Origin of the sequence: Streptomyces sp. NPDC006372 (assembly GCF_040612515.1) — a bacterium.
Classification (GTDB): Bacteria; Actinomycetota; Actinomycetes; order Streptomycetales; family Streptomycetaceae; genus Streptomyces.
In genome coordinates this window covers 1-56,637 of record NZ_JBEXQJ010000033.1, presented here as the reverse complement: position 1 = coordinate 56,637, position 56,637 = coordinate 1, and the positions used below count along the sequence as shown (strand labels likewise).

The 56,637-nt window shown below is 72.1% G+C and carries 51 protein-coding genes and 1 riboswitch (1 of these 52 only partly in view); of the genes, 31 read left to right on the top strand and 20 right to left on the bottom strand.

Features of this window, described 5'->3' with window-relative positions; translation table 11 throughout:
- Together ABZ016_RS34170 and ABZ016_RS34165 are read right to left on the bottom strand one after the other, a co-directional pair.
- Positions 1-47 carry the start of a hypothetical protein gene (locus ABZ016_RS34170; RefSeq protein ID WP_356920585.1) on the bottom strand. Its footprint begins 148 nt before the window's first position, so the window shows 47 of its 195 coding nt (coding positions 1-47); its start codon is at positions 45-47; its stop codon lies beyond the left edge, outside the window.
- 46 nt (positions 48-93) lie between these two features.
- Positions 94-567, bottom strand: coding sequence for an Asp23/Gls24 family envelope stress response protein (locus ABZ016_RS34165; protein WP_356920584.1), 474 nt, complete (start codon positions 565-567; stop codon positions 94-96).
- An 87-nt stretch (positions 568-654) separates the two neighbouring features.
- Between ABZ016_RS34165 and ABZ016_RS34160 the strand changes: the two genes are divergently transcribed.
- Positions 655-1,371, top strand: coding sequence for a nucleopolyhedrovirus P10 family protein (locus ABZ016_RS34160; RefSeq protein WP_356920583.1), 717 nt, complete (start codon positions 655-657; stop codon positions 1,369-1,371).
- Positions 1,372-1,398: 27 nt separating this feature from the next.
- Here ABZ016_RS34160 and ABZ016_RS34155 read toward each other — a convergent pair whose 3' ends face one another.
- The 3 genes from ABZ016_RS34155 to ABZ016_RS34145 form a co-directional block, all read right to left on the bottom strand.
- On the bottom strand, positions 1,399-2,202 hold the full coding sequence (locus ABZ016_RS34155) for an enoyl-CoA hydratase/isomerase family protein (RefSeq protein ID WP_356920582.1): 804 nt from the start codon (positions 2,200-2,202) through the stop codon (positions 1,399-1,401).
- 107 nt (positions 2,203-2,309) lie between these two features.
- Positions 2,310-2,528, bottom strand: a complete 219-nt coding sequence (locus tag ABZ016_RS34150) for a helix-turn-helix domain-containing protein (RefSeq protein ID WP_010037790.1) — start codon at positions 2,526-2,528, stop codon at positions 2,310-2,312.
- Positions 2,529-2,897: 369 nt separating this feature from the next.
- Positions 2,898-4,496 carry an ABC-F family ATP-binding cassette domain-containing protein gene (locus tag ABZ016_RS34145; RefSeq protein WP_356920581.1) on the bottom strand — a complete coding sequence of 533 codons (1,599 nt, stop codon included), beginning with the start codon at positions 4,494-4,496 and terminating at the stop codon, positions 2,898-2,900.
- Between the two features lie 242 nt (positions 4,497-4,738).
- Here ABZ016_RS34145 and ABZ016_RS34140 point away from each other — a divergent pair, with 242 nt between their 5' ends.
- The gene (locus ABZ016_RS34140; RefSeq protein ID WP_356920580.1) at positions 4,739-5,152 is read left to right on the top strand and encodes a VOC family protein; all 414 of its coding nucleotides are present in this window, start codon (positions 4,739-4,741) and stop codon (positions 5,150-5,152) included.
- A 25-nt stretch (positions 5,153-5,177) separates the two neighbouring features.
- Here the strand turns inward: ABZ016_RS34140 and ABZ016_RS34135 are convergent, their stop codons facing one another.
- The 3 genes from ABZ016_RS34135 to ABZ016_RS34125 all read right to left on the bottom strand — a co-directional run bounded on the left by ABZ016_RS34135 (position 5,178) and on the right by ABZ016_RS34125 (position 8,765).
- Positions 5,178-6,578, bottom strand: coding sequence for a hypothetical protein (locus ABZ016_RS34135; protein ID WP_356920579.1), 1,401 nt, complete (start codon positions 6,576-6,578; stop codon positions 5,178-5,180).
- A 232-nt stretch (positions 6,579-6,810) separates the two neighbouring features.
- On the bottom strand, positions 6,811-7,938 hold the full coding sequence (locus tag ABZ016_RS34130; protein ID WP_356920578.1) for an alpha/beta fold hydrolase: 1,128 nt from the start codon (positions 7,936-7,938) through the stop codon (positions 6,811-6,813).
- A gap of 95 nt (positions 7,939-8,033) precedes the next feature.
- A complete protein-coding gene (locus ABZ016_RS34125; protein ID WP_356920577.1) occupies positions 8,034-8,765 on the bottom strand; it encodes a class II aldolase/adducin family protein in 732 nt (243 codons plus the stop codon).
- A 298-nt stretch (positions 8,766-9,063) separates the two neighbouring features.
- Between ABZ016_RS34125 and ABZ016_RS34120 the strand changes: the two genes are divergently transcribed.
- From ABZ016_RS34120 to cobC, 13 genes are all read left to right on the top strand, one after another.
- Entirely contained in the window at positions 9,064-10,323 is a 1,260-nt protein-coding gene (locus ABZ016_RS34120; RefSeq protein ID WP_356920576.1) for an inorganic phosphate transporter, read from the top strand.
- A gap of 34 nt (positions 10,324-10,357) precedes the next feature.
- A complete protein-coding gene (locus ABZ016_RS34115) occupies positions 10,358-10,579 on the top strand; it encodes a hypothetical protein (protein ID WP_356920575.1) in 222 nt (73 codons plus the stop codon).
- A 152-nt stretch (positions 10,580-10,731) separates the two neighbouring features.
- Positions 10,732-10,865, top strand: a riboswitch (cobalamin riboswitch).
- A gap of 98 nt (positions 10,866-10,963) precedes the next feature.
- Positions 10,964-11,899, top strand: a complete 936-nt coding sequence (locus tag ABZ016_RS34110) for a cobalamin biosynthesis protein (protein ID WP_356920574.1) — start codon at positions 10,964-10,966, stop codon at positions 11,897-11,899.
- Between the two features lie 2 nt (positions 11,900-11,901).
- Positions 11,902-13,410, top strand: coding sequence for a cobyric acid synthase (locus tag ABZ016_RS34105; protein ID WP_356920573.1), 1,509 nt, complete (start codon positions 11,902-11,904; stop codon positions 13,408-13,410).
- The gene (gene cobN, locus ABZ016_RS34100) at positions 13,407-17,060 is read left to right on the top strand and encodes a cobaltochelatase subunit CobN (protein ID WP_356920572.1); all 3,654 of its coding nucleotides are present in this window, start codon (positions 13,407-13,409) and stop codon (positions 17,058-17,060) included. The genes ABZ016_RS34105 and cobN overlap by 4 nt, the downstream gene beginning before the upstream one ends.
- A gap of 109 nt (positions 17,061-17,169) precedes the next feature.
- Positions 17,170-19,191, top strand: a complete 2,022-nt coding sequence (locus ABZ016_RS34095) for a putative cobaltochelatase (RefSeq protein ID WP_356920571.1) — start codon at positions 17,170-17,172, stop codon at positions 19,189-19,191.
- Positions 19,192-19,800 (top strand): cob(I)yrinic acid a,c-diamide adenosyltransferase, encoded by a 609-nt coding sequence (gene cobO, locus ABZ016_RS34090; RefSeq protein ID WP_356920570.1) that lies wholly within the window; start codon positions 19,192-19,194, stop codon positions 19,798-19,800.
- A complete protein-coding gene (locus tag ABZ016_RS34085; RefSeq protein ID WP_356920569.1) occupies positions 19,800-21,176 on the top strand; it encodes a cobyrinate a,c-diamide synthase in 1,377 nt (458 codons plus the stop codon). The genes cobO and ABZ016_RS34085 overlap by 1 nt, the downstream gene beginning before the upstream one ends.
- Entirely contained in the window at positions 21,173-21,922 is a 750-nt protein-coding gene (gene cobI / locus ABZ016_RS34080) for a precorrin-2 C(20)-methyltransferase (protein WP_356920568.1), read from the top strand. The genes ABZ016_RS34085 and cobI overlap by 4 nt, the downstream gene beginning before the upstream one ends.
- 63 nt (positions 21,923-21,985) lie before the next feature.
- Positions 21,986-22,804, top strand: coding sequence for a precorrin-4 C(11)-methyltransferase (gene cobM, locus ABZ016_RS34075; RefSeq protein ID WP_356920567.1), 819 nt, complete (start codon positions 21,986-21,988; stop codon positions 22,802-22,804).
- A 52-nt stretch (positions 22,805-22,856) separates the two neighbouring features.
- The gene (gene cobJ, locus ABZ016_RS34070) at positions 22,857-24,539 is read left to right on the top strand and encodes a precorrin-3B C(17)-methyltransferase (RefSeq protein WP_356920566.1); all 1,683 of its coding nucleotides are present in this window, start codon (positions 22,857-22,859) and stop codon (positions 24,537-24,539) included.
- A 97-nt stretch (positions 24,540-24,636) separates the two neighbouring features.
- Positions 24,637-25,563, top strand: coding sequence for a sirohydrochlorin chelatase (locus ABZ016_RS34065; protein ID WP_356920565.1), 927 nt, complete (start codon positions 24,637-24,639; stop codon positions 25,561-25,563).
- Between the two features lie 7 nt (positions 25,564-25,570).
- Positions 25,571-26,626, top strand: coding sequence for an Rv2231c family pyridoxal phosphate-dependent protein CobC (gene cobC / locus ABZ016_RS34060; protein ID WP_356920564.1), 1,056 nt, complete (start codon positions 25,571-25,573; stop codon positions 26,624-26,626).
- 34 nt (positions 26,627-26,660) lie between these two features.
- Here the strand turns inward: cobC and ABZ016_RS34055 are convergent, their stop codons facing one another.
- Complete coding sequence (locus ABZ016_RS34055; RefSeq protein WP_356920563.1) at positions 26,661-27,752, bottom strand: amidohydrolase family protein; 1,092 nt, start codon at positions 27,750-27,752, stop codon at positions 26,661-26,663.
- Positions 27,753-27,883: 131 nt separating this feature from the next.
- Between ABZ016_RS34055 and ABZ016_RS34050 the strand changes: the two genes are divergently transcribed.
- The 6 genes from ABZ016_RS34050 (at position 27,884) to thpD (ending at position 33,117) form a co-directional block, all read left to right on the top strand.
- The gene (locus tag ABZ016_RS34050) at positions 27,884-28,984 is read left to right on the top strand and encodes an aminotransferase class V-fold PLP-dependent enzyme (RefSeq protein WP_356920634.1); all 1,101 of its coding nucleotides are present in this window, start codon (positions 27,884-27,886) and stop codon (positions 28,982-28,984) included.
- Positions 28,985-29,041: 57 nt separating this feature from the next.
- Entirely contained in the window at positions 29,042-29,581 is a 540-nt protein-coding gene (locus ABZ016_RS34045) for a DinB family protein (RefSeq protein ID WP_356920562.1), read from the top strand.
- A 339-nt stretch (positions 29,582-29,920) separates the two neighbouring features.
- Positions 29,921-30,427 (top strand): diaminobutyrate acetyltransferase, encoded by a 507-nt coding sequence (ectA, locus tag ABZ016_RS34040; RefSeq protein WP_003989362.1) that lies wholly within the window; start codon positions 29,921-29,923, stop codon positions 30,425-30,427.
- 61 nt (positions 30,428-30,488) lie between these two features.
- A complete protein-coding gene (ectB, locus tag ABZ016_RS34035) occupies positions 30,489-31,760 on the top strand; it encodes a diaminobutyrate--2-oxoglutarate transaminase (protein ID WP_356920561.1) in 1,272 nt (423 codons plus the stop codon).
- A gap of 42 nt (positions 31,761-31,802) precedes the next feature.
- Complete coding sequence (locus tag ABZ016_RS34030; protein ID WP_345666024.1) at positions 31,803-32,201, top strand: ectoine synthase; 399 nt, start codon at positions 31,803-31,805, stop codon at positions 32,199-32,201.
- A gap of 7 nt (positions 32,202-32,208) precedes the next feature.
- On the top strand, positions 32,209-33,117 hold the full coding sequence (gene thpD, locus ABZ016_RS34025) for an ectoine hydroxylase (protein ID WP_356920560.1): 909 nt from the start codon (positions 32,209-32,211) through the stop codon (positions 33,115-33,117).
- 94 nt (positions 33,118-33,211) lie between these two features.
- Here thpD and ABZ016_RS34020 read toward each other — a convergent pair whose 3' ends face one another.
- The 5 genes from ABZ016_RS34020 to ABZ016_RS34000 form a co-directional block, all read right to left on the bottom strand.
- A complete protein-coding gene (locus ABZ016_RS34020; protein WP_356920559.1) occupies positions 33,212-34,264 on the bottom strand; it encodes an aminotransferase class V-fold PLP-dependent enzyme in 1,053 nt (350 codons plus the stop codon).
- A 96-nt stretch (positions 34,265-34,360) separates the two neighbouring features.
- Positions 34,361-35,074, bottom strand: a complete 714-nt coding sequence (locus ABZ016_RS34015; RefSeq protein ID WP_356920633.1) for a DsbA family oxidoreductase — start codon at positions 35,072-35,074, stop codon at positions 34,361-34,363.
- Between the two features lie 79 nt (positions 35,075-35,153).
- Positions 35,154-35,657, bottom strand: coding sequence for a GNAT family N-acetyltransferase (locus tag ABZ016_RS34010; protein ID WP_356920558.1), 504 nt, complete (start codon positions 35,655-35,657; stop codon positions 35,154-35,156).
- Positions 35,658-35,702: 45 nt separating this feature from the next.
- Positions 35,703-36,311: a DUF1349 domain-containing protein gene (locus tag ABZ016_RS34005; RefSeq protein ID WP_356920557.1), complete on the bottom strand. Its 609-nt coding sequence runs from the start codon at positions 36,309-36,311 to the stop codon at positions 35,703-35,705.
- A 98-nt stretch (positions 36,312-36,409) separates the two neighbouring features.
- Positions 36,410-37,939, bottom strand: coding sequence for an aldehyde dehydrogenase (NADP(+)) (locus ABZ016_RS34000; RefSeq protein ID WP_356920556.1), 1,530 nt, complete (start codon positions 37,937-37,939; stop codon positions 36,410-36,412).
- Positions 37,940-38,060: 121 nt separating this feature from the next.
- Here ABZ016_RS34000 and ABZ016_RS33995 point away from each other — a divergent pair, with 121 nt between their 5' ends.
- The 6 genes from ABZ016_RS33995 (at position 38,061) to ABZ016_RS33970 (ending at position 43,959) form a co-directional block, all read left to right on the top strand.
- Positions 38,061-38,834, top strand: coding sequence for an IclR family transcriptional regulator (locus ABZ016_RS33995; protein WP_003989371.1), 774 nt, complete (start codon positions 38,061-38,063; stop codon positions 38,832-38,834).
- 3 nt (positions 38,835-38,837) lie between these two features.
- Positions 38,838-39,308 (top strand): GNAT family N-acetyltransferase, encoded by a 471-nt coding sequence (locus tag ABZ016_RS33990; RefSeq protein ID WP_356920555.1) that lies wholly within the window; start codon positions 38,838-38,840, stop codon positions 39,306-39,308.
- 96 nt (positions 39,309-39,404) lie between these two features.
- Positions 39,405-40,412: a hypothetical protein gene (locus ABZ016_RS33985; protein ID WP_356920554.1), complete on the top strand. Its 1,008-nt coding sequence runs from the start codon at positions 39,405-39,407 to the stop codon at positions 40,410-40,412.
- Positions 40,409-41,683 carry a histidine kinase gene (locus ABZ016_RS33980; protein WP_356920553.1) on the top strand — a complete coding sequence of 425 codons (1,275 nt, stop codon included), beginning with the start codon at positions 40,409-40,411 and terminating at the stop codon, positions 41,681-41,683. The genes ABZ016_RS33985 and ABZ016_RS33980 overlap by 4 nt, the downstream gene beginning before the upstream one ends.
- Before the next feature lie 80 nt (positions 41,684-41,763).
- Positions 41,764-42,426 (top strand): response regulator transcription factor, encoded by a 663-nt coding sequence (locus ABZ016_RS33975; protein WP_356920552.1) that lies wholly within the window; start codon positions 41,764-41,766, stop codon positions 42,424-42,426.
- A gap of 75 nt (positions 42,427-42,501) precedes the next feature.
- Positions 42,502-43,959: a penicillin-binding transpeptidase domain-containing protein gene (locus ABZ016_RS33970; protein ID WP_356920551.1), complete on the top strand. Its 1,458-nt coding sequence runs from the start codon at positions 42,502-42,504 to the stop codon at positions 43,957-43,959.
- A 72-nt stretch (positions 43,960-44,031) separates the two neighbouring features.
- Here ABZ016_RS33970 and ABZ016_RS33965 read toward each other — a convergent pair whose 3' ends face one another.
- Positions 44,032-45,489 carry an NCS2 family permease gene (locus ABZ016_RS33965; protein ID WP_356920550.1) on the bottom strand — a complete coding sequence of 486 codons (1,458 nt, stop codon included), beginning with the start codon at positions 45,487-45,489 and terminating at the stop codon, positions 44,032-44,034.
- A 270-nt stretch (positions 45,490-45,759) separates the two neighbouring features.
- Here ABZ016_RS33965 and ABZ016_RS33960 point away from each other — a divergent pair, with 270 nt between their 5' ends.
- The 3 genes from ABZ016_RS33960 (at position 45,760) to ABZ016_RS33950 (ending at position 48,213) form a co-directional block, all read left to right on the top strand.
- On the top strand, positions 45,760-46,359 hold the full coding sequence (locus ABZ016_RS33960; protein ID WP_356920549.1) for a SigE family RNA polymerase sigma factor: 600 nt from the start codon (positions 45,760-45,762) through the stop codon (positions 46,357-46,359).
- The gene (locus ABZ016_RS33955) at positions 46,356-47,219 is read left to right on the top strand and encodes a hypothetical protein (RefSeq protein ID WP_356920548.1); all 864 of its coding nucleotides are present in this window, start codon (positions 46,356-46,358) and stop codon (positions 47,217-47,219) included. The genes ABZ016_RS33960 and ABZ016_RS33955 overlap by 4 nt, the downstream gene beginning before the upstream one ends.
- A gap of 160 nt (positions 47,220-47,379) precedes the next feature.
- A complete protein-coding gene (locus ABZ016_RS33950) occupies positions 47,380-48,213 on the top strand; it encodes a pectate lyase (RefSeq protein WP_356920547.1) in 834 nt (277 codons plus the stop codon).
- A gap of 226 nt (positions 48,214-48,439) precedes the next feature.
- On the opposite strand, the gene ABZ016_RS33945 is transcribed toward ABZ016_RS33950, so the two are convergent.
- Positions 48,440-49,594: a right-handed parallel beta-helix repeat-containing protein gene (locus ABZ016_RS33945; protein WP_356920546.1), complete on the bottom strand. Its 1,155-nt coding sequence runs from the start codon at positions 49,592-49,594 to the stop codon at positions 48,440-48,442.
- Positions 49,595-49,840: 246 nt separating this feature from the next.
- Here ABZ016_RS33945 and ABZ016_RS33940 point away from each other — a divergent pair, with 246 nt between their 5' ends.
- Complete coding sequence (locus tag ABZ016_RS33940) at positions 49,841-52,048, top strand: family 43 glycosylhydrolase (protein WP_356920545.1); 2,208 nt, start codon at positions 49,841-49,843, stop codon at positions 52,046-52,048.
- 3 nt (positions 52,049-52,051) lie between these two features.
- Here the strand turns inward: ABZ016_RS33940 and ABZ016_RS33935 are convergent, their stop codons facing one another.
- The 4 genes from ABZ016_RS33935 to ABZ016_RS33920 all read right to left on the bottom strand — a co-directional run.
- On the bottom strand, positions 52,052-53,209 hold the full coding sequence (locus ABZ016_RS33935; RefSeq protein WP_356920544.1) for an alpha/beta fold hydrolase: 1,158 nt from the start codon (positions 53,207-53,209) through the stop codon (positions 52,052-52,054).
- Positions 53,196-54,461 carry a pectate lyase gene (locus ABZ016_RS33930; protein WP_356920543.1) on the bottom strand — a complete coding sequence of 422 codons (1,266 nt, stop codon included), beginning with the start codon at positions 54,459-54,461 and terminating at the stop codon, positions 53,196-53,198. Before ABZ016_RS33930 ends, ABZ016_RS33935 begins: the two co-directional genes overlap by 14 nt.
- Positions 54,454-55,482 (bottom strand): pectinesterase family protein, encoded by a 1,029-nt coding sequence (locus ABZ016_RS33925; RefSeq protein ID WP_356920542.1) that lies wholly within the window; start codon positions 55,480-55,482, stop codon positions 54,454-54,456. Before ABZ016_RS33925 ends, ABZ016_RS33930 begins: the two co-directional genes overlap by 8 nt.
- Positions 55,483-56,637: pectinesterase family protein (locus ABZ016_RS33920; protein WP_356920541.1), on the bottom strand; the 1,155-nt coding region annotated here is incomplete at its 5' end.

Sequence of the window (56,637 nt, the reverse complement as noted above, 5' to 3'; positions counted from 1 at the left end):
AAGGCCAGCGCCATACCGGCGATCATGCCGGCTACGCCCATGCTCATGCGCTCCTCAGCTCCTCAGCCGCTGTGTCGTCCGTGGGCCCGTGCCTCACTGGATCCGGCGCTCCGGTTCCTCTTCCTCCTCGTCCGGCAGCTTCACATCGCTCACCGCGATGTTGACCTCGACGACCTCGAGGCCGGTCATCCGCTCGACGGCGTTGATGACGTTCTCCCGTACGTCCCGGGCCACGTCGGCGATCGACACGCCGTAGACGACGACGATCTCCAGGTCGAGGGCCGCCTGCACCTCGCCGACCTCGGCCTTCACGCCCCGGGTCACCGACTTGGCGCCGCCGGGCACGCGGTCGCGCACGGCTCCGAAGGTGCGGGAGATTCCGCTGCCCATGGCGTGCACGCCGTCGACGTCGCGTGCGGCGAGCCCGGCGATCTTCTCCACGACGCCGTCCGCGATGGTCGTCCGGCCGCGGGAGCCCGGGTCTCCCCCGCTGCGCTTGGCCAGCGGACTCCTGCGTGCCGCCGGTGTCTCGCTCTCCCCGCCCCGGTTCTCGGTCATGTCAGTCATCGCCGTACGTCCTTTTCGGTTGTCGTCCTTCGACCACCGTAAGCATGGTTGCGTGGCGGCGCGCTCCCGATGCGGCAGGCTGGAGGAATGACGGGCGACAGATGGACGCGGGCAGTGAGACATCAGCTGGGTATCGGCAGGTTGCTGCCTCTGGGTGACGCGCGGGACGGCGCGTGGATCGCCGAGCGGGCGGCGGAGGCGGTGCTGCGGGGCGCGGCGGGGGACGCGCCGGGTGTGCGCCTCGACGCGCTGCGCGTCACGCTCGCCGATGTGGCGGACGTCGGGGAGCCGGCCGTACCGGCTCCGCCGAGCGCTCTGCCGCCCGGGCCGCTGCGGGTGACGGCTGAGGTGCAGGCCACGTCCTCCCAGCCGCTGCCGGCGACGGCGTCCCTGCTGCGGACGGCGCTGGCGACCGCCGCGACCGAGCGGCTCGGTCTGACGGTGACGGAGGTGGACCTGCGCGTGACGGGCCTGCTGGACGAGGGGGCGGAACCGCCCGGGCCCGCCGGTCCGCTCCCCGAACCGCCGGGCGCCGCGCAGGCCGTGGGCGGCGACGAGAGCCGTGTGGCGATCGCCGCGCTGGAGGTTCCGGGCGTCCTCCGTCTGACGGGCACACTGGGCCGTCCGGTGCACATCGAGGCGCTCCCCGGCGAGGCCGCGCTGCCGCACCGCCACGTCCGGCTGGAACTCGCTGTCGGTGCCGACCACCGGGCCCGTGACGTGGCCCGCGCGGTCCGCACCGCGGTCAGGAGGACGCTGCCGGACCATCCGACGGTGGCGGTGCTGGTGAGCGCGGTCGGCTGACCGCGCTCACCGTGAGTCCGGGGTCCGTCAGTCGCCGACGCCCGCGAGGTCCCGCAGACGGCGGGCCTGGGACTGGCGTTCCGCGCCGCGCTGGTCCTCGTAGGTGCGGTCCTGGGCGCCGCGCAGCAGGGCCTTGGTCTCGATGACCGCGTCGCGGGGCGCCGCGAGCACGGCCGAGAGGAGGTCCCGTACGGCGTCGTCGAGCTGGCCGGCGGGCACGGCGAGGTTGGCCAGCCCCGTGTTCACGGCCTCCTCGGCCGTGACGAAGCGCCCGGTCACGCAGATCTCCAGCGCGCGGGCGTAGCCGACGAGTCCCACCAGCGGATGCGTGCCCGTCAGGTCGGGCACGAGTCCGAGGCTGGTCTCGCGCATGGCGAACTGCACGTCGTCGGCGACGACGCGCAGGTCGCAGGCGAGGGCGAGCTGGAAGCCCGCCCCGATGGCATGCCCCTGGACGGCGGCGACGGAGACGATGTCGCTGCGCCGCCACCAGGTGAACGCCTCCTGGTATTCGGCGATGGTCGCGTCCAACTCGGCGTCACTGCCGCGCGCGAGGTCGACGAACGACGGTTCGCCGTCGAAGCCCTCGGGAGTGAACGCCTGCCGGTCGAGCCCGGCCGAGAAGGACTTGCCCTCGGCCCGCAGCACCACGACGCGGACGGAGCCCGGCAGCTGCCGCCCGGCCTCGGTCAGCGCCCGCCACAGAGCGGGGCTCTGCGCGTTGCGCTTGGCCGGATTGGTCAGCGTCACCGTGGCGATCGCGTCGTCGACGGTGAGCCGTACGCCGTCCTTGTCGAGTACGGGAACGAGGTCCTTGTCGGGCGAAGCCATAGGACGCCTCCGATGTGTGCGGTCAGCTAAGTGACTGCACAGTAACCACCCGGGCGATCAGCCGAACGACCGGGTGGCCACCATCGGAGCCGAGGGGCCACCCGGGGTCAGGCCGTGGCCTTCTTGCCCCGGGTCGCCCCGCCACGCCCTCGCAGCGTGACGCCCGACTCACTGAGCATGCGGTGCACAAAGCCATACGAGCGGCCGGTCTCCTCGGCCAACGCCCGGATGCTCGCACCGGCGTCGTACTTCTTCTTCAGGTCTGCCGCGAGCTTGTCGCGCGCGGCGCCGGTCACCCGGCTGCCCTTCTTCAGAGTCTCGGCCACCCGTGCCTCCTCATGGGAAGTGCGCTCTGGTCTCCTCATGATCACCCCTCCGGGCCTTGATGGCCACCCATTCGGCAAGGTCCGTGAGACAAGGTTGTGACGACGGGAGCACATCCCCACAAGCGGAATGCAAAATTCCGGAGAGTGATGTCCGTACGCCCGAACGGATGGTGGAGGAAAACGCCTGGTCAGAAAGGCGTCGCGGCCGAGCCCGGAAGAATCGGGGGCTCGGCCGCGAAATCGATGTAGGACACACCTCGGTACGAGGAGATCTCACACAGATGATGGATCACCGCTGGGCCGAATGATCCATACGCCGTTGATCACGTATTCGATCAAGCGGCACTGACGCTCAGGCAGCACTCACACTCAGGCCAGGGCGACGAGATCCGCGTAGTCGGCGCCCCACAGGTCCTCGACGCCGTCCGGCAGCAGGATGATCCGCTCCGGCTGCAGGGCCTCGACCGCGCCCTCGTCGTGGGTGACGAGGACGACCGCGCCCTTGTAGGTGCGCAGCGCGCCGAGGATCTCCTCGCGGCTGGCCGGATCGAGGTTGTTGGTCGGCTCGTCGAGCAGCAGCACGTTCGCCGAGGACACCACGAGCGTGGCGAGGGCCAGGCGGGTCTTCTCGCCGCCGGAGAGGACGCCGGCGGGCTTGTCGACGTCGTCGCCGGAGAACAGGAACGAGCCGAGCGTCTTGCGGACCTCCACCAGGTCCAGGTCGGGGGCGGCGGAGCGCATGTTCTCCAGGACCGTGCGCTCCGGGTCGAGGGTCTCGTGCTCCTGCGCGTAGTAGCCGAGCTTGAGGCCGTGGCCCTGGATGACCTTGCCGGTGTCGGGCTCCTCCGCCCCGCCGAGGAGGCGGAGCAGGGTCGTCTTGCCGGCGCCGTTGAGGCCGAGGATGACGACGCGCGAACCCTTGTCGATGGCCAGGTCGACGTCGGTGAAGATCTCCAGCGAGCCGTAGGACTTCGACAGGCCCTCGGCCATCAGCGGGGTCTTGCCGCACGGGGAGGGCTCGGGGAAGCGCAGCTTGGCGACCTTGTCGGACTTCCGCTCGGCCTCCAGGCCGGCCAGCAGCTTGTCGGCCCGGCGGGCCATGTTCTGCGCGGCGACGGTCTTGGTGGCCTTGGCCCGCATCTTGTCGGCCTGTGAGTGCAGCGCGGAGGCCTTCTTCTCGGCGTTCTGCCGCTCACGCTTGCGGCGCTTCTCGTCGGCCTCGCGCTGCTGCTGGTAGAGCTTCCAGCCCATGTTGTAGATGTCGATCTGGGCGCGGTTGGCGTCCAGGTAGAACACCTTGTTCACGACCGTCTCGACGAGGTCGACGTCGTGGGAGATCACGATGAAGCCGCCGCGGTAGGTCTTGAGGTAGTCCCGCAGCCAGATGATCGAGTCGGCGTCGAGGTGGTTCGTGGGCTCGTCGAGCAGCAGGGTGTCCGCGTCCGAGAACAGGATGCGGGCCAGCTCGATACGGCGGCGCTGACCGCCGGAGAGCGTGTGCAGGGGCTGGCCGAGCACCCGGTCGGGCAGGTTCAGGGCGGCGGCGATGGTGGCGGCCTCGGCCTCGGCGGCGTACCCGCCCTTGGTGAGGAACTCCGTCTCCTGGCGCTCGTACTGCTTGAGGGCCTTCTCGCGGGTGCCGCCCTTGCCGGTCGCGATGCGCTGCTCGTTCTCGCGCATCTTGCGGATCAGTACGTCCAGGCCGCGCGCGGAGAGGATGCGGTCGCGGGCGAGGACGTCGAGGTCGCCGGTGCGCGGGTCCTGCGGGAGGTAGCCGACCTCGCCGGAGCGGGTGATGGCGCCGCCGGCGGGCATGCCCTCGCCCGCCAGGCACTTGGTCAGGGTGGTCTTCCCCGCGCCGTTGCGGCCGACCAGGCCGATGCGGTCGCCCTTGGCGATACGGAAAGAGGCGTTTTCGATGAGGACGCGGGCACCGGCGCGCAGCTCGATACCGGAGGCGGAGATCACGGACAGACTCCAGGGCGGATACGGGGGCGGGATGGACGGCTGAAGGACGTTCCCGCCGTCTAATGCGCGAGGAGAATGGCCATGGGGGACAGTCTAACGGGGGCGTGCAACCACTTTCCCTGGATCCTGGTGCGGTTCTGGTCACGGCGGCCCGGGGGTCGTTGTCAGTGGCCGGTGGAAGACTGAGCAGCGGGCCGGATTCCGCGGCCTCCCGGGGAGCGAGACACGAGGAAGTGATCGCCATGGCAGGCACGTCCGGCGGACGTCCGAGCATTTACCCGACGCTGCTGTACGCGGACGCGAAGGCGGCGATCCGGCAGCTCACGGAGGCCTTCGGGTTCACGGAGCTGTCGGTGTACGAGGGCGAGGACGGCTCGGTGCTGCACGCCGAGCTGGCGCAGGGCAACGGCGCGGTCATGGTCGGCACCAAGGGCCGCGGCGGCGTGTTCGACGCGGCCATGAAGGGCACGGGCAGCGCGGGGGTCTACGTCGTGGTGGACGACGTGGACGCGCACCACCGCCGCGCCGTCGACCACGGTGCGGAGGTCCTGATGCCCCCGACGGACCAGGACTACGGCTCGCGGGACTACATGGCCCGGGACCTCGAGGGCAACGTGTGGAGCTTCGGGACGTACGCGCCCGAGATGGCGGCCTGACGGCCCTGGGCCGGCCGGCCCAGGGCTAGCTGCCGCCGGTGTGCACCTGGAAGGCGGCGCGGCGGACGGCCTTGGCCAGGGCCGGGTCGGGGTGGGCCGCCGCGAGGGCCACCAGGACCTGCACGGTGCGCGGGTGACCCACGGCACGTACCTCGTCGAGGAGCATCGGGATGGTCGGCTGCACCGCGGACTCCAGGTGGCGGACGAGCAGCGGGGCCTCACCGTGGTCGGCGACGGCGGCGGCGGTGTCCACCCACAGCCAGGTCGCCTCCTCCCGGGTGAGGACCTCGTGGGCGTCCTCCGGGTCGGCCCCGTCGTGCTCGGCCAGCCACAGCAGCGCGTAGGGCCGGAGCGTCGGCTCGTCCAGCACGGCGTGGACGTCCGGCTCGGCGGGGGCGCCGACCACGCGCAGCGCCTCGAAGGCGAGGCCGCGCAGCAGGGCGTCCTCGCCGCGGGCGGCGCCGAGGAGTTCGGTGACGGCGCTGCCGACGGGGCGGGCGGCGAGCCAGGCGCGGTACTCGGCGCGGGCCGCGTTCGGGCGCAGCTGGGCGCAGCCGCGGAGCATGTCCTCGGCGCCCTGCTCGATGTTCCCGGCGGGGCTCTGCGCGGCGACGCAGATCTGCTCCAGCTTGACCCAGACGGCCCAGCTGCCGAGCGGGGTGAGCGTGGCCTGGCCGTCGCCGTAGGTGAGGGCGCCGACGGAGGCGAGGGCGCGCAGGGCCCAGTCGAGGAGCGGGGCGAGCGGGGCGTCGGTGGGCTCCGGTTCGGCCACCGTCTCGGGCTGCGGGCCGTAGGGGATCTCGCAGCGTGCGGTGCGCAGTTCGGTGACGCGCTGCTCCAGGAGGTCGAGGAGCTGCTCCACGGGGACGGGGCCGGCGGAGAGCTGGAGGAAGGAGAGCGCTTGCGGCATGGCCGAGACGACCTCGGCGACGGCGGCGGGCTCGTGGTCCTCGGGTTCCGGGTAGGCCAGCGACCAGGCGTCGAAGAGGGCGACCCAGCCGCGCAGGACGGCGCTGTCGTCGCGGTCCCAGGCGCGCAGCCGCCAGCCGGGGCGGGCGCTGTCGCCGTGTACTTCGACCAGGCCGGCGAGACGGGCGGTGTCCCAGTCGGCTCTGACCTGAGCCGGGGTCAGGCCCAGCTCGTCGGCGGCCCGTTCGGCGGTCGCGCCGGAGAGGGTGGCCTTGCCGTCGGCGGTGGCGCTGTCCCGGCCGGGGCCGAGCGCGGCGTCGGCCCAGCGGGCGACGCGGGCCGCGGCGGCCAGACCTGAGCGTGCCATTCTGGCCAGTTCCGCCGGTGCCGGGGTGCCCTCCGGGGGGCGCGGGGCGGGTCGGCGCGAGGGCCGCTGGTTCATCGCTCTGGGGGCGGCGGCCAGGGGTCGGGGGCGGACGAGTCGAAGCCTGGAGTCGCGCGGGATACGGGACGTCACGGGGGCAGTCTTCCGGTTGACGGTCCGAAAACCCAAACGGAATGTCACGGCGGGCGACGGGGATGGCCAATGCACCGGGTCCCGGGGGCGGTCGAGAGCCATGAACAAGCCAGTGGTCCGACGCTAAACGGAATCATCGCGACCGGTCGTCGACGGGTGGGGAGCGGCATGGTTGCCACGGGATGGAGGGGGCCTGAACAGGAGGTGCGTCCGGGGGGTCGCGCGGGCGATGTCACATGAGCGGCACCAGGAAGCGGCGCAGCGCCTCCTCGTAGGCCGGCGGGTCGGCGTTCCACATCGCTCCGTGGGGGGCTCCGGCGACGCGGTGGAGGGCGACCATGTCCGGGCGGTTGTCGGCGAGCTGACGGGAGAGCCGCCAGGGTGCCACCTTGTCGTCCGGTCCGTGGAGGACGAGCGCCGGGACGCGGAGCCCCGCTGCAGCAGGTGCGGCCGCGTCGCGGTCGCCGTACCGGCCGGTGCGGCCCTGCGCGGCGCGGACCGCCAGCGGCAGCAGCGCGCCCGGGGTGTGGCGGGCGGCGGCGAGGGCGCGCAGGGTGGTCTCCCAGCTGAGCACGGGCGAGTCGAGGACGAGCCCGGAGACCCGGTCGCGCAGTTCCGACCGCGCGGCGGCACGCAGGGCCATGGTGGCGCCGGTGGACCAGCCGAGCAGGACGACCTGCCGGGCGCCGTACCGCACGGCGTAGCGGATCGCCGCGTCGAGGTCGCGCCACTCGGTCTCGCCGAGGTGGTTCAGGCCGTCGGGCGGGCGGGGCGCGCCGAGGTCGCCGCGGTAGGCGAGGGCGAGCACCGGGACGTGACTGCGGTGCAGGAACCCCATGACGTTCATGGCGAGTTCCCGGGTGGTGCCCAGGCCGTGGACGGCGATCACCCAGGTGTCCCGGGCGCCGGGCACGAACCACGCGGGCAGGGCACCGAGTTCGCCCGGGACGTCGACGTCGGCGTGCTCGATGCCGAGGGCGGCGCTCGGGTCGCCGACGTACAGGTTCGGGGTGAGCCATGCCTTGTCGCCGGGCTTGAGGGTGCCGTGCGTGATCCGCTCCAGGCGGCGGACGACGGTGTCGGCGGTGCCGGGGGCGTCGGTCAGTACGGGCCCGACGACCGCATGGGAGCCGTCGCCGGAGAGGCCGTAGCGGCCGGGGCGCAGGGCGGCGAGATCCCGGGTGAGGCTGATCCGCCCCGGCGCCGTGCCGTGCACGGTCAGCCGGGGTTCGGTGGGCAGCGGCCTGCCCGGGGGCGCCTTGAGCGCGGCGTCGCTGGCCAAGCGGCCGGCGGCCACGGCGGCGGCGCCGGCTCCGATCACAGCGGTGACGGCGGCGGCAGTCGCTTTGACAGTGCGCATCCCTCCAGTGTCCAGACGGACAGGTGGGGCGACCAGTGGGCGGGGGCGGCGGGGTGAGGCCGGGGGCGCCCGGGTGGCGCCCCCGGCCGGAAGGGTCAGCGGCGCTGGCCGTACCCGCTGAGCCGTTCCGCCACCTCCGCCAGCTGCTCGCCGGACAGCAGGCTCGGGGAAAGGCCCGGCACCGACGCGGCGGTCAGCCACAGCCGGCACATCCATTCCAGCTGGGCGGTGCGGTCGTAGGCCTGGTCCAGGGACGTGCCGTAGGTGATCGTGCCGTGGTTCTGGAGGAGGCAGCCGGAGCGGTCCGCGAGGGCGCGCAGCATGTTCTCGGCCAACTCGTCGGTGCCGTAGGTGGCGTACGGGGCGACCCGGACGGGACCGCCGAGCGCGGCGGCCATGTAGTGGATCAGCGGGAGCTCGCGCACGAGCGTCGAGACGGCCGTGGCGTGCACGGCGTGGGTGTGGACGACGGCCCGGGCGTCGGTCGTGCCGTAGACCGCGAGGTGCATGGGCAGTTCGCTGGTGGGGACGAGCGCGCCGAGGACCTGCCGGCCGTCGAGGTCGACGCCGGTGACGTCGTCCGGTTCCAGCCGGTCGTAGGGGACGCCCGAGGGAGTGACCAGGACCGTGTCCCCGACCCGCACCGAGACGTTGCCGGACGTGCCGACGACCAGCCCCTCGGAGACCGTCCGGCGGGCCGTCGCGACGAGGTCCTCCCAGGCACGTGCCTCTTCGGGGCGCACACCCCTCCGCCCCGGCTCCCCCGCATCGGGTGCGCCGTCCCGGACGCTCCCTGTGTCCCGCTCGTCGCCTCGCCGCTCAGCCATGCGCCGATCCTGCCAGGCGGGGCCGCGACCTGCCGCCGAGTGGGGCAGTTCAGGCCGGAAACCGTTGGGCCGGAGATCTTCGGGCACATGGGCGATCACAGCCCCTCCGACGGGTCACTCGATCGGTTGAAACACTGAGCGCGGGGCGTCCAGTCGGCGGGGGTGCGGGGAGCCTGTCAGCAGGGCGGAACGGCAACCCTCGTTTGTGGACACTCCTGCGCCCCTCCCAGTTCATCTTCCGTTCACTCGGGTTACCTACGTTCGTCCGGCCAACGACCTCGAACGATTGCCTGGGTAAATGGAAAGCTTCTCGCTGATCCTCGCGATTGTGGTGGTAACCGCACTCGCGTTCGATTTCACGAACGGTTTCCACGACACCGCGAACGCGATGGCCACGACCATTTCCACGGGCGCCATGAGACCGAAGGTCGCGGTGGCCATGTCCGCGGTCCTGAACCTGGTCGGCGCCTTCCTGTCCGTCGAAGTCGCCAACACGATCTCCAAAGGCCTCGTCGACGAGGCCGGTATCCGTCCCGAGGTCATCTTCGCCGCCCTGGTCGGCGCGATCCTCTGGAACCTGCTGACCTGGCTGGTCGGTCTGCCGTCCAGCTCCTCGCACGCCCTGATGGGCGGCCTGATCGGCGCCACGATCGCCTCGGCGGGCGTCGGAGCGGTGCACGGTGACGTCCTGGTCACCAAGGTGCTGATCCCGGCGATCGCCGCGCCGCTGGTCGCGGGCATCGCGGCGATGTTCGCCACCCGGCTGACGTACTCCCTCGGGAAGAAGGCCGACGGCAAGGCGTCCAAGAAGGGCTACCGGGCCGGCCAGATCGCCTCGGCGGGCCTGGTCTCCCTGGCCCACGGCACCAACGACGCCCAGAAGACGATGGGTGTCATCACCCTCGCCCTGGTCGCCGGCGGCGCCGTCGCCCCCGACTCCGACCCGCCCATGTGGGTCATCCTCTCGGCGGGTCTCGCCATCGCGCTCGGCACCTACCTCGGTGGCTGGCGCATCATCCGCACCATGGGCAAGGGCCTGACCGACCTCCAGCCGCAGCAGGGCTTCGCCGCCCAGACCAGCGCGGCGACGGTCATCCTGGCCTCCTCCCACCTCGGCTTCTCCCTCTCCACCACCCACTCCGTGTCCGGCTCGGTGATGGGCGCGGGCCTCGGCCGCAAGGGCGGTGTCGTCCGCTGGTCGACGGCGACGCGGATGTTCGTCGCCTGGGCTCTGACCCTGCCGGCGGCAGCCCTGGTGGGCGCGCTCGCCGAGTACGTCACCGGCTTCGGCGACTGGGGCACGGCGGTGGTGGCCGTCTTCCTCGTCGCCTCCAGCGCGGTGATCTGGAAGCTGTCCCGGCGTGAGGTCATCGACCACACCAACGTCATCGACCCCGAGGAGACGGAGCCGGCCGGTGTGGTGACCACGGCGATGGCCGCGGTGACGCCGCCGCCGGCGGGCGGCACGGCCTCGGAGGAGCCGCTGCCCACGTTCCCGGCCCAGGCGGAGGCCGAACGGGAACCCGCCGCCCCGACCACCACGTCCACCCCGGTCTGACCCCGCCCACGCGGTTACAAGGAGAACCTCTGCCATGAAGATCGACTGGGCGGCCCTCGGCTCCGTCTTCGGTGTCAGCCTCGTGGTCACCGTGGCCCTGGTGGGCCTGTTCACCCTGGGCATCACCGGCCTGTCCCGCCACGAGCGGGCGGCCGCGCAGGGCGGTTCGGCGGGACTCGCGGTGACGGGCGCGTACGCGTGCTTCGCGGCGTGCGCGGCGGCCGTGGGGTACGGGATCTATCTGATCGTGGCCTGACCACGACTGTTCGCCGCCGGGCGGCACGGGGCTTCGGTCCTGTGCCGCCCGGTCGGCGTGTGGGGGGCGACCCGGCGTCGTACCGCACCAACCCGGTGTGGGGTTCTGCACACTCTCCCCGCGCAGGTCAACGGCAAGTTGACGGCCGTTCGCGACCGTGGTGGACTGCCGGGGCCAATACGGCGGCAGGAGAGGAAGCCGGTGGAAGTCCGGCGCGGTCCCGCCACTGTCACCGGGGTGGTGAACCCCGGGAGCCAGGAACTCTCACCGCCGGTCTCGTCGAACCAGGGCGTGGACACCCTGAGTGAGGACATATCGCCATGCGCGGCTGCCGATCGAGGTCGATCACCCCGCCCCTGACCGCTCCTGTGGCCGGCTGAGCCCATGGGTGCCGGTCGCGTTTTCGCGTACGGCGCCGCCGCCGGTCTGATCGGTGACCTGCTGCTCGGCGATCCTCGCCGGGGGCATCCGGTTGCCGTGTTCGGGCGGGCCGCGGGCGCCGTGGAGCGGGTGTTGTGGCGGGACCACCGGGGGTGGGGCACGCTGCACGCCGCCGTGTGCGCGGGCGGTGCCGTCGCGCTCGGGGCCGTCGCCGCACGTGCCGTCCGTCCCTCCTCCGCCGCCTCCGTCGCGCTGACCGGTGCCGCCACCTGGGCCGTGGTCGGGGGGACTTCGCTCGCGCGGGAGGCGCAGGCCGTCGGGCGGGCCCTGGAGGCGGGGGACGTCGAAGCGGCCCGTGCGCGGCTTCCGCACCTGTGCGGCCGGGACCCGCAGGCGCTCGACGCCGCCGGGATCGCCCGCGCCGTGGTCGAGTCCGTCGCCGAGAACACCTCCGACGCGGTCGTGGGGGCGCTCGTGTGGGGAGCCGTCGGTGGCGTGCCGGGGCTGCTCGGGTTCCGTGCCGTCAACACCCTGGACGCCATGGTCGGGCACAAGTCCGCCCGGTACCGGCGGTACGGGTGGGCCTCCGCCCGGCTGGACGACCTCGCGGGGTGGCCGGGGGCCCGGCTCACCGCCGTGCTCGCGGCGCTGGCCGGACCGGATCCGCGCGGGGCCGTACGCGCCTGGCGGGCGGACGCGGCGCAGCATCCGAGTCCCAACGCCGGTCCCGTGGAGGCCTCTTTCGCCGGGGCGCTCGGGGTGCGGCTGGGCGGGACGCTCTCGTACGGCGGGCGGGTGGAGCACCGGCCCGTGCTGAACACAAAAGGGCGTGCCGTCGTCACGGACGACGTCGCGCGGGCGGTGCGGCTGTCGCGGCGCGTCACCTGGCTCGCGCTAGGGGTGTGCGCCGGCGCGCGGTTGCTGAAGAGGGGGCAGTGAGTATGAGCGGTGGGCTTCTTGTCGCCGGTACGACCTCCGACGCGGGCAAGAGCGTCGTCACGGCCGGGATCTGCCGGTGGCTGGTCCGGCAGGGCGTGAAGGTCGCGCCCTTCAAGGCGCAGAACATGTCCCTCAACTCCTTCGTGACGAAGGAGGGCGCCGAGATCGGGCGGGCGCAGGCCATGCAGGCACAGGCCTGCCGCGTCGAGCCGACCGCGCTGATGAACCCCGTGCTGCTCAAGCCCGGTGGCGAGCGGAGCAGCCAGGTCGTGCTGATGGGCAAGCCGGTGGGCGAGTTGAGCGCGCGCGGCTACCACGGCGGACGTCAGCAGAAACTGCTCGGGACCGTTCTCGACTGTCTCGCCGAGTTGCGGGGCACGTATGACGCGGTGATCTGTGAGGGGGCCGGTTCTCCCGCCGAGATCAATCTGCGGCGGACGGACATCGTCAACATGGGGATCGCGCGGGGCGCGCGGCTGCCCGTGCTCGTCGTCGGCGACATCGACCGGGGCGGTGTCTTCGCCTCGTTCTTCGGGACCGTCGCCCTGCTCTCGCCCGAGGACCAGGAGCTCGTCGCCGGGTTCCTCGTCAACAAGTTCCGCGGGGACGTGAGTCTGCTGGAGCCCGGTCTGGACATGCTGCACGGTCTCACCGGACGGCACACCTACGGCGTCCTGCCCTTCCGGCACGGGCTCGGCATCGACGAGGAGGACGGGCTTCGCGTCTCCCTGCGCGGGACGGTGCGCGAGTCGGCCGTCGCCCCGCCCGTCGGGGAGGACGTCCTGCGGATCGCGGTGTGCGCCGTCCCCCTCATGTCCAACTTCACCGACGTGGACGCCCTGGCCGCCGAACCGGGTGTGGTGGTGCGGTTCGTGGACCGGCCGGAGGAGCTCGCCGACGCCGATCTCGTCGTCGTCCCGGGCACCCGGGGAACGGTCCGCGCGCTGGAATGGCTGCGTGAGCGGGGGCTCGCCGAGGCGCTGCGGCGCAGGGTCGCCGAGGGGCGGCCCGTCCTCGGCATCTGCGGCGGCTTCCAGGTGCTCGGTGAGCACATCGAGGACGAGGTCGAGAGCCGGAAAGGGAGCGTGGACGGGCTCGGTGTCCTTCCCGTCCGCGTGCGGTTCGCCCCGGAGAAGACCCTCACCCGGCCGGTCGGGGAGGCCCTCGGCGAGCGCGTCGAGGGGTACGAGATCCATCACGGGATCGCCACCGTGGAAGGGGGCGAACCCTTCCTGGACGGCTGCCGGGTCGGCCAGACCTGGGGTACGCACTGGCACGGCTCACTGGAGTCCGACGGGTTCCGGCGGGCCTTCCTGCGCGAGGTGGCGGCCGCCGCCGGCCGCCGTTTCGTGCCGGCGCCCGACACGTCGTTCGCCGCGCTGCGCGAGGAACAGCTCGACCGGCTCGGCGACCTGATCGAACAGCACGCGGACACGGACGCGCTGTGGCGGCTCATCGAGTCGGGTGCGCCGCGAGGTCTGCCCTTCATCCCCCCGGGAGCGCCCGCATGAGCACCGTGTTGTTGCTGTCGACCGCCGACACGGACCTGCTGGCGGCCCGGGCCGCCTCCGGCGCCTCGTACCGGATCGGCAACCCGACCCGTGTGGACGCCCGGGAGGACCTTCCGGCCCTGCTGGAGGGCGCCGACATCGCCGTCGTACGGCTGCTCGGCGGCAAGCGGGCCTGGGAGGAGGGGCTCGCCGCGCTGAAGGCGTCCGGCACCCCGACCGTGCTGCTCGGCGGTGAGGCCGTGCCCGACGCGGAGCTGATGGCCGAGTCGTCCGTGCCGGCCGGTGTCGTCGCGGAGGCGCTGAAGTACCTCGTCGAGGGCGGGCCCGCCAACCTCACCGAGCTGGCCCGGTTCCTGTCCGACACCGTGCTGCTGACCGGCGAGGGCTTCGCCGCGCCGCAGCGGATGCCCGAGTACGGCGTCCGGGGCGAGCGTCCGCGCAACCAGGGCCGGCCGACCGTCGGCGTGCTCTTCTACCGGGCGCACGAGCTGAGCGGCAACACCGCGTTCGTGGACACCCTGTGCGACGCGATCGAGGCGCGGGGGGCCGACGCACTGCCGGTCTACTGCGGTTCGCTGCGCGGGGCCGACGAGGGGCTGTACGAGATCCTCGGGCAGGCCGACGCCCTGGTGGCCACCGTCCTCGCGGCCGGCGGCGCCCACGCCTCGCAGGCCTCGGCGGGCGGCGACGAGGAGGCCTGGGACGTCGGCGCCCTCGCCGAGCTGGACGTCCCCGTGCTGCAGGGGCTGTGCCTGACGACCTCGCGGCAGGCCTGGGAGGCCTCCGACGCCGCCCTCTCCCCCATGGACGCCGCGATGCAGGTGGCCATCCCGGAGTTCGACGGACGGCTGATCACCGTGCCGTTCTCCTTCAAGGAACAGGGCGCGGACGACGTGCCCGTGTACGTCGCCGACCCGGAGCGGGCCGCGCGGGTCGCGGGGATCGCCGTACGGCACGCGGAGTTGAAGCACAAGGCGAACGCCGACAAGAAGCTCGCGCTCGTCTTCACCGCCTACCCGACCAAGCACTCGCGGGTCGGCAACGCGGTCGGCCTGGACACCCCGGCCTCGGCGGTGCGGGTGCTGGACGCCCTCAGGGACGCCGGGTACACCGTCGAGGGACACCCCGACAACGGCGACGAGCTGATCCACCGGCTCATCGCGGCCGGCGGTCACGACGTGGAGTGGCTGACCGAGGAGCAGCTGTCCGCCGCGCCGGCACGGGTGCCGCTCGCGGACTACCGGGCCTGGTTCGAGACGCTCGACCCGGGGCTGAAGGACGCCATGACCGAGGCGTGGGGCGAGCCGCCGGGCAGCCTGTACGTGGACGGCGACGACATCGTGCTGGCGTCGCTGCGGTTCGGGAACGTCGTGGTGATGATCCAGCCGCCGCGCGGTTTCGGCGAGAACCCGATCGCGATCTACCACGACCCGGACATGCCGCCGTCGCACCACTACCTGGCCGCGTACCGCTGGCTGGAGAACAGTTTCGGCGCGGACGCGATCGTGCACATGGGCAAGCACGGCACGATGGAGTGGCTGCCCGGCAATGGCCTCGGGCTCAGCGGTGGCTGCGCCCCGGACGCCGTCCTCGGGGACCTGCCCCTGATCTACCCGTTCATCGTCAACGATCCCGGTGAGGGCACCCAGGCCAAGCGGCGCGGGCACGCGACCGTCGTCGACCACCTCGTGCCTCCCATGGCCCGCGCCGACACCTACGGCGACCTGGCCAAGCTGGAGCAGCTCCTCGACGAGTACGCGCTCGTCTCCGACCTGGACCCGGCGAAGGCCCCGGCCGTGCGCGCGCAGATCTGGACGCTGGTCAAGGCGGCCGAGCTCCATCACGACCTGCACGTCGACGAGCAGCCGGACGACGACGCGTTCGACGAGTTCGTCATGCACATCGACGGCTATCTGTGCGAGATCAAGGACGTGCAGATCCGTGACGGCCTGCACGTCCTGGGCGGCGGTCCGGTCGGCGAGCCGCGCGTCAACCTGGTGCTGGCCGTGCTCCGTGCCTCGCAGGTGTGGGGCGGGCAGGCGAACGCGCTGCCCGGGCTCAGGGCGTCGCTCGCGGAGCACTTCGGGCTGGTGGAGAAGGAGTTGCTGGCCGAGCCGGGCGCTGCGGTGAAGGTGCCGGTGGAGCTGACGGACCTGGTGCCGGGCCCGTCGCGGACCGCGGCCGACGCGATCGACCTGCTGGAGCAGCTGTGCCGGCGGCTCGCGGAGGGTATGGAGGAACGCGGCTGGGCGGCGGCCGAGAGCCCGGGGCTGGTCCGGGAGGTGCTCGGCACCGAACTGCCCGACGCGGTGGCGGTGCTGGAGTTCGCCTGCACGGAGGTCGTGCCGCGGCTGGCCCGGACCACCGACGAGATCGGGCACATCCTGCGGGCGCTGGACGGCGGTTACGTCCCGGCGGGCCCGTCCGGTTCGCCGACCCGCGGGCTGGTCAACGTCCTGCCGACGGGCCGCAACTTCTACTCCGTCGACCCCAAGGCGATTCCGTCCCGGCTGAGCTGGGAGGTCGGGCAGGCGCTCGCGGACTCGCTGGTGCAGCGCCATCTGCGGGACACCGGCGCGTATCCGAAGTCCGTCGGGCTGACCGTGTGGGGCACCTCGGCCATGCGCACCCAGGGCGACGACATCGCCGAGATCCTGGCACTGCTGGGCTGCCGGCCGGTGTGGGACGACGCCTCGCGGCGGGTGACCGGGTTCGAGGTCATCGGCCTGGCAGAGCTGGGACGTCCGCGCATCGACGTCACGGTCCGCATCTCCGGGTTCTTCCGGGACGCGTTCCCGCACGTGGTGGGGCTGATCGACGACGCCGTCCGCAAGGTGGCCGAACTGGACGAGCCCGCCGAGTCCAACTACGTCCGGGCGCACGCCGACGAGGACACCGCCGAGCACGGCGACCGGCGCCGCGCGACCGCCCGGATCTTCGGATCCAAGCCGGGGGCGTACGGCGCCGGTCTGCTGCCGCTGATCGACGCCCGCAACTGGCGCTCCGACGCGGACCTCGCCGAGGTTTACGCGGTGTGGGGCGGCTACGCCTACGGGCGGGGGCTCGACGGCCGGGCCGCGCGCGGGGACATGGAGACGGCGTTCCGGCGGATCGCGGTCGCCGCGAAGAACGTCGACACCCGTGAGCACGACCTGGTCGACGCCGACGACTACTTCCAGTACCACGGCGGCATGGTCGCCATGGTGCGGCATCTGACGGGCGCGAGCCCCGAGGCCTACGTGGGTGACTCGGCGACCCCGGACCAGGTCAAGACCCGCACGCTGGGCGAGGAGACCCACCGCGTCTTCCGCGCCCGCGTGGTCAACCCCCGCTGGATGGCGGCCATGCGCCGGCACGGCTACAAGGGTGCCTTCGAGATGGCGGCGACGGTGGACTACCTGTTCGGGTACGACGCCACGGCCGGGGTCGTGGACGACTGGATGTACGAGAAGCTCAGCGCCGAGTACGTCTTCGACCCGGAGAACCGGGACTTCATGAAGACGTCCAACCCCTGGGCGCTGCGCGGCATCACCGAGCGGCTGCTGGAGGCCGCCGACCGCGGACTGTGGGCGGAGCCGGACCAGGAGACCCTGGAACGGCTCCGGGCGACCTACCTCGAACTCGAGGGAGATCTGGAGGGCGACGCATGAGCGCCGTGGACCACCCCCGCGTCGGCGGGGAGCAGGTTTCGACCATGGCGGGGCCGCGGTTCGGCGGCGAGACGTTCTGCCATGAATGCACCGAAGGAGTGATCAACGCGTGAGCACGCCCTATCCCTTTACCGCCCTCGTCGGACAGGACAGCCTCCGCCTGGCGCTGCTCATCAACGCGGTGAGCCCGGCGGTCGGCGGTGTGCTGGTGCGCGGTGAGAAAGGCACGGCCAAGTCGACGGCCGTGCGGGCGCTGTCCGCGCTGATGCCGCAGGTGGACGTCGTGTCCGAGTGCCGCTTCTCCTGCGACCCCGGCGCGCCCGACCCCGGCTGCCCGGACGGGCCGCACGAGCCGGGGGGGTTCGCCACCCGGCCCGCCCGGATGGTCGAACTGCCCGTCGGCGCCTCCGAGGACCGGCTCGTGGGCGCGCTGGACATCGAGCGGGCGCTCTCGGAGGGCGTCAAGGCCTTCGAGCCCGGGCTGCTCGCCGACGCGCACCGCGGGATCCTCTACGTCGACGAGGTCAACCTGCTCCACGACCACCTGGTCGACCTGCTGCTGGACGCGGCCGCGATGGGTGCCTCGTACGTCGAGCGGGAGGGTGTCTCCGTACGGCATGCCGCGCGGTTCCTGCTGGTGGGCACCATGAACCCCGAAGAGGGCGAGCTGCGGCCGCAGTTGCTCGACCGGTTCGGGCTGACCGTCGAGGTCGCGGCCTCGCGGGAGCCCGACCAGCGGGTGGAGGTCGTCAAGCGGCGGCTGGCGTACGACGCCGATCCGGCCGGGTTCGCGGCCCGGTGGGCGGACGAGGAGGCCGACGTCCGGGCGAGGATCGCGGCGGCGCGGGAGCTGCTGCCGTCCGTGCGGCTGGGCGACGGGGCGCTGCGGCAGATCGCGGCGACCTGCGCGGCGTTCGAAGTGGACGGCATGCGCGCCGACATCGTGATGGCGCGCACCGCGACCGCGCTGGCCGCCTGGGCCGGACGTACGGACGTGCTCGCGGAGGACGTCCGGCAGGCGGCGCTGCTCGCGCTGCCGCACCGGCGGCGCCGCAATCCCTTCGACGCGCCGGGGCTGGACGAGGACAAGCTGGACGAGACCCTGGAGGAGTTCTCCGGGGACGACGAGCCGGACCCGGACCCGGATTCGGACCCCGACCCGGGGCCGGACGGCCCCGGTGGCGGCGGTGGACAGCCGGCGCCCGACGAGGGACCTCAGGGCGGCGACACCGAGGCCCAGCCCGAGGGCGGGGAAGGCGGGCAGCCGCAGCCGCAGCCGGCGGGGGCCGGCGAGCAGTCGGCCGTGCGGGCTGCCGAACCGTTCCGGACCAAGGTGCTGAGCGTGCCCGGCCTCGGCGAGGGCGCCGCCGGGCGGCGTTCCCGGGCGCGGACCGAGCACGGGCGGACCACGGGGGCCCGGCGGCCCAAGGGCGCGCTCACCAAGCTGCACCTGGCCGCGACCGTGCAGGCCGCGGCGCCGCACCAGCGGGCGCGGGGCCGGTCCGGGCCGGGTCTCGTCGTGCGGCGGGACGACCTGCGGCAGGCCACCCGCGAGGGGCGCGAGGGCAATCTCGTGCTGTTCGTCGTGGACGCCTCCGGGTCGATGGCGGCGCGGCAGCGGATGAGTGCCGTCAAGGGGGCCGTGCTGTCGCTGCTGCTGGACGCGTACCAGCGGCGGGACAAGGTGGGGCTGGTGACCTTCCGGGGGTCGGACGCGGACGTCGCGCTGCCGCCGACGTCCTCGGTGGACGCGGCGGCGGCCCGGCTGGAGTCGCTGCCGACGGGCGGTCGTACGCCGCTGGCCGCCGGGCTGCTGCGCGCGCACGACGTGCTGCGCGTGGAGCGGCTGCGGGATCCGGCGCGACGGCCGCTGGTCGTGGTGGTGACGGACGGGCGGGCCACCGGGGGCCCGGAGCCGGTCGCCCTGGCCGGGCGCGCGGCACGGCTGTTCGCGGCCGAGGGTGTCGCGTCCGTCGTCGTGGACTGCGAGTCCGGGCCGGTCCGGCTGGGGCTCGCCGGGCAGCTCGCCGGTGAGCTGGGCGGCACCGCCGTGACGCTGGACGAGCTGCGGGCCGACTCGATCGCCGGGCTGGTCAGGGATGTGCAGGGAACTACGAGGAGGGCAGCTTAAATGCCGCAAGGACAGCCGAGTGTCGTTCCGGACGACGGTCTGACGACCCGACAGCGCCGGAACCGGCCGCTCGTCGTGGTGCACACGGGCGTCGGGAAGGGCAAGTCCACCGCCGCCTTCGGGCTCGCGCTGCGGGCCTGGAACCAGGGGTGGCCGATCGGGGTGTTCCAGTTCGTCAAGTCGGCGAAGTGGAAGGTCGGCGAGGAGAACGCGCTGAAGGTGCTCGGCGCCTCCGGTGAGGGCGGGTCCGTCGCCTGGCACAAGATGGGCGAGGGCTGGTCCTGGGTGCAGCGTGACCTCCAGGGTGACAACTCGAGCAACGAGGAGAAGGCCCGGGAGGGCTGGGAGCAGGTCAAGCGGGACCTGGCGGCGGAGACGTACCGGCTGTACGTGCTGGACGAGTTCGCCTACCCGATGCACTGGGGCTGGGTGGACACGGACGAGGTCGTGGACGTCCTGCGCAACCGGCCCGGCACCCAGCATGTGGTGATCACCGGGCGCAACGCCCCCGAGAAGCTGCTGGACTTCGCCGACCTCGTGACCGACATGTCCAAGGTGAAGCACCCCATGGACGCCGGGCAGAAGGGGCAGAGAGGCATCGAGTGGTGATGTCCGTTCCCCGACTGGTGATCGCCGCGCCCTCCTCGCGGAGCGGCAAGACCACCGTCGCCACCGGGCTGATGGCCGCGTTCGCCGCGCGGGGGCTGGCCGTGTCCCCGCACAAGGTCGGGCCGGACTACATCGACCCCGGGTACCACGCGCTCGCGACCGGGCGGGTGGGGCGGAACCTCGACGCGTACCTGTGCGGGCCGGAGCTGGTGGGGCCGTTGTTCCTGCACGGGGCGCGAGGGTGTGACATCGCCGTCGTCGAGGGCGTGATGGGGATGTACGACGGGGCCGCCGGGGAGGGTGAGCTGGCGTCCACGGCTCATGTCGCGAAGTTGCTGCGGGCGCCGGTGGTGCTGGTCGTCGACGCGGCGTCGCAGTCGCGGTCGGTGGCGGCGTTGGTGCACGGGTTCGTCTCCTTCGACCCGGAGGTACGGGTCGGGGGCGTGATCCTGAACAAGGTCGCCTCTGACCGGCACGAGGCGTTGCTGCGGGAGGCCCTGGAGCAGGTCGGGGTGCCGGTGCTGGGGGTGTTGCGGCGGGCTCCGCAGGTGGACACGCCGTCCCGGCATCTGGGGTTGGTGCCTGTCGCCGAGCGGCGCGGGGAGGCCGTGGAGGCTGTTGCGGCGATGGCCGCGCAGGTGTCTGCCGGGTGTGACCTCGAGGCGTTGGCGGGGCTGGCGCGGAGTGCCGGTGCGTTGTCGTGTGCGGCTTGGGATGCGGCTGAGGTGGTGTCCTCGCCCACCCACCACGCGACACGGTCGGCTGAAGGCTCCACGCCGAGAGTCGCTGTCGCCGGTGGGTCAGCGTTCACCTTCTCCTACGCCGAGCACGCCGAACTGCTCGCCGCCGCCGGGGCGGAGGTCGTGCCCTTCGATCCCCTGCGGGACGAGGACCTGCCCGAAGGGACGAGCGGGTTGGTGATCGGGGGCGGTTTCCCCGAGGTGTACGCCGCCGAGCTGTCGGCCAACGAACCGCTGCGCAAGGCCGTCGCCGTCCTGGCGGAGAGCGGTGCTCCCGTCGCCGCCGAGTGTGCGGGGCTGCTGTATCTGTGCCGGGAGCTGGACGGGCTGCCGATGTGCGGGGTGCTGGACGCCGGGGCGCGGATGACCGAGCGGCTGACCCTGGGCTACCGGGACGCCGTCGCCGTCGGCGACAGTGTGCTCGCGGCGGCGGGGACGCGGCTGCGCGGGCACGAGTTCCACCGGACCGCCGTGGAGCCCGGCTCGGGGGCGGACCCCGCCTGGGGCTTCCGGACTCCGCCCCGGCGGGTCGAGGGTTTCGTACACCGCGGTGTGCACGCGAGCTATCTGCACACGCATTGGGCGGCCGAGCCCGGTGTCGCCCGTCGGTTCGTGGAGAGGTGCCGGACGTCATGAGCAGCAGGCTGGTCGGAGTCGGCGTCGGGCCCGGTGATCCGGAACTGGTGACCGTCAAGGGCGTCAACGCCCTGCGGGAGGCGGATGTCGTCGTGGTGCCCGTGTTGGCCGCCGCCGACGGAACGGACGGCGGTGAGCGCGGGCGGGCCGAGGCCACCGTGCTGCACTACGTGCCCGAGGAGAAGGTCGTCCGGGTCGTGTTCGCGCTGAACGAGCGCAGCGACCGGGCGCGGCGCGAGGCCGCCTGGGACGCGGCCGGTCAGCGGGTCGCGGCGTTGCTGCGCGGGAACGCCGCCGTCGCCTTCGCGACCATCGGGGACCCCAACGTGTACTCCACCTTCACCTATCTCGCCCAGACCCTCACCGAGCTGGTGCCGGGCACCGTCGTCGAGACGGTGCCCGGGATCACCGCCATGCAGGATCTCGCCGCCCGGTCCGGTGCCGTGCTGACCGAGGGGACCGAGCCGCTGACGCTCGTGCCCGTCACCGCGGGGGCGAGCGCGCTGAAGGAGGCACTCGCCGGGCCCGGGACCGTCGTCGCCTACAAGTTCGGCCGGCAGGCGCACGAGGTGGCCGAGGCGCTGCGGGAGACCGGGCGGCTCGACGGCGCGGTGTGGGGGTCGGCGCTGGGGCTGACGGAGGAGTCGATTCGTCCGGCGGCCGACCTCGACGGCGCTCCCCTGCCGTACCTGTCGACGCTCATCGCCCCGGCACGGCGTGACGGCGGACGGGGCGGAAAGCTCTGACCCGCCCGCCCGTCACCCGTCACCCCGCTCCCCACCGACCTGCTGCACGAGAGGACCGACCCCGTGGCCGAAGCCCCCACCGGCAAGGTGACCTTCGTCGGTGCCGGCCCCGGCGCCGCCGACCTGCTGACGTTCCGCGCCGCGCGCGCCATCGCCGAGGCCGATGTCGTGATCTGGGCGGCCAGCCTGGTCCAGGAGGAGGTCCTCCAGCACGCGCGTGAGGACGCGGAGGTCCTCGACTCGGCGTCCCTGTCCCTGGAGGACGTCGTCGCCGTGTACCGGCGGGCCCGGGCGGAGGGGCTGCGCGTCGCCCGGATCCACTCCGGTGACCCCGCCCTGTGGGGCGGCACCCAGGAGCAGCTCGACCGGTGTGCCGAGATCGGTATCGCGACCGAGGTGGTGCCCGGGGTGTCCGCCTTCTCCGCCGTCGCGGCGCTCGCCCGGCGCGAGCTGACGATTCCCGAGGTGGCGCAGTCCGTCGTGCTGACCCGGCTCGGCGGGGGCAAGACGCCCATGCCGCCCGGGGAGGAGGTGCGCGAGTTCGCCCGGCACGGCACCACCATGGCGATCTTCCTCTCCGCCGCCCGCAGCGGGCAGCTCGTGCGGGAGCTGCTGGAGGGCGGTTACCCGACGACGACCCCCGTCGTGGTCGCGTACCAGGCCACCTGGCCGGAGGAGCTGGTGGTGCGGTGCACGGTCGGCACGCTGGAGGAGACCGTCAAGGAGCACAAGCTCTGGAAGCACACCCTGTTCCTGGTCGGCCCGGCCCTCGACGCGCACGGCACGCGCTCGCGCCTCTACCACCCGGGTCACTTCCACGGCTACCGCAAGGCCGACCCGGAGGCCCGCAGGGCCCTGCGCGAACGGGGTGCCAGTACATGATCACCACTGTTCCGGTACGTGGAGCAGAACGCGTCGAAGAAGGAGTCGCTCAGTGATCGGCCTCATCTCCGCCACCGCGGCGGGAGCGGCTGCGCGGGACCGGCTGGCCGCGGCGTGGCCGGACCGCACGCGGGTCTACGAGGGTCCCGTCGGGGACGCCGTGCGAACCGCGTTCGCGCAGTGCGAGCAGCTGGTGTGTTTCCTGGCGACCGGCGCGGTGGTGCGGCTGGTGGCGCCGCTGCTGTCGGGCAAAACGGCCGACCCGGGTGTGGTGTGCGTCGACGAGGGCGGCCGGTTCGCGGTGTCCCTGGTGGGCGGGCACGCCGGCGGCGCCAATGAACTCGCCCTCGAAGTCGGGGAGTTGCTGGGGGCAGAGCCGGTGGTGACGACGGCGACGGACGCCGTCGGGCTGCCCGGCCTGGACACGCTCGGCCTGCCCGTGGAGGGCGATGTGGCCGGGGTGTCACGGGCGTTGCTGGACGGCGAGGCGGTGGCGCTGCGGGCCGAGGTGGCCTGGCCGCTGCCGCCGCTGCCGGTGGCGGCCGAGGGGGCGTACACGATCCGGCTGACCGACCGTCTGGTCGAGTCGGCCGAAGGTGAGGCGGTGCTGCGGCCGCCGTCCCTGGTGGTCGGGGTCGGGGCGTCGAAGGGCGCTCCCGCCGGGGAGGTGCTCGCGCTGGTCGAGGGCGCTCTGCGGGAGGCAGGGCTGTCCGCCGCGTCCGTGGCCGAGCTGGCCACCGTCGACGCCAAGGCCGGGGAGCCGGGCATCGTCGAGGCCGCGCGGCGGCTGGGCGTGCCGCTGGTGACGTACTCCGCCGGGGAGCTGGCCGGGGTGGACGTGCCCAACCCGTCGGAGGCGCCGCTGGCCGCCGTCGGCACCCCCTCCGTCGCGGAGGCCGCGGCGCTGGTGCGCGGGGGCGAACTCCTCGTCCCCAAGCGGAAGTCCGGCGCGAGCCCGGCCATGGCCACCTGTGCCGTGGTACGGCGGCCCGGGCGCGGGCGGCTCGCGGTCGTCGGACTCGGGCCGGGAGCCCGGGACCTGCTGACGCCGCGCGCGAAGGCCGAACTCCGGCGGGCCTCCGTGCTCGTCGGTCTCGACCAGTACGTCGACCAGATCCGCGATCTGCTGCGGCCCGGCACCCGGATCCTGGAGTCGGGGCTGGGCGCCGAGGAGGAGCGGGCGCGCACGGCCGTCGAGGAGGCCCGCAAGGGTCAGGCCGTCGCCCTGATCGGCAGCGGGGACGCGGGGGTGTACGCCATGGCCTCCCCCGCGCTCGCCGAGGCCTCGGACGACATCGACGTGGTCGGTGTGCCCGGTGTGACGGCGGCGCTCGCGGCCGGCGCGATCCTGGGGGCGCCGCTGGGCCACGACCATGTGTCGATCAGCCTGTCCGACCTGCACACGCCGTGGGAGGTCATCGAGCGGCGGGTGCGGGCGGCGGCCGAGGCGGACCTGGTCGTGACGTTCTACAACCCCCGCAGCCGGGGCCGTGACTGGCAGCTCCCGAAGGCGCTGGCGATCCTCGCCGCGCACCGGGCCCCGTCGACCCCGGTCGGCGTCGTGCGCAACGCCTCGCGGCCGGAGGAGTCCGCCCGGGTCACGGCACTGGCCGCGCTCGACCCGGCGACGGTCGACATGATGACGGTCGTGACGGTGGGCAACACGGCGACCCGCGAGGTCGCCGGCCGTATGGTGACGCCGCGCGGCTACCGCTGGCAGGAGGGCACCGCGTGAACCGAGCGTCCCGCCCGGTCGAGCGGGCGCCCGGCCGACGGCCGTGCGCTGCACTCGACGCCCCGCCGCACCACCCCACTTCCGCCGAGGAGAAACCGTGACCACCCCGCCCGCCCTGCTCATCGCCGGCCACGGCACCCGTGACGACGCCGGCGCCGAGGCGTTCCGCGACTTCGTCCGGGAACTGGGGCGCCGCCACCCCGAACTGCCCGTCGCGGGCGGCTTCATCGAGCTGTCCCCGCCACCCCTCGGCGAGGCCGTGACCGCACTGGTGGAGCAGGGCGTACGGCGGTTCGCCGCCGTGCCGCTGATGCTGGTGTCCGCCGGGCACGCCAAGGGCGACATCCCGGCGGCGCTGGCCCGCGAGAAGGAGCGGCATCCGGGCGTCTCGTACACCTACGGGCGCCCGCTCGGCCCGCACCCGGCGCTGCTGAACGTGCTGGAGCGGCGGCTGGACGAGGCGCTGGGAGGCGCAGGGCGCAGGCCGGGTGACCGGGCCGATGTGACGGTGCTGCTGGTGGGGCGCGGGTCGACGGACCCGGACGCCAACGCCGAGGTGCACAAGGCGGCGCGGCTGCTGTGGGAGGGGCGCGGGTACGGGGGTGTCGAGACGGCGTTCGTGTCCCTGGCGGCGCCGGACGTGCCGAGCGGGCTCGACCGGTGCGCGCGGCTCGGCGCCCGCCGGATCGTGGTGCTCCCCTACTTCCTGTTCACCGGCCTCCTGCCGGACCGGGTCCGGCTGCAGACGGAGGGCTGGGCGGAGGCGCATCCGGAGGTCGAGGTGCGCTCGGCCGATGTGATCGGCCCGGAGCCGGAGCTGCTGGACCTGGTGTGGGAGCGGTACGAGGAGGCCGTCCGGGGCGATCTGCGGATGAACTGCGACGCGTGCGTCTACCGCGTCGCCCTGCCGGGCTTCGAGGACAAGGTGGGGCTGCCGCAGCAGCCGCACTTCCACCCGGACGACGAGGGCCACCACCACGGGCACGGTCACCACCACCACGACGCGCACTCGCATGCGCACTGAGGACCCCATGCACACGGAGAGCGGGCACGATCTGAGGCACCACGGGGACGCGGAGGTCCGGGACGACGGCGGCTCGCTGGTCGACCTCGCCGTGAACGTCCGCGCGGACACACCCCCGGTGTGGCTGCGCGAGCACATCGCCGCGTCGCTGACCGGGCTCGCGGCCTACCCGGACGGGCGGGCCGCGCGGTCGGCCGTGGCGGCGCGGCACGCGCTTCCGGTGGAGCGGGTGCTGCTGACGGCGGGCGCGGCGGAGGCGTTCGTGCTGCTGGCGCGGGCGCTGAAGGTGCGGCGGCCGGTCGTCGTCCACCCGCAGTTCACGGAGCCGGAGGCGGCGCTGCGGGACGCCGGGCACACGGTCGACCGGGTGCTGCTGCGGGCGGAGGACGGCTTCCGGCTCGACCCGGCGGCCGTCCCGGAGGACGCGGACCTGGTGGTGATCGGCAACCCGACGAACCCGACGTCGGTGCTGCACCCGGCGGACACCATCGTCTCCCTGGCCCGGCCCGGGCGGGTGCTGGTGGTGGACGAGGCCTTCATGGACGCGGTGCCGGGCGAGCGGGAGGCCCTGGCGGGCCGTGTCGACGTGCCGGGTCTCGTGGTGCTGCGCAGCCTCACCAAGACGTGGGGCCTGGCCGGTCTGCGGATCGGGTACGTGCTGGCGGCGCCGGAGACCGTCGAGGCCCTGGAGCGGGCGCAGCCGCTGTGGCCGGTGTCCACTCCGGCGCTGGCGGCGGCGCAGGCGTGCGTGGGGCCGCGGGCCGTGGCGGAGGCGGCCCACGCGGCCCACCGCGTGGCCGCGGACCGGGCCCACCTCCTGGCGGGCCTCGCCGGGTTCGCCCCGGCGGGGTTGCGGGTGGCGGGGCCCGCGGAGGGCCCCTTCGTCCTCGTCCGTCTGCCGCACGCGGCCGCCGTACGCCGCCGCCTGCGCGACCTCGGCTACGCCGTGCGGCGCGGGGACACCTTCCCCGGCCTGGACGAGGAGTGGCTGCGGCTGGCGGTGCGGGACCGCAGGACGACGGACGGGTTTCTGCGGGCGCTGGAGCGGGCGATGACCCGGTAACAGGCCGCCCACCGAGCGCCTCCGAACGGCAGGCCTACCCGACCACGCGGCCGTTCAGCACCACCCGGCGCGGCGCCCCCAGTACGCGGACGTCCGCTCTCGGGTCCTCGTCGTAGACGACGAGGTCGGCCGGGGCGCCCTCCTCCAGGCCGGGTCGGCCGAGCCAGGACCGGGCCGTCCAGGTGCCCGCCGCCAGTGCCCGCACGGGCGGGATGCCCGCGGTGACGAGTTCGGCGACCTCCGCCGCCGCGAGGCCGTGGGCGAGGCCGCCGCCCGCGTCGGTGCCGACGAAGACCGGGATCCCCGCGTCGTAGGCACTGCGGACGGTGTCGTAGCGGCGTTCGTGGAGCCGGCGCATATGGGCCGACCAGCGCGGAAACTTGTCCTCGCCGCCGGCGGCGAGATCCGGGAAGGTCGCGATGTTGACCAGGGTCGGCACGATGGCGACGCCCCGTTCGGCGAACAGCGGGATCAGGTCGTCGGTCAGGCCCGTCGCGTGTTCGACGCAGTCGATGCCCGCCTCGACGAGGTCCTGGAGTGAGTCCTCGGAGAAGCAGTGCGCGGTGACCCGGGCGCCCAGGCGGTGGGCCTCGGCGATCGCCGCCTCCACCGCGCCGCGGGGCCAGCAGGCCGACAGGTCGCCGAGGTCACGGTCGATCCAGTCGCCGACCAGCTTCACCCAGCCGTCGCCGCGCCGGGCCTCCTGGGCGACGTAGGCGACCAGGTCCTCCGGCTCGATCTCCCAGGCGTAGTTGCGGATGTAGCGGCGGGTGCGGGCGATGTGCCGCCCGGCCCGGATGATCTTCGGCAGGTCCTCGCGGTCGTCGACCCACCGGGTGTCGGAGGGCGAGCCGGCGTCGCGGATCAGCAGCGTGCCCGCGTCCCGGTCGGTCAGCGCCTGCTTCTCGGCGACGTCCTGCGGGACCGCGCCGTGCCGGTCGAGCCCCACGTGGCAGTGCGCGTCGACGAGACCGGGCAGGGCCCAGCCCCGGACGGTGCGGATGTCGCGGGCGCCGGCGGGACGGTCGTAGGAGACACGGCCGTCGACCACCCACAGCTCGTCCCGGACGTCCTCGGGCCCGACGAGCACCCGACCCTTCACGTGCAGCACCGCGTGATCGCTCATGCACCGCACCTTAGTGAGGCACCGGGCGCGGCCCGAAGGGGGCCGGTTCTCGCGGGCCTCGGCTCGCAGGTGGGTGGTACCCGGCGGTTACCCTCGATGCCGTCGGACCCGTGAGTGAAGAGAGCATTGCCGTGACGCACCCCTTCCTGGACCTGGCCCCGCTCGGCGCGGACCGCTTCGCCGCGATCGAGGACCGTGTGGCGCGGCTGCTGCGCACCGAGCAGGACGTCGTGATCATGCAGGGCGAGGCGCTGCTGCCGCTGGAGGGCGCGATCCGCGCCGCGGCCGGTCCGGGCACGACGGCTCTGAACGTCATCACGGGCCCGTACGGTCAGACCTTCGGCGACTGGCTGCGCGACTGCGGGGCGACGGTGATCGACCTGACGGTGCCCTTCCACACGGCGGTCACGGCCGAGCAGGTCCGCCGGGCCTTCGCAGAGCACCCGGAGATCGACTTCGTGTCGCTGGTGCACGCCGAGGCGGCGACCGGCAACACCAACCCGGTCGCGGAGATCGGCGACGTGGTGCGGGCGCACGGGGCGCTGTTCTACCTGGACGCGGTGGCCTCGATCGGCGCGGAGCCGGTGCTGCCGGACGCGTGGGGCGTGGACCTGTGCGTCATCGGGGCGCAGAAGGCGATGGGCGGTCCCGCCGGGGTCTCGGCGGTGTCGGTGAGCGAGCGGGCCTGGGCCCGGATGGCGGCGAACCCGCGGGCACCGCGGCGCTCGTACCTGTCGCTGCTCGACTGGAAGGAGCGGTGGGTCGACAGCGGGCGCAAGGCGCTGCTGCACGCCCCGGCGCAGCTGGAGATGCTGGCGCTGGAGGCCTGTGTGGAGCGGATCGAGGCGGCCGGTCTCGACACCGTGATGGCGCGGCACGCGTCCGCCGCGGCGGCCACCCGGGCCGGGGCGGTCGCACTCGGTGGCGGGCTGGAGCCGTACGTGTACGAGGCGCGGGACGCGGCGCCCGTCGCCACGACGCTGCGGGCACCGTCCCAGGTGGTGGCGTCGGAGCTGGTCCGGCGGGCGCTGGAGGCGGATCCTGCGGTGCCGCTCGCCGCCGGCGGGGGCGCGCTGGCCAAGGAGATGATCCGGGTCAACCACTACGGCGCCGACGCGACGCCGGGGGCGGTGCGGGCGAGTCTGGCGGCCCTGGGCACGGCACTCTCCGGGCAGGGGCTGCCGGTGGACGTGGAAGGCGCACTGCGGGCCGCCGAGGAGGCGTGGCGGTAGTCGTCGGCGGGGACGCGCCGGGACACCGTTGTCGGTGCCCCGTGCCATGCTCCCCGTATGACCGCCAACACACCTGCCGACACCCCTCCCACTCTCCCTGACGGCCGCCCCGTCCCCCGCCTCACGGGCGACGAGCGGGCCATGCTCGAGAGCTGGCTGGACTTCCACCGGGCCACGCTGGAGCTGAAGTGCGCCGGGCTGGACGACGCGCAGGCGCGCACCGCGTCGGCCGAGCCGTCCACCCTGACGCTGCTCGGGCTGGTGCAGCATCTCGCCGAGGTCGAGCGGAACTGGTTCCAGCGCGTGGCCTCCGGGCTCGACGTACCGCCCGTGTTCGAGGACGCGACGGGTTACGCACTGGATCCCGGGCGCGGGCTCGACGAGGCGCTCGCGATCTGGCGGCGGGAGATCGCCCGGGGGCGGGAGCTGTGTGCGGGACTGCCGCTGGACCACGTCGGGCGGGTCGCCGAGGGCCCGGTCCCGGGGATGGAGGTCAGCATGCGCTGGGTGCTCATTCACATGATCGAGGAGTACGCACGGCACAACGGTCATGCCGATCTCCTGCGGGAACGCATCGACGGAGTGACCGGGGCTTGAATTAAATGTGCTTTCCGCAACACCCCGGATGTAAGCTGACACACAAATAAGAATTCTTTCAAGAACAGCTTCCCGTATTCTTCTGCCCGCTTTCCTCGGTCCTAAACACAGAGATTTTGAGGACATTCAGCGAGGTAATTCGGTTGGATCTCGTGGGGCTTGCATGGCTGTGACGCGTTACACACCGTGACGGCTTTGCCCGGTATTATCCGTGCAATACCGGGCAATCCGCCGCCCCTGTGCGCGAACCCTCACGCCCGCGCGATAACACAGACCCGTCCCATACGTAACCCCCACCGGCGATGCAATTTTGAATTTCGCTGGGTAAGTTCAATTCACATGACTGCCGTACAAGCAGATCCGCAAATCGACCGCCCCACGACGGCCGACGGAGCCGCGCTCTGGCGGATGGCGAAGGACTCGAAGGTTCTCGACCTGAACTCGTCCTACAGCTATCTGCTGTGGTGCCGCGACTTCGCGGCCACGTCGGCCGTCGCCCGTGACCAGGACGGCGAGCCGATGGGCTTCATCACCGGGTACCTGCGGCCTGACAGCCCGCGCACCCTGCTGGTGTGGCAGGTGGCGGTGGACGAGGCACACCGCGGGCGCGGCCTGGCCGCCGCGCTGCTCGACGGTCTGGTCGCGCGCACGGTCGCCGAGCGCGGGGTGACGACGGTGGAGACCACCATCACCCCGGGCAACACCGCCTCGGAGCGCCTGTTCACGTCGTTCGCCGAGCGTCACGGCGCCCGGCTGGAGCGCGAGGTGCTGTTCGACACGGGCCTGTTCCCCGACGGGCCGCACGACGCAGAGGTGCTGTACCGCATCGGCCCGCTGCCCCACTGACTTCCCTGACTCCCCGCCCGACCCCCGCAGACTTCCCCCACGCACCGAGGAGCGATTCGTCGTGACCATCACCCAGCCCGACCTGAGTGTCTTCGAGACCGTTGAGTCCGAGGTGCGCAGCTACTGCCGCGGCTGGCCCACCGTCTTCGACCGTGCGGTGGGCAGCCGCATGTACGACGAGGACGGCCATGAGTACCTCGACTTCTTCGCCGGAGCCGGGTCACTGAACTACGGGCACAACAACCCGGTCCTGAAACGCGCGCTGATCGACTACCTGGAGCGGGACGGCGTCGCGCACGGGCTCGACATGTCGACCACCGCCAAGCGCACGTTCCTGGAGGCCTTCCAGAACCTGCTGCTGCGCCCCCGTGACCTGCCGTACAAGGTCATGTTCCCCGGCCCGACCGGCACCAACGCCGTGGAGGCCGCGCTGAAGCTGGCCCGGAAGGTGAAGGGGCGCGAGTCGATCGTGTCGTTCACCAACGCCTTCCACGGCATGTCGCTGGGCTCGCTGGCCGTGACCGGCAACGCCTTCAAGCGGGCCGGCGCCGGCATCCCGCTGGTGCACGGCACGCCGATGCCGTTCGACAACTACTTCGACGGCACCGTCGAGGACTTCCTGTGGTTCGAGCGGCTCCTGGAGGACCAGGGCTCCGGCCTCAACAAGCCCGCCGCGGTGATCGTCGAGACGGTGCAGGGCGAGGGCGGCATCAACGTGGCCCGTCCCGAGTGGCTGCGCGCCCTGTCCGAGCTGTGCGCGCGACAGGACATGCTGCTGATCGTCGACGACATCCAGATGGGCTGCGGCCGTACCGGCGCCTTCTTCTCCTTCGAGGAGGCGGGCATCACGCCGGACATCGTCACCGTCTCCAAGTCGATCAGCGGCTACGGCCTGCCCATGTCGCTGTGCCTGTTCAAGCCCGAACTCGACGTCTGGGAGCCCGGCGAGCACAACGGCACCTTCCGCGGCAACAACCCGGCCTTCGTCACGGCCACCGCGGCCCTGGAGACGTACTGGGCCGACGGCTCCGCGATGGAGAAGCAGACCCGCAAGCGCGGCGAGCAGGTCGAGCAGGCGATGATCTCCATCACCGAGGAGAACCTGGCCGACGTGAAGGAGTACCGCGGCCGCGGCCTGGTGTGGGGCCTGGAGTTCCACGCCAAGGACCGTGCCGGCAAGGTCGCCAAGCGCGCCTTCGAGCTCGGACTGCTGATCGAGACGTCCGGCCCCGAGAGCGAGGTCGTGAAACTGCTCCCCGCGCTCACGATCACTCCCGAAGAACTGGACGAGGGCCTGACCACACTGGCCCGCGCCGTCCGCGAGACCGCCTGACCAACCAACCTGCACCACTCAGCTAGGAGGCATCGCAGCACCGTGATTGTCCGTTCGTTCAAGGAGATCGAAGGTACCGACCGGCACGTGAAGGCGGCGTCCGGTACGTGGGAGAGCAAGCGCATCGTCCTCGCCAAGGAGAAAGTGGGCTTCTCCCTGCACGAGACGGTCCTCTACGCGGGTACGGAGACGTCGATGTGGTATGCGAACCACATCGAGGCCGTCGTCTGCGTGGAGGGCGAGGCCGAGCTGACCGACCACGAGACCGGGCAGAAGCACACCATCACGCCCGGCACCATGTACCTCCTGGACGGGCACGAGAGGCACACGCTCAAGGTGAAGCAGGACTTCCGCTGCCTCTGCGTGTTCAACCCGCCCGTGACCGGACGGGAGGACCACGACGAGAACGGCGTCTACCCGCTGCTCACCGAGGAGGTGTGACGTTTCCATGACCGCCACCACCGACACCACCACCGGTATCCCGGACCTCTACCCCAGCCGGGGTGCCGTCGAGGCACTGACCCCGCGCCAGGACCCGGTCGTCTGGGGCGCCCCCGACGCCCCGGGCCCGGTGGCCCCGGCCGACCTGCTCTCCTTCGAGCGTGACGGCTTCCTCGCCATCGACGAGCTGATCACCGAGGACGAGGTCGCGGTCTACCGGAACGAGCTGAACCGGCTGGTGCACGACCCGGACATGCGGGCCGACGAGCGGTCGATCGTCGAGCCGAAGTCCAAGGAGATCCGCACGGTCTTCGAGGTGCACAAGATCAGCGAGGTGTTCGCCCGGCTGGTCCGTGACGAGCGGGTCGTCGGACGGGCGCGGCAGATCCTCGGCTCGGACGTCTACGTCCACCAGTCGCGGATCAACGTCAAGCCGGGGTTCGGCGCCAGTGGCTTCTACTGGCACTCGGACTTCGAGACGTGGCACGCCGAGGACGGTCTGCCGCGGATGCGCACGGTGTCGGTCTCGATCGCGCTGACCGAGAACTACGACACCAACGGCGGGCTCATGATCATGCCGGGGTCGCACAAGACGTTCCTCGGGTGTGCGGGAGAAACGCCGAAGGACAACTACAAGAAGTCGCTGCAGATGCAGGACGCGGGCACGCCGTCCGACGAGGCGCTGAGCCAGCTGGCCGCGCAGCACGGCATCAAGCTGTTCACGGGCAAGGCCGGTTCGGCGACCTGGTTCGACTGCAACGCCATGCACGGTTCCGGCGACAACATCACGCCGTTCCCGCGTAGCAACGTGTTCATCGTGTTCAACAGCGTGGAGAACACGGCGGTGGAACCGTTCGCCGCGCCGGTCCGGCGGCCGGAGTTCATCGGGGCGCGGGACTTCACGCCGGTGCGGTGATCGCCGTGGCGGCGTGACCGTGTGACAGGACTGCCGGGTGGGGCCTCCTCGTGTGGGACGGGAGGCCCCACCCGGTTTTGTGCTGTCCGGCTTCTCAGGCGGACAGGACGTCCAGCAGCCGGTCCACGTCCGCCAGGGTGTTGTAGAGATGGAACGCGGCCCGCAGGTTCCCCGCCCGGTCGGACACCTCGATGCCCGCCCGGCTCAGTTCGCCCTGCCGGTGTCCGAGCCCCGGCACGGACACGATCGCCGAGCCGGGCGCGGGCACCGGCTCGTGGCCCAGCGTCGCGAGCCCGGCACGGAAGCGGTCCGCGAGAGCAAGGTCATGGGCGTGCACGACGTCCACGCCGATCTCCTCGAGCAGCTCCAGGGACGCCCGCAGCCCGGCGTAGGTGAAGAGGGCGGGGCTGATGTCGAAGCGCCGTGCGGAGTGGGCGAGTTCCTCGACCGGCCCGTAGCAGCTGTCCCAGGGAATCTCACCGGCGACCCAGCCGGAGAGCAGCGGCGAGAGCCCGCCGAAGTCCTGCGGGGCGACGAAGAACGCGGCTCCGTGCGGTCCCAGGAGCCACTTGAAACCGACGGCGGCGAGGAAGTCGTCGGCGTCGCCGTCCATCGGCAGCCAGCCGGCCGACTGGGAGGCGTCGACGTAGGTGCGTGCCCCGTGCGCCCGGGCCGCCGCACGCACGGCCGGCAGATCGGCGAGCCGGCCGTCGGCCGACTGGGCGGTGCTGACCGCGACGAGCGCGGTACCGGGGCGGACGGACTCGGCGAGCCGCTCCAGGGGCACGGCGCGCACCTTGAGGTCGCCGCGCACGTGGAACGGGTTCACCAGGGAGGCGAAGTCGCCCTCCGCCGTGAGGACTTCGGCCCCGGAGGGCAGCGCGGCGGCGATCAGCCCCCCGTACTCGGCGACCGACGCTCCGGTGGCGACCCGCTCGGCCGGCACCCCGGCCAGCCGGGCGAAGGACGCGCGGGCGGCCTCCACGTCCTCGTACAGGGGACCCAGGGGCGTGCCCTCGGCACGCATCCGCACCGCCTGCTGCACGGCGGTGACGGTACGGGCGGGCAGCAACCCGTTGCTCGCGGTGTTGAGGTAGGTGTGCTTCGGGGCGAACTCGGCACGGACGAGGTTCTCGAAGGTCTCCATGGGACCACTCTGCGTCCCATGGATCTCCCCGTCCATTGCCGTTTTCTGCGTGACGCGCCTAAGCACCACTTATGTATAGGCCCTGACCTGCGGGTTTCAGTGCTGGGGCACCGCGCAGCCGTCCGGGCCGCACGCGTCGGCGTCGCCGCTGTCCACGATCGTCAGGGGCGTGCGCTCGCCGTACGCCTGGGTCAGGGCCTGGGCGAAGACCTCGGCGGGCTGGGCGCCGGAGACGCCGTACTTGCGGTCGAGCACGAAGAACGGCACACCGCTCGCGCCGAGCTGAGCGGCCTCCTTCTCGTCGGCCCGGACCTCGGCGGCGTAGGCGTCCGGGTCGGCGAGCACGGCGCGGACGGCGTCCCCGTCGAGACCGGCGGCCTGGGCGAGCTCCACCAGCCGTTCGTCGTCGCCGAAGACCGAGCGCTCCTCGGCGAAGTTGGCCCGGTACAGCTGGTCGAGGAGCCGCTCCTGGCGGCCCTGCTCCTTGGCGAAGTGGAGCAGCCGGTGCATGTCGAAGGTGCTGCCGTGGTCACGGCCGCGGGTGCGGTAGTCCAGCCCCTCGGCGGCGGCTTGTGCGCCCAGGTTGTCCTCACCGGCCTCGGCCTGCGCCTCGCTCATCCCGTACTTCCTGGTGAGCATCGTGATCACGGGCTGGATGTCGTCCTTGGCGCGGCCCGGGTCCAGCTCGAAGGAGCGGTGCACCACCTCGACCTCGTCGCGGTGCGGGAAGTGCCGCAGCGCCTTCTCGAAGCGGGCTTTGCCCACGTAGCACCAGGGGCAGGCAATGTCGCTCCAGATCTCGACGCGCATGTCTTCGGCTCTCTCCAACTCGTACGGGGGCACGGAGGCGCTCCCTCCGCCGAGTGCATGAACGTTCAAGCAGCGGACTTCATTCCCTGGGCACCGTCAGGCGCAGAGACCGGTGGTGGTCGCCCTCGGCGGGCGGGTTCGCCGGATCCGGGACCCAGCCCTGACGGGTGTAGAAGGCCTGCGCGCGCAGATTGTCGACGTGCACGTCGAGGACGGCCGTCCGCCTGCCGTCGGCCCGCCACTCCTCGACGCAGGCGGTGTGCAGCGCGGTGCCGGCGCCGCGGCGCCAGTGGCCGGGGTCGACGTGGAACTGGAACAGCTTCACCGTGTCGACGGGAGCGTCGTCGGGGGTGCGGAAGGAGGCCAGGCCGATCATGCGGCCCGCCTCGACGAGGCACAGCACCCGGCCGTCGGGCCGCGTGAGGGCGCTCCGCCAGGCGGCGAGCCAGTCGGTGCCGTCCTGCGGCACCCCGTCGGGGTAGTACGTCGCCCGGGCGCGTGCGTGCAGGGCGACGACGTCCGCCACCTCGGCGGGCAGGACGGTACGGATCACACGCCCCGGGGTCACTCGGTCCTTGATCATGGAACGGAGGACGTGCCCGGCCGGGGCGCGGTTCCCGGCCGGTCCTCAGCTGCCGTCGCGCAGATCGTTCGGCCAGTGCGGACGGAACTCGATGTGGTCGTACGTCACCACGCAGCCCTCCCCCATCGGGGACTGGGCCATGAAGCCGACCAGGGCGGCCCCGGTCTCCTTCTCGCCGGCCAGGGTGAAGAGGCGGACGAACGTCCAGCGCTCACCGTCACGGGAGGCGTGGAAGGCGAAGGCCCGGCCCGTGCGGCTGACCCGCAGCCAGACGGAACTGCCGTCCACCGTGAAGGAGTTGGCGTCGTCGGAGTGCCCCCGGGTGACGACCGTGCAGACGGTGGGGACGTCCGGGGAGTACTCCAGGCACAGTTTCGCCCAGGCCCGCTCCCCCACGTGGACGTAGAGCACTCCGGCATCGAAGGCCGCACCGAACCCGACCGTGACCCGGGCGATCAGCTGGAAGTCCCCCTCCGGCGCCCCGAGCAACCGCGGCGCGTCGGAGGCGGGGTCCAGCCCCTCACCGGTGGGCGGCACGAACCGATCCTGCCGCGCCCCGGCCCACCCGGTGAGCACCCCGTCCTCGTAGGACCAGTGACCGTCGGGCCCGTAAACACGCAGGCCGAAAGGAAGTTCGGAAAGTTCGAGATCCATTCGACCAAGTCTTTCAGCAATCACCTGAAGGGGCGCGGAGAACTGCGCGATCAATCACAACGAACCGGCAGCCCGCAATGCACCGCACCCCCACGGCGCTAACGCTCCAAACGCCCGTTGAACCTACGAGGCAGTCCCAAGGGGTTCTCGTCCCGCAGCTCCGGCGGCAGCAACGCCTCGGGGGTGTTCTGATAGGCAACGGGCCGCATCCACCGCTCGATCGCCGTCCCACCCACAGACGTGGACGTCGACGTCGTCGCCGGGTACGGCCCCCCGTGGTGCTGGGCAGGAGCCACGGCGACACCCGTCGGCCAGCCATTGACCAGCACACGACCCGCCAGCGGCGTCAGCTCCTGCAGCAGCTCCGCACCACGGCCCTGCCCGGCGGCCTCCTCCTCGGACAGCTGCACCGTCGCCGTGAGGTTGCCCGGCAGCCGCGACAGCACCGCCTTCACCTCGGCCTCGTCCTCGTAGCGGGCGACCACGGTGACCGGGCCGAAGCACTCCTCCAGCAGCAGGTCGTGCTCGCCCTCCGCCGCCAGCCTGCTCGCCGGCACCGTGAGGAAGCCCGCGCTGACGGTGTGGTCGCCGCCCGAGCCGGGCGTGACGGGTGAGTCGACGTCGGGCAGCCCGGCCCGCTCGGCGACGCCCGCGACGAAGTTGTCGCGCATGCGGTGGTCGAGCAGGACCCCGGCGTCGGTGTCGCTGACGGCGTCGGTCAGCGACTTCAGCAGGGCGTCACCGGCGGCACCGGACGGGGCGAGGACGAGGCCCGGCTTCACGCAGAACTGGCCGACGCCCAGCGTCATCGAGCCCGCCAGGCCGGAGCCGATCGCCTCGGCCCGCTCGGCGGCGGCGGCCTCGGTGACGACGACCGGGTTCAGGGAGCCCAGCTCGCCGTGGAAGGGGATCGGCACGGGACGGGCCGCGGCCGCGTCGAACAGCGCGCGTCCGCCGCGCACGGACCCGGTGAAGCCGGCCGCCGCGACCAGCGGGTGCTTGATCAGCTCGACGCCCGCCTCGAAGCCGTGGACCAGGCCCACGACGCCCTCGGGGATGTCGTGCCTTGCGGCGGCCCGGCGCAGCACCTTCGCGACGTACTCGGACAGGGCCGGGTGGTCCGGGTGGGCCTTGACGACGACCGGGCAGCCGGCCCCCAGCGCGCTCGCGGTGTCGCCGCCGGCGACCGAGAAGGCGAAGGGGAAGTTCGACGCGGAGTAGACGGCGACGACACCCAGGGACACCTTGTAGCGGCGCAGGTCGGGGATCGGCGGGGTCGCGGTGTCGTCGGGGTGGTTGATGACGACGTCGAGGAAGGCGCCCTCGTCGACGATGTCCGCGAAGGCCCGCAGCTGGAAGCAGGTGCGGGCGAGCTCGCCGGTGAGCCGGACCGGGCCGAGCGCGGTCTCGGCGTCGGCGGTCTCGACGAGACCGTCCTTGGCCGCCTCCAGCTCGTCGGCAGCGGTACGCAGGAAGGCGGCGCGGACGGTGCGGTCGGCGAGGGCGCCGCGCGCTTCGTGCGCGGCACGGACGGCGGCGTCCACCTCCTGGGCTGTGGCCTCCACCGCAACCTGTTCACGCTGCTTCCCGGTTCGGGGGTCGACACTCCAGACTGGTGCTGCTGCCACCGCGGGTCCCTCCACGTGTATCTGGGTCATTCACCAGGGATGTTCGATATACTGAACGCTGTCTCTGATGATGAATATGCTGTTGGAGACTATTTCCCGTCGAACGAAGGGGTCAAGGGCGATGTCGGTAGCCGAGACAGGCGGCGGGGCACAGGTCAAGTCCGCGGTACGGACCGTTGAACTGCTGGAATACTTCGCCGGGCGGCCCGGTATGCACTCCCTCGCGGCGGTCCAGGAGGCCGTCGGATACCCCAAGTCCAGCCTGTACATGCTGCTGCGCACACTCGTCGAGCTGGGCTGGGTGGAGACGGACGCGACCGGCACGCGGTACGGCATCGGGGTGCGGGCGCTGCTGGTCGGCACGTCGTACATCGACGGCGACGAGGTGGTGGCGGCGGCCCGGCCGACCCTGGACCGGCTCTCCGACGACACGACGGAGACGATCCACCTGGCCCGCCTGGACGGCACGAACGTCGTCTACCTCGCCACCCGCCAGTCGCAGCACTACCTGCGCCCTTTCACCCGGGTCGGCCGCCGGCTGCCCGCGCACTCCACGTCCCTCGGCAAGGCGCTGCTGAGCACGTACTCGGACGAGCAGGTCCGCAAGATGCTCCCGGAGACGCTGCCGGCGCTGACCGAGCACACGATCACCGACCGGGAGAAGCTCATCGAGGAGCTGCACCAGGTGCGGGAGCAGGGCTTCTCCGTGGACCGCGAGGAGAACACGCTGGGGCTGCGCTGCTTCGGGGTGGCGATTCCGTACCGCACCCCGGCGCGGGACGCGATCAGCTGCTCCGTGCCGGTGGCCCGGCTGACGCCGGCGCACGAACAGCTGGTGAAGGACGCCCTGTTCGACGCGCGGGACCGGCTGACACTGGCGACCCGTAGGCTCTGAGGCATGAATGTCGAGCTGCGCGAGGTCCACGACAGCGATCTGCCGGTCTTCTACCGGCAGATGAACGACCCGGAGGCCCTCCACATGGCGGCCTTCACCCCCGAGGACCCGTCCGACCGGGACGCCTTCGACGCCCACTGGGCCCGGGTCCGGTCCTCGTCCGCCGTGGTCCGCACGGTACTGGCGGACGGTGACGTGATCGGCAGCGCGGCGGTCTACGGGGAGCCGGGCGAGCGCGAGGTGACGTACTGGGTCGACCGCGCCTACTGGGGGAAGGGCATCGCCACGGCGGCCCTCCGGGCGCTGCTGACGGAGGTACCCGAGCGCCCCTTGTACGCCCGGGCGGCGACGGACAACACGGGGTCCCTGCGCGTCCTGGAGAAGTGCGGGTTCCGTACCGTCGCGTCGGCCAGGGGGTACGCCAACGCGCGCGGCGCGGAGATCGACGAGACGGTGCTTCTCCTGGAGGGCTAGGCGGACACCTCCGGGGTGTCCTCTCCCCCGTCCGGCGGAGGCGGATCGTCGTCGTGCAGGACGTGCCGGGCGGCTGCCGCGCGGGAGCATGATCGCATGACGCAGCCCCTCGCGCCCGCGGCCGTCCCCCGCCCCGCCGTCCGTCTCAGCCGCCCCCGGCGGGTCCTCCGTACCGTCGCCGTCCTCTCCTGCCTGCCCTACCTCGGTCTCAAGACCGCCTGGGTCGCCGGAAGTCATGTCGGGATCCCCGACGGGAGCGGGCTGCTCGACGACCGGGTGGGCATGGCCGTGATCAATGGTCTCTCCGTGCTGCTGGACAGCGCGGTGATCGTGCTGGCGCTGGTGCTGACCCGGCCGTGGGGGCTGCGGGTGCCGGCCTGGCTGACGGCGTTCCCCGTGTGGGTCGCCACCGGGCTGCTCGCGCCGATCACGGCCGGGTTCCCGGCACAGCTGGTCGTGAAGGCGTTCGGGAGCGGCGGCACGCCGGGCGCGGAGCGCGAGCCCTTCCTCCACGAGTGGGTGTTCACCGTCGTGTACTCGGGGTTCATCCTGCAAGGGCTCGCCCTGGGCGCCCTGTTCGTGCTGTACGCCCACGACCGCTGGGGGCACTTGTGGCGCGGCCGGGTGTGGGAGGTGCCCGTCGGTGCCGTCGGGGCGGCCCACCGGGCCCTGGCCGTCGCCGCGGCCGTGCTCGCCCTGCTGCCGCTCACCCTCCACGTCCTCTGGGCGTGTGGTGCGGGGGCTGGGCTCAGCGAAGGCCGGGCGGCGGACCGAGGCGGTGACTTCCACGTTCTGGAGGCCGTGTTCGTGGTGTTCCTCGTCGCGGCCGTAACGGGCGGGCTACTGCTGGCCTTCCGGCGCTTCCCGGCCCTGCCCGTGTCGGTGCCGCTCGGCCTGGCCTGGGTCGGCTCCGGTGCCGTGGCCTGCTGGGGCGGCTGGCTGGCGCTCGCGCCGCTCGGCGGCGCGGCGGACCTCGCGGATCGTCCGACACCGCTGATGAACCTCGCCTACGCTGGGCAGATGCTCGTCGGCCTGCTCGTCGCCGCCATCTGCGTCTACTCCTTCGCGGAGCGCTCGGCCAGAGCCGTACGGCGGGCGGTGTGAGAGACGCCGTCCGGCTCCTGATCGGCCGGCGGGCCCGACTGCGCTGGGTCCATCTGATCCTCGGCGGCGCGCTCGCCATGCCGTACGTCCTGGTCGGCTCGTTGATCATCGGCCCGGCCACCGGCGACACGAACGTCTTCGGGTCCTTCCCCCACCAACTCGCCTCGTTCGGTGTGGGGTTGCCGATCGCCGCCGTCTCCTCCCTGTTCCCGACGGCCCGGCCGCTGGAGGCCGCCAACGCGCGCTGGCTGTGCGGTGTCGACGCGGACCGGATCGCCTCGGGACCGGCCCGGACCTGGGGCGAGAGGGGCCGTACGGCGGCCTGGTTCACGCTGCACCTCGGGATCGGCGGGGTCATCGCCGGGATGTCGCTGGCCCTGCCGCCGTTCGCCGCCGTGCTGATCGCCCTGCCGGTCTTCGCCGGGCTGGGCGGCACCCGGCTCGGCTTTCCCGAAGTGTTCGACCACGCCTGGGCGTTGGCGCTCGCGCCGGTCGCGGGCCTCGCCTCGCTCGTCGCCCTGGCCGGCTGCGCGGCGGGATGCGGCGCGCTGCTGGCCCGCTGGGCGCCGGTGCTGCTCGGCCCGACGCCCAAGGACCGGCTGGCCGCCGCCGAGGCCCGCGCCGCGGACCTGGCCGTCCGCAACCGGCTGGCGCGGGAGTTGCACGACTCCGTCGGCCACGCGCTGAGCGCGGTCACCCTCCAGGCGAGCGCCGCACGCCGCGTCCTCGACGCCGACCCGGAGTTCGTCCGCGAGGCCCTCGCCGCGATCGAGGAGACGACCCGGCGCACCGTCGGTGAACTCGACGCCGTCCTGGGCGTGCTGCGCGAGGGTGACGCCCCCGGCACCGCCCCGGCGCCCACCCTCGCCGCCGACCTCGACGGTCTGCTGCGCCGCACCCGGGCGGGCGGACAGCGGGTGACGGCCAGGGTCGAGGCCGACCCGGAGGCGCTGCCCCCACTGCTCTCCCGCGAGGCCTACCGGATCGTGCAGGAAGGGCTCAGCAACGCCCTGAAGCACGCCGGGGGCCGGGCCGCCGTGGACGTACGCGTCGCGGCGGCGGACGGGCAGCTGGAGATCGCCGTGGAGAACCCGCTGAACGGTGCCGCCTCCTCCCGCCCCGGCGGCGGCCACGGGCTGCGCGGCATCGCGGACCGGGTCCGGCTGCTGGGCGGAACGGCGACGGCCGGCCCGACGGCCGACCGGACCTGGCGGCTGCACGTACTCCTGCCGATGAAAGGCACCCATGCGAACTCGCAGGACCCACGATGAAGGGCAGCCCAGCGAACCCGCACGACCCACGATGAAGGGCACCCCGGCGAACCCGCACGACCCACGATGAAAGGACCCGCATGACCCGCCCGGACCCCGTCCGTGTCGTCCTCGCCGACGACGAGCGCATGGTCCGCACCGCGCTGCGCGCCATCCTCTCCGCCGAGCCGGACCTGGAGGTGGTGGGCGAGGCGGCCACCGGTGCCGAGGCCGTGTCGGTGGTGCGGGAGCTGCTGCCGGACGTCGTCCTCATGGACGTACGGATGCCGGAGATCGACGGCATCCGCGCCACGGAGCAGATTCTCACCGCACTGGACGAGCCGCCCCGGATCATCGTCGTGACCACGTTCGAGAACGACTCCTACGTCTACGACGCCCTGCGCGTCGGCGCCGCCGGGTTCCTGCTGAAGCGGTCGGACGCGGACGCGCTGGTGCAGGCGGTCCGGCTGGTGGCGCGCAGCGACAGCCTGCTGTTCCCGGCGGCCGTCCGCACGCTCGCGACCGCGCACGCCCGCGCACACCCGGCGCCGCCCGCGTGGGTGGCGAAGCTCACGGGCCGTGAGCGCGAGGTGCTGCGGCACATGGCGGACGGGCTGACCAACGCGGAGATCGCCCGCCGGATGGAGGTCGGTCCCGCCACGGTGAAGTCGCACGTGGCGGCGGTCCTGGCCAAGACGGGCGCCCGGGACCGTACCCAGGCGGTCATCGCGGCGTACGAGGCGGGCTTCCTTAACGCCGGGTGAGAAAAGCGGACCTCCGGATGAGAAATCCGGACGGAGGGAACGATCCGCCCGGTCTCGCTCGTCCTCATGTTCGGGATGAACAAGACGATCAGGCGCGCGTCGGTCTTCACGCTGCTGCTCGTGTTGGCTCTGCTGGGCAGGGCGACCTGGGTGCAGTTCTACGAGGGCCAGGCGCTCGCAGACGACAAGGACAACCGGCGGAACGCCATCGAGACGTACTCGGCGCCGCTCGGGAACATCATCGTGGGCGGAAAGTCGGTCACCGGCTCCGCCGCGGCGAAGACGAGCGACCTCAAGTACAAGCGCACGTACAAGGACGGCGAGCTGTACGCGGCCGTGACGGGATACGCCTCGCAGGCCTACGCCCCGACCCAGCTGGAGGGCATCTACGCCGACCTGCTCAACGGCACGGACCCCCGGCTGAAGTCGGTGATGGACACCGTCACCAACCAGCGGGCCGAACCGGGCAACGTGGTCACGACGATCGACCCGGACGTGCAGAAGGCGGCGTACGACGCCCTCGGCGACAAGAAGGGCGGAGCCGTCGCCGTCGACCCGAAGACCGGGAAGATCCTGGCGGTCGTGTCCACTCCGTCGTACGACCCCTCGGAGCTGACCGACGCCAACACGGCCGGGGCCGCCTGGAAGAGGCTCACCACCGACCCGGACAAGCCGCTGACCAACCGCGCGCTGCGCCAGCCGCTGCCGCCGGGGTCGACGTTCAAGCTGGTCGTGGCGGCGGCCGCGCTGGAGGACGGGCTGTACTCGTCGGTGGACGAGAAGACCGACAGCCCGGACCCGTACCGGCTGCCGGGCACCAGCAAGGACCTGTCGAACGAGAACCCGAATGCGCCCTGCACGAACGCCACGATCCGTACGGCTCTGGAGTACTCGTGCAACAACGTCTTCGCGAAGATGGCCGTCAAGCTGGGCCAGGACAAGGTGAAGGCGATGGCCGAGAAGTTCGGCTTCAACGACGACCAGCTGGATGTGCCGGTGCGCGCGTACACGAGCGTGTACCCCTCCGACATGTACCCGTCGCAGACGGCGCTGACGGGCATCGGCCAGTTCGATGTGACCGCCACCCCGTTGCAGATGGCCATGGTGTCGTCGGCCATAGCCAACGGCGGCAAGCTGGTCTCGCCGCATATGGTTTCGCAGATCACCAACAGCGGCGGTGATGTGCTGCAGGACTACGACGACGAGGCGGACTCGAAGCAGATCGTCAGCTCCTCGACGGCCGAGCAGCTCCAGTCCGCGATGCAGACGGTCGTGGAGCAGGGCACGGGCACGAACGCCCAGGTCCCGGGCGCGACCGTCGGCGGCAAGACGGGTACGGCGCAGCACGGCGAGAACAACAGCCAGGTGCCGTACGCCTGGTTCACCTCGTACGGGAAGTCCGACTCCTCGGGCAAGGAGGTCGCCGTGGCGGTCATGGTCGAGCAGTCGAACGCGGCCCGCTCGGAGGTCAGCGGCAACGGCCTGGCGGCGCCGGTCGCCAAGGCGATGATGCGAGCGGCGCTGAAGGACTGAACCTCCGCGGTACGAAAGCCGTCTGTACAGACGGGACGGGCCGCCCCCTTCCCCCCGGGGGCGGCCCGTTCGTCACTTCGCTCCCAGCACCTGCTCGATCGGGTCGATCGCGAAGTAGACGAGGAACAGCGCCGAGGTCCCCCACAGCAGCCAGTGGACCTCCTTGGCCTTCCCGAGCACGGTCTTGATGACGACGTACGCGAGGAAGCCCGCGCCGATGCCGTTGGTGATCGAGTAGGTGAACGGCATCACGGCGATGGTCAGGAACGCGGGGATCGCGATGTCGTACCGGTCCCAGTCGATGTGCTTGACCTGGGTCATCATCAGGAAGCCGACGGCGACCAGGGCCGGGGCGGCGGCCTGGAGCGGCACGATGGTGAGCAGCGGGGTCAGGAACAGCGCGAGGCCGAACAGGCCGCCGGTGACGAGGTTGGAGAAGCCGGTGCGCGACCCCTCGCCGACGCCGGCCGCCGACTCGATGTAGGAGGTCGCCGAGGAGGCGGAGGCGGCACCGCCCGCGACCGCCGCGGCCCCGTCGATCAGCAGCACCCGGCCGAGGTTCGGGACCTTGCCCTCCTCGTCGAGCAGGCCCGCCTCGGCACTGATGCCGACGACCGTGCCCATGGTGTCGAAGAAGTCGGACAGGATCAGGGTGAAGACCAGCAGGACGACGGTGATGACGCCGACGCCGGGGGCGTTGAACGCCCCGAACAGGTCGAAGTGGCCGATGAGGCCGAAGTCGGGGGTGTCGACGAGCTTGTCGGGCCAGGAGGGTGTGGTCAGGCCCCAGGTCTTGATGTCGGCTATGGAGTTGATCACTATCGCCAGCGCCGTCATGGAGACGATGCTGATCAGGATGGCGCCCTTGACCTTCCGCGCGAGCAGGCCGATCGTCAGCAGGACGCCCAGGCAGAAGACGAGAATCGGCCATCCGGTGAGCGTTCCCGTGCCGCCCAGCTGAACCGGCACGGTGGTGTTCGCGGCGTCCGGGATGCGGCTGACGAACCCGGCGTCGACGAAGCCGATGAAGGCGATGAACAGGCCGATGCCGACGCTGATCGCCTGCTTGAGCGGCTGGGGTATGGCGTGCATGACGGCCTCGCGCAGACCGGTCACCACCAGCACGCAGATCAGCAGGCCTTCGAGGACGATCAGGCCCATCGCGTCGTCCCAGCTCATCAGCGGGGCGATCTGGAAGGCGACCACGGCGTTGAGGCCGAGTCCGGCGGCGAGCGCGAGCGGCAGATTGCCGGCCACGCCCATGATGATCGTCATGACCGCGGCCACCAGTGCGGTGGCGGTGGTGAGCTGGACGGCGTCCAGCTGGTGCCCGAACTTGTCCTTCGCGCTGCCCAGGATGATGGGATTCAGGACAAGGATGTAAGCCATCGTGAAGAACGTGGCGAAGCCGCCGCGGATCTCCCGGCCGAGGGTGGAGCCCCGCTCGGAGATCCTGAAGAACCGGTCGACGCTGTTCACCGGGGGTGGTGCGGTGGGTGGCCGGTCGGTCACCTGCTGCGGTTCGGACATGACGCGTGCTCCTCGGTGCCGGGGTGATCGGTGTGCGGGTGCTGGCTGGATTTTCCTCGCGTTGAACCACGTTCAGGTTTTCTTCGTGTAACGGAATCAGAGTCCGGCCCGCCAACCACTGTTCGAAGCTCCGTACGAACCATCCTGACGATCGCTGCTACGCTTCCCGATCTCGTCCGGGCCTCCCCCGGATACTCACATGTCATCTACATGACACTCACAGCACCCCCACCCGGGAGTGCCCGAAGCCGCTGCGAGGAGAGGTCGCCCGTGGGCACTGTCGTCGACGACGCCGCCTCCGTGGAGTTCCACGCCTTCTTCGAGCGCCACTACGCCGAACTGTCCCGCCTCGCCTACCTGTTGACGGGCGAGTCGGACACCGCCGACGACCTGGCGGCGGACGCGTTACTGGCGCTGTGGCACCGCTGGGACCGGGTGCGCGCGGCCGACCATCCGGCGGCGTACGCCCGCGGGGTGGTGGCCAACCTCGCCCGCACCCGCATCCGCAGCGCGGTGCGCGAGCGACGGCGCATCGCCCTGTTCTGGTCGCAGCGCGAGGAGAACACCGAGAACCCGGACGTGGCGGGTGTGGTCGACGTGCAGGAGGCCCTGCGCAGGCTGCCGTTCCGCAAACGGGCCTGTGTGGTGCTGCGGCACGCCTTCGATCTCTCGGAGAAGGACACCGCGCTCGCCCTCGGCGTCTCGGTGGGTACGGTGAAGAGCCAGACCTCGAAGGGAATGGCCGAACTGCAGCGTCTGCTGGGCACGCAGGGGGTGCCGCAGCGGATGCACGTGGCGCTGGGCGCGCCCCGTTGCTCGCCCGCTGTGGAGGGCGTGCGCACCGGTGAGGGCGGAGGGAGGGACCGATGACCATGCCGCGGGACGTGCGGGAGGAACTGCACACCCGGCTGCACGAGGCGGCCGCTGCGCACGAGCCCGACCGGGAGCGCATCCTGGCCCGGGTCGAGCGCGGCATGGCCGGGCCCGCCGGTTCCGGCCACCGGTCCACGCGTCCACCGGTGTTCGGGTGGCTCCGGGTGGCGGGTGCGACGGCCGCGGTGGCGAGTGTGCTGGCGGTGGGGGGCTACGCGGTCGCCTCCGCCGTGAAGGAGGAGGCCGCCCCGCCGCAGCAGGAGGTCGCGACGTCACCGACGCCGGCGCCCACCACGCCGTCGCCGGAGGCGACGAGCCGGGCTCCCGTGCCGCCGGCGGACCCGACGCCGAGCGACACGCCGGAGCACCGCGAGTCCAGCCGGCCGCCCTCGCGGCAGCCGAGCGCCTCCGCCACCGCACAGCCGCCCGCCGCCACCGAGGACGGGCCGCTGTGGTCGGACGGCTCGGTCGATCCGCACAGCAACGACTTCTGGGCGCAGAGCAACGTCACGCTCAAGAACCGCGAGGACCTGACCGCGCTGTCCGTGCGGTTGCGGGTCGCCCAGACCGGCGGGGTCTCCGACGCGGGCGCCTGGCGCTCCCTGCCCGAGCAGGACTTCACCCTCACGGTCGACGAGCAGGACGGCTTCCTCGTCTACACCTGGACCCTCAAGAAGGGCCGTACGGTCCCGGCCGGCGAGTGGGTGTTCGCGGGGCAGTTCGACCACGACCGCGGCGGGCGGGACGCGGGCGCGGACCGGTACACGGTGACAGCCGCCGCGGGCTCCCACCGTCTGTCGGTGGGGGGCGGCTTCGCCGCGGTGGACGACACCCGGGACGACGCCGGGGACGGCTGACCGCTCAGGGTACGGCTGACCGCTCGGCGGCGGGCCGCACCCACGCCGTCGGCGAGCCCTGACGCGCTGGCGTGAGAAAACCTTGAAGACCCGGCAACCCTTTCCTCGCCGGTGGCGACCACTACGCGCAAGAACCACCCCCCATCTGAGGAATCGGTACATGACTGCACCAGCAGAACAGCGCGTCCGCCATCGCCGTCGGGTCACCAAGCGGCGGGCGGTGATCTCCGGGCTGTCGGCGTTCGGTATCGCGGGAGCGGCGATCGTCACCACGTCGATGCTGTCCACCGCCAGCGCCGCGTCCCCCTGGCCGTCCGACACGGGCAGCGAGCCCGTGTCGAAGACCATCCCGGTCTCCGGTGTCCGCGACGGCGGCATGAAGATGTTCTACGGCACCGGCGCGCTCGGCAAGGACAACCAGGACGAGGGCCAGGACCCCCTCTTCGAGCTGGCCGACGGCGCGACCCTCAAGAACGTCATCATCGGCAGCCCGGCCGCGGACGGCGTGCACTGCAAGGGCAGTTGCACGATCCAGAACGTGTGGTGGCTGGACGTCGGCGAGGACGCGGCCAGCTTCAAGGGCAAGTCGTCGTCCGCGGTGTACAAGGTGATCGGCGGCGGCGCGAAGAAGGCCGACGACAAGGTGCTGCAGTTCAACGGCGCCGGCACGCTGAACGTCTCGGGCTTCCAGGTGGAGGACGCCGGCAAGCTGGTGCGCTCCTGCGGCAACTGCTCGACGCAGCACAAGCGCACGATCGTGCTCAACGACATCGACGTGACGGCCCCGATGAATTCGATCGTCGGCGTCAACGAGAACTACGGCGACACCGCGACACTGTCGAAGATCCGTATCCACGGGGACAGCAAGAAGAAGATCAAGACCTGTGTGCGCTTCGAGGGCAACAACACGGGCAAGGAGCCCAAGGAGCTGACCCCGCCCGGCCCCGACGGCAAGACCTGCAAGTTCAAGGCCTCCGACATCAGTTACCAGTGAGGTCGCACTCCGCCTGAGCTCCGGCCGGTCCCGAAACCCCCCTCGGGCCGGCCGGCCGCCGGATGTCCGGGCCCCCAGTCGGACCACCCGGCGCCACGACCCCCCGGAGCCCCCCTCCGGGCGGTCGAACCGCACTGGCCGAGCCCCCCTCGGCCGGTTCACGGGACGCCCCCGCCGATTCGCACCGGCGGGGGCGTCGCCGTGTGTGCGTGGCGAAGGGCGGGCTCTAGTCCATCGTCGAGCCGATGCTCGTGGAGCCGGTCGTCAGGAACGTCGTCGCGGGAAGCGAACCGTCCGCCTTGCGTGCCGCGTACGCGGTCGTGGCGTCCGTCGACCGGAAGGGCGGGGTGCTGACGCCACTGTCCCAGTTGTTGCCGGCGGAGACCGTCGAGGAGCCCAGCTTCGCGGGGCCGCCCTTGTCGCCCACGGCGAGGTTCTTGCCGAGGCGGGCCTTTCCGGTGGCGAAGTAGAAGCCGCTCTCGGCATTGGCGTACGTGGTGTTGCGGTTCAGGGCGACGGCCCCGGTGTTGGAGTTCTCGGTGAAGCCGTGCAGCGTGTTGTCCCAGGCCGCGTTGTTGTTGACGACGTGGGCGACCGACGCTCCCCCGCCGCCCAGTTTGAAGCCGTTGCCGTTGCCCTCGAAGTCCGGATCGTTCCAGCGGTTCTCCCCGTTGCCGAAGGCCCAGGAGTGCTCGACGGTGACCGGGGAGGAGAACTGCCAGAGGTCGAGACCGTCGTCGGAGTTGTTGTACAGCCGGGCGCCGGTGATCCTGTTGCCCGTCCCCGAGCCGAACTTGACGGCGATGCCGTCGGCGTTCTGGCCGTGGCCGGCCGGGTCGTAGTTGCCGTGGCTGTCCAGGTTCTGCACGAGGTTGCCGGTGGTGCCGTCGCCGCGCAGAGTGAAGCCGGAGTCGCCGTTGCCGGCGGTGACGAGGTTCCGGAAGACGCCGCCGGCTGAGGAGGTCGCGACGAAGCCCTGGGCCGGGGAGTTGACGAAGGCGAGGTTCTCGACGGTCCAGTGGTCGCCGTAGATCCCGGCCAGCCAGGAGCCGTCGGGCAGTTTCGAGCCGTCGATCCGCACCTTCTCGCCGCCGTACGCGCGCAGCGTGATGGGGGCCGAACTCGTGCCGTTCGCCGTGGACTTGAGGGTCGCGGCCGGGTAGTAGGTGCCGCCGCGGACCTGGATGACGGTACCGGCGGTGGCGTTCTTCACGGCCGTTTCCAGCTGGGCCGCGGTGGAGACGGTGACCGTCGACGAGGCGGCCTGCGCGCCCTCGCCCGACAGTCCGAGGCAGACGCCTGCCGCGCCCGAGGCGCAGGCCACCGCGGCGGCGATGGTGAGCGTACGGGTCCTGCGATGGCGTCCGGTGCTGAGCAGCACGGAGCGTTCCTTTCCTGGGGGATGGTGGACGGAGACGGCCGGAGGGGCCCGCTCCGGGCCGTTTCCGTCCAGCAGTCGCCACCGGGCCGGGAAAGGGTTGCCGCCGTCACGTGCACGGCACGTCCCCGGTTTCGAAACTTTCGGAACCACGGGCCTCACGCACACCCGTTGACGCCCTGTCCCCGTCCGGTGAAACTCCGAGGGCCGCTATCCAACAGAATCCCCCAGACTCCGACAGGAAGTGTCATGCGCCCCCGCACGCTCCTGCTTCCGTTCCTGGCCCTGACGGGGCTCCTCCTGACCCTGCTCACGGCGCCCCCCAGCACCGCCGACCCCGGAGCACCACCCGTGAAGCATTCCAAGTACGCCGGCTACCTCTTCGCCTACTTCACGGGCGAGGGCACGGCCGACGGCGAGCAGATCCGTTACGCCCTCAGCCGGGGCAACGACGCCCTGCACTGGCGCGAGCTGAACGCCGGCAAGCCGGTCCTGACCTCGACCATCGGCGAGAAGGGCCTGCGCGACCCGTTCGTGATCCGCTCCCCGAAGGGCGACAAGTTCTACCTGATCGCCACCGACCTGCGGATGTACCAGAACTCCAGCGGCAGCTGGGACCAGGTCCAGCGGCACGGCAGCAAGTCGATCATGGTCTGGGAGTCCACGGACCTCGTCCACTGGACCGACCAGCGCCTGGTGAAGGTCTCCCCGGACAACGCGGGCAACACCTGGGCCCCGGAGGCCTACTGGGACGACGAGCTCGGTGAGTACGTCGTCTTCTGGGCGTCGAAGCTGTACGCCGACGACGACCCGGACCACAAGGGCGACACGTACAACAAGATGATGTACGCGACCACGAAGGACTTCCGGACCTTCAGCGAGCCCAAGGTGTGGAACGACCCCGGCTACTCGGTGATCGACTCCACGGTCGTGAAGTACAGGGACGATTACTACCGCTACACCAAGGACGAGCGGGACCCCAGCTCCTCCAGCCCCTGCTCGAAGTTCGTCACCGGGGAGAAGTCGACCTCGCTGACCTCGACGAAGTACGACTTCGTGGCCGACTGCATCGGCAAGGGCGCGATGGACCGCGGTGAGGGCCCGACGGTGTTCAAGTCCAACACCGAGAAGAAGTGGTACCTGTTCATCGACGAGTACGGCGGTCGCGGCTACGTGCCGTTCGAGACCACCGACCTCGCCTCGGGCAAGTGGACGCCGTCCACGGACTACCAGCTCCCGGCGAGCCCCCGGCACGGCACGGTCCTGCCGGTGACGCAGAAGGAGTACGACCGCCTGCTGGCCGCGTACCCGTCGTCGCCCGCCTCGGTCGTGGACGCGACGGCAAAGCACCAGAAGGGCTACGCGATCGTCACGGAGAGCGCCTCGAAGGTCGTCCTCCCGATGGAGCCGGACGCCGACCTGCGCGGCCTGGCCCCGAAGCTGTGGGTCGGTGAGGGCGCGAAGCTCAGCCCGAAGTCCGGCACGCGCCGTGACTTCCGCACGGCACAGAAGTACACGGTGACGGCCGCCGACGGCACCAGGCGCACCTGGACGGTCGAGGCGGTGCGCACCCGCAGCCCCCTGCTGCCGGGCCTGAACGCCGACCCCGACGTCCACTACCTGAACGGCAGATACTGGATCTACCCGACGACGGACGGCTTCCAGGGCTGGAGCGGCACCAAGTTCAAGGCGTACTCGTCGAAGGACCTGGTCAACTGGAAGGACCACGGCGTCATCCTCGACCTCGGGCCGAACGTGAGCTGGGCCGACAAGAACGCCTGGGCGCCCGCGATCGCCGAGCGGAACGGCAAGTACTACTTCTACTTCTGCGCCGAGCAGCAGATCGGCGTGGCGGTGGCCGACTCCCCCGCCGGCCCCTTCAAGGACGCCCTGGGCAAGCCCCTGGTCGCCAAGGGCGGGTCGCTCAAGGGCCAGATGATCGACCCGGCGGTCTTCACCGACGACGACGGGCAGGCCTACCTGTACTGGGGCAACGGCCACGGGTACGTGGTGCCGCTGGGCGACGACATGGTGTCCTTCGACGCGTCGAAGGTGAAGGACATCACCCCGGACAACTTCCGTGAGGGCTCCTTCGTGATCAAGCGGAAGGGCACGTACTACTTCATGTGGTCGGAGGACGACACCCGCAGCGAGAACTACCACGTGGCGTACGCGACGGGGCCGTCCCCGCTCGGCCCGTGGACCAAGCGCGGGACGATCCTCGAGAAGCGGCCCGAGTACGGGATCCTCGGCACCGGTCACCACTCGGTGGTGAACACCCCCGGCACCGACGACTGGTACATGGTCTACCACCGCTTCGCCCTCAACGGTCCCGGCCGGCCGGGCGGCGACGGCATGCACCGCGAGACCACCGTCGACCGCATGGAGTTCGCGGCCGACGGCACCATCAAGCCGGTGGTGCCGACGCTGGAGGGCATCGAGCCGGTACGGCGGTGAGCCTCACAGGACGTCGTCGAGCCAGTCGAAGACCTCGTCCTGCATCTCGCGGGTGAAGACGTGGCCGAGCTCCGGCCACGTCTTCGTCCGTATCCGCTCCCCGGCGTGGCGCGCACGCCAGACGGCGCGCAGTTTGTCGTACGCGACCCGGACGCCCTCGGCCGGGAACAGCGTGTCCTGCCCGCCGTTGAAGAACAGCATCGGCCGGGGAGCGGCGATGCTCGCCACGTCGGGGATGTCGAGGTGCCGGGCGAGCCCCGGGTGGAGCATGTAGTAGGCCGACTGGCCGCGCAGGGTGTTGTTGCCGGGCACCATCATCTCCTTCAGGCCGGTCATCCAGCACACGCTCGCGGCGGCCGCGACGTGGTCGCTGAGTGCGGCGGTCTGCCAGGCGCGGTAGGCGCCCATGGAGAAGCCGACGGCCGCGACCCGCCGGGCGTCCACCCGGTCGAGTCCGGCCAGGAAGGCGGCGGCCCGCTGGTCCTCCCGGGCCATCAGCCCGGCGAGTGAGGAGCCCAGGTTGTAGAAGTTGGACGCCAGGGCCTGCTGCTGCTCGTAGGCGAGGGGGCCGCGGTCGCCCCAGCCGAGCGCGTCCAGGCACAGCACCACGTACCCCCGCCGGGCCAGTTCGTCGCCGACGAACCGCCCGCTGAAGTACTTGTCCGCCCAGGACCGGGCGGAGGCCAGCCGCGTGTCGTCGTACCAGGGTTCGACGAGTTTCTCCTTGCCGATGTCGAACCTGGCGCCGTGGTCGTGCAGGAGCAGCACGGCGGGGAAGGGGCCGCGGCCGTACGGGGTGAGCAGGGCGCCGCGTACGCGCTCGTAGCGGGTGAGGGAGACGGTGACCAACTCCCGTGTGTATGCCTCCCCTTGGGCACGCCCGGCGGTCTCCGGGGCGTACGGCGTCCCGTCCTGCCGGTCGACGAGCAGGTGCTCCTCGACCGTGGCCCTGGCGGCGCGCCGCCAGGCGCGGACGTCGCGGATCGGGGACCTGCCCCAGGCGAGCGGGAAGGTCAGGGCGTCCTTCAGCGCGGGATGGAAGTCGGGCAGCGGGCCGTCCACCACCGCCGCCTCCGCCCCGCTCACCACTCCCCCGGCGAGGAGCGCCGTGCCGGCCCCGACCACGAAGCGCCGCCGGCCGAGCGTCTCACGCGCGTCCATGGGACCTCCCCGCTCCGGCGTGCCGCAGCACGTACCGTTCGGTCGCCGACGGGGACGTGAGGGCGCGGTAGTCGTACGCGTCGGCGGGATCCCAGCCGACGTCGTTCCCGAGACCGAGGCCGCTCGCCACGGCGTTCAGGCGGGCGGGCCGGCCGTTGAACCAGGAGCCGGTGTCGCGGAACCGTTCGCCCCCGTAGACCGCGAGGGCCAGGGAAGGACCACCCCGTGGGTACCGGAAGACATTGCGCTCGGAGAAGACCGCGGACTCCACTCCGGCGCCCAGGGCGTAGAGCGGCGGCCCCCCGCGGTAGACGTTGTTGACGACGTGCACCTGCCCGAAGCGGACCCGCGGGGCGCGCTGCGTGATGTCCGTGAACAGGTTGCGGGCGAAGGTCACCTTGAGGTGCCCGCGGTCCCGGTCGCCGCGTCCGTCACCCGAGCCGATCAGGATCGCCTTGTCGTGGTCCTCGAAGCGGCTGTCGGAGACGGTGAGGAAGTCGGAGCCGTCCTCGATGTCCAGCAGCCCGTCGTGCCGCTGCACGCGCTCGCCGTGGAAGCCGAGGGGTGCCTCGCGATCCGGGAAGCGGCCGTCGGTGAAGGTGCAGTGGTCGATCCAGACGTTCTTCCCGGTGATCACGGTCAGCGCGTCGAAACGGGCGTTCCAGTTGCCCCGCGTGCCGTCGTCCGGGGACCAGCTGGTGAAGTGGTCGACCGGCGCCTCCAGGCGGAGGTTGCGGACGATGATGTCGGTCCCGGTGTTGACGGTGAGGAACACCCCGAGCAGCCGCGCGTCGCGCCCCACGCCGACGAGCGTGGTGTTGCTGGGCACGGTGAGCTGGATCTGCGCCTTCTCCTTGTTCGAGCCGGTCTGGCGGAGCTGTCGCTGCTGCTTGCAGTAGTCGAAGCGGGTGTCGGACCAGGCGGCGCCGTCCTCGCCGAAGCAGGACATGTACCTGCGGAGGTCGTAGCCGGGCGCGTAGTCCTGCTCGCCGAGCAGGGAACCGTCGTCGGCCTCATGGCCGTCGATGTCGCCGACGACCCGGATCACCTTGGGCGCGGTCGGGTCGCCGTCGTTCGCCAGGGCCTCCTCGAGCTCGGCGCGGCTGTCCACCGTCCAGGTCCTGCCGCCCGCCCCGCCGGTGGTGCCGGAGCCGGTCGAGGCCCAGCCGACGGGGCCGCGTTCGGCGGCTGAGGCCGCGGGAGCCGGCCAGAGCAGGCACACGCCGAGGAGGAGCGCCGCGGCCCTACGCACCGGGCCGCCAGTCGCCGAGGTACGTCTCCTTGGTGTGCGAGGCGGCCTGCCCCCGGGTCAGCAGGGGCCGGTTCTCCGGCACGGAGACGACGGCCCCCGGACCCGTGTTGCGGTACTCGGCGAACCGCATCGACTGCCAGGGGTAGGCCTCGCGCATGTTCGTGTACGGGGTCATCGCGTCGATGCCCGGCCCGATCCGGGTCTCCCGCACGACCAGCGACGGCCACGCCGTGGTCTCGTACGACGGTACCCACGGCCGGGCCAGCTTGTACGCCGCGTCCTCGGCGCCGGAGGTGATGCGGCAGCACACGGCGAGGATGCCGTAGGGGTTCGCGCGGGCCGTGGAGGGCGCGAAGACCATGCCCTTGGGTGTGAAGTCCACGTCCCGTGCCAGGGTGCGGAAGTGGCACCGCTCGAACACGGCCGTGGCCCGTCCGAAGACGAAGTCGACGTCGCCCTCGACGTAGCAGTTCCGGAAGTACTGCCGGTCGAAGGCGCCGAGGGCGCTCGTGTCGACGAAGAGGGTGTCCTGGTGGGCGAGGAGCCGGACGTTCTCGAAGCGGGTGCGGTCTCCGTAGGTGTACGCCGCGACGGCCTGGGTGCCGGTGATCTCGGGGTGGTCGGCGCGCAGCCAGTCGTTGGCCAGGGTCAGGTCGCGGACGGTCAGGCCGGGTGCCGCCGAGGTGAAGGTGGCGGAACCGGCGGTGCCGTAGGTACCGGAACCGTCCGGCCGGGGCGTGCCGCCCGCATTGTCGTACACGATCACGACGTCACGCGGGTCGCGGGTGGCACCCCTGAGGGTCAGCCCGGCCTTCCCCGCCGGGACGCTGACGACCTCGCGGTACGTCCCCGGGTGCACGACGACGGTCCAGCCCGGCCCGTCCACGGCGTCCACGGCGGCCTGGACGGAGTCACCCGGCCGGACGCGCAGGATGCGGCGGCCGGCCGAGGCGAAGGCGGGCGCGGTTCCGGCGGCGACCAGGCCGCCGGCGAATCCGGTGAGCAGGGTACGCCGGTGCATTCAGCACGCCTCCTTCCACGGCTCCCAGTCGCCGAGGTACGCGGTGCGGGTCGCGGACCGGGCCTGCCGGGAGGTGAGTTGGGGCCGGTTCTCCGGGACGGTGATCCTCGCGCCCGGTCCGGTGTTGCGGTACTCGGCGAACCGCATCGACTGCCAGGGGTAGGTGTCCGACATGTTGGTGTAGGGAGCCACCGGATCGATGCCCTGGCCGAGCCAGGTGTCCCGGACGGTGAGCATGGGCCGGGCGGTGGTGTCGGAGCTGGGCACCCAGGGGCGGGCCAGCTTGTAGAAGCCGTCGGGAGCCTGGCTGCCGACGCGGCTCCTGGTCACCAGGTAGCCCAGCGGATTGGCGCCGGCCGTGGAAGGGGCGAAGACGAACCCGTAGGGCGCGCCTGACAGGTCGGTCCGGTTCAGGGTCCGGAAGCGGCAGTGCTCGAAGACGGCCGTGGCCCGTCCGAACACGAAGTCGACGTCGCCCTCGGCGTAGCAGTGGGCGAAGTACTGGCGGGCGAAGGTGCCGAGCGCCATGGAGTCGGCGTACAGGGTGTCCTGGTGGCCGAGGAACCGGCAGTGGTGGAAGGCGGAACGGTCGCCCTGGACCTTGAGGGCGACGGCCTGGGTGCCGGTGATCCCGGGGTGGTCGGCGCGCAGCCAGTCGTTGGCGAAGGTGATCCAGCGGGCGGTGAACCCGTCGGCCTGCACAGTGGTGGTGGCGGACCCGGTGGTGCCGTAGGTGCCGCCGCCGGGCTTGGGCGTCCCGGCCGCGTTGTCGTACACGATCACCACGTCCCGTGGGTCCTCGCTAGCCCCGATCCACGTCATCTCGGTACGGCTCGGATCGACGGCGACGGTCTGCCGGTAGACGCCCGGCGCGATGACCAGCGTGTATCCCGTGCTTCCCCCAGTGCTGAACGCCTGGGAGGCGCCCCCAGCCGCGGCCACGGCGTCCCGGACGGTGGTGAAGTCCCCGGCGCCGCCCGGGTGGACGTACAGCGTCCTGGGGGTGGTTCGCGCGGCGGGCGACCCGAACCGGCCGAACGGTCCCGGGCGGGTGGCCGCCCGATCTTCGGGTCCGCCTTCGGCACGATCCGGTACTGGATGTTGGGCCGGTCGAAGCTCGCCACGAAATGCCGGGCCGACGGCATGTTCAGCCGC

Bases quoted from the DNA above. Each gene is read 5' to 3' on its own strand.
- ABZ016_RS34165 (WP_356920584.1), bottom strand. From the start codon at position 567: ATGACTGACATGACCGAGAACCGGGGCGGGGAGAGCGAGACACCGGCG.
- ABZ016_RS34160 (WP_356920583.1), top strand. From the start codon at position 655: ATGACGGGCGACAGATGGACGCGGGCAGTGAGACATCAGCTGGGTATC.
- ABZ016_RS34155 (WP_356920582.1), bottom strand. From the start codon at position 2,202: ATGGCTTCGCCCGACAAGGACCTCGTTCCCGTACTCGACAAGGACGGC.
- ABZ016_RS34140 (WP_356920580.1), top strand. From the start codon at position 4,739: ATGGCAGGCACGTCCGGCGGACGTCCGAGCATTTACCCGACGCTGCTG.
- ABZ016_RS34130 (WP_356920578.1), bottom strand. From the start codon at position 7,938: ATGCGCACTGTCAAAGCGACTGCCGCCGCCGTCACCGCTGTGATCGGA.
- ABZ016_RS34125 (WP_356920577.1), bottom strand. From the start codon at position 8,765: ATGGCTGAGCGGCGAGGCGACGAGCGGGACACAGGGAGCGTCCGGGAC.
- ABZ016_RS34120 (WP_356920576.1), top strand. From the start codon at position 9,064: ATGGAAAGCTTCTCGCTGATCCTCGCGATTGTGGTGGTAACCGCACTC.
- ABZ016_RS34115 (WP_356920575.1), top strand. From the start codon at position 10,358: ATGAAGATCGACTGGGCGGCCCTCGGCTCCGTCTTCGGTGTCAGCCTC.
- ABZ016_RS34110 (WP_356920574.1), top strand. From the start codon at position 10,964: ATGGGTGCCGGTCGCGTTTTCGCGTACGGCGCCGCCGCCGGTCTGATC.
- ABZ016_RS34105 (WP_356920573.1), top strand. From the start codon at position 11,902: ATGAGCGGTGGGCTTCTTGTCGCCGGTACGACCTCCGACGCGGGCAAG.
- cobN (WP_356920572.1), top strand. From the start codon at position 13,407: ATGAGCACCGTGTTGTTGCTGTCGACCGCCGACACGGACCTGCTGGCG.
- cobO (WP_356920570.1), top strand. From the start codon at position 19,192: ATGCCGCAAGGACAGCCGAGTGTCGTTCCGGACGACGGTCTGACGACC.
- ABZ016_RS34085 (WP_356920569.1), top strand. From the start codon at position 19,800: ATGTCCGTTCCCCGACTGGTGATCGCCGCGCCCTCCTCGCGGAGCGGC.
- cobI (WP_356920568.1), top strand. From the start codon at position 21,173: ATGAGCAGCAGGCTGGTCGGAGTCGGCGTCGGGCCCGGTGATCCGGAA.
- cobC (WP_356920564.1), top strand. From the start codon at position 25,571: ATGCACACGGAGAGCGGGCACGATCTGAGGCACCACGGGGACGCGGAG.
- ABZ016_RS34055 (WP_356920563.1), bottom strand. From the start codon at position 27,752: ATGAGCGATCACGCGGTGCTGCACGTGAAGGGTCGGGTGCTCGTCGGG.
- ABZ016_RS34045 (WP_356920562.1), top strand. From the start codon at position 29,042: ATGACCGCCAACACACCTGCCGACACCCCTCCCACTCTCCCTGACGGC.
- ectA (WP_003989362.1), top strand. From the start codon at position 29,921: ATGACTGCCGTACAAGCAGATCCGCAAATCGACCGCCCCACGACGGCC.
- thpD (WP_356920560.1), top strand. From the start codon at position 32,209: ATGACCGCCACCACCGACACCACCACCGGTATCCCGGACCTCTACCCC.
- ABZ016_RS34020 (WP_356920559.1), bottom strand. From the start codon at position 34,264: ATGGAGACCTTCGAGAACCTCGTCCGTGCCGAGTTCGCCCCGAAGCAC.
- ABZ016_RS34015 (WP_356920633.1), bottom strand. From the start codon at position 35,074: ATGCGCGTCGAGATCTGGAGCGACATTGCCTGCCCCTGGTGCTACGTG.
- ABZ016_RS34010 (WP_356920558.1), bottom strand. From the start codon at position 35,657: ATGATCAAGGACCGAGTGACCCCGGGGCGTGTGATCCGTACCGTCCTG.
- ABZ016_RS34005 (WP_356920557.1), bottom strand. From the start codon at position 36,311: ATGGATCTCGAACTTTCCGAACTTCCTTTCGGCCTGCGTGTTTACGGG.
- ABZ016_RS33995 (WP_003989371.1), top strand. From the start codon at position 38,061: ATGTCGGTAGCCGAGACAGGCGGCGGGGCACAGGTCAAGTCCGCGGTA.
- ABZ016_RS33990 (WP_356920555.1), top strand. From the start codon at position 38,838: ATGAATGTCGAGCTGCGCGAGGTCCACGACAGCGATCTGCCGGTCTTC.
- ABZ016_RS33985 (WP_356920554.1), top strand. From the start codon at position 39,405: ATGACGCAGCCCCTCGCGCCCGCGGCCGTCCCCCGCCCCGCCGTCCGT.
- ABZ016_RS33975 (WP_356920552.1), top strand. From the start codon at position 41,764: ATGACCCGCCCGGACCCCGTCCGTGTCGTCCTCGCCGACGACGAGCGC.
- ABZ016_RS33970 (WP_356920551.1), top strand. From the start codon at position 42,502: ATGAACAAGACGATCAGGCGCGCGTCGGTCTTCACGCTGCTGCTCGTG.
- ABZ016_RS33965 (WP_356920550.1), bottom strand. From the start codon at position 45,489: ATGTCCGAACCGCAGCAGGTGACCGACCGGCCACCCACCGCACCACCC.
- ABZ016_RS33955 (WP_356920548.1), top strand. From the start codon at position 46,356: ATGACCATGCCGCGGGACGTGCGGGAGGAACTGCACACCCGGCTGCAC.
- ABZ016_RS33950 (WP_356920547.1), top strand. From the start codon at position 47,380: ATGACTGCACCAGCAGAACAGCGCGTCCGCCATCGCCGTCGGGTCACC.
- ABZ016_RS33940 (WP_356920545.1), top strand. From the start codon at position 49,841: ATGCGCCCCCGCACGCTCCTGCTTCCGTTCCTGGCCCTGACGGGGCTC.
- ABZ016_RS33935 (WP_356920544.1), bottom strand. From the start codon at position 53,209: ATGGACGCGCGTGAGACGCTCGGCCGGCGGCGCTTCGTGGTCGGGGCC.
- ABZ016_RS33925 (WP_356920542.1), bottom strand. From the start codon at position 55,482: ATGCACCGGCGTACCCTGCTCACCGGATTCGCCGGCGGCCTGGTCGCC.